At 52.6% G+C, this 57671-nt stretch carries 53 protein-coding genes (1 of these 53 only partly in view); 22 read left to right on the top strand and 31 right to left on the bottom strand.

Features of this window, described 5'->3' with window-relative positions; all coding sequences use genetic code 11:
- The first annotated feature begins 83 nt into the window (after positions 1-83).
- The 3 genes from AC5E51_RS08375 to AC5E51_RS08385 all read left to right on the top strand — a co-directional run bounded on the left by AC5E51_RS08375 (position 84) and on the right by AC5E51_RS08385 (position 2509).
- Positions 84-1286 carry a sensor histidine kinase gene (locus AC5E51_RS08375; RefSeq protein WP_491778419.1) on the top strand — a complete coding sequence of 401 codons (1203 nt, stop codon included), beginning with the start codon at positions 84-86 and terminating at the stop codon, positions 1284-1286.
- Positions 1283-1879 (top strand): response regulator transcription factor, encoded by a 597-nt coding sequence (locus AC5E51_RS08380; RefSeq protein WP_491778420.1) that lies wholly within the window; start codon positions 1283-1285, stop codon positions 1877-1879. The genes AC5E51_RS08375 and AC5E51_RS08380 overlap by 4 nt, the downstream gene beginning before the upstream one ends.
- A 90-nt stretch (positions 1880-1969) precedes the next feature.
- Positions 1970-2509, top strand: a complete 540-nt coding sequence (locus AC5E51_RS08385; RefSeq protein WP_491778421.1) for a lipocalin family protein — start codon at positions 1970-1972, stop codon at positions 2507-2509.
- Here the strand turns inward: AC5E51_RS08385 and AC5E51_RS08390 are convergent.
- Positions 2481-3164: an arylesterase gene (locus tag AC5E51_RS08390; protein WP_491778422.1), complete on the bottom strand. Its 684-nt coding sequence runs from the start codon at positions 3162-3164 to the stop codon at positions 2481-2483. The two genes, AC5E51_RS08385 and AC5E51_RS08390, sit on opposite strands and share 29 nt — an antisense overlap.
- Between AC5E51_RS08390 and AC5E51_RS08395 the strand changes: the two genes are divergently transcribed.
- Together AC5E51_RS08395 and AC5E51_RS08400 are read left to right on the top strand one after the other, a co-directional pair.
- On the top strand, positions 3151-3840 hold the full coding sequence (locus AC5E51_RS08395; protein WP_491778423.1) for an ABC transporter ATP-binding protein: 690 nt from the start codon (positions 3151-3153) through the stop codon (positions 3838-3840). The two genes, AC5E51_RS08390 and AC5E51_RS08395, sit on opposite strands and share 14 nt — an antisense overlap.
- Complete coding sequence (locus AC5E51_RS08400; RefSeq protein ID WP_491778424.1) at positions 3840-6338, top strand: ABC transporter permease; 2499 nt, start codon at positions 3840-3842, stop codon at positions 6336-6338. The genes AC5E51_RS08395 and AC5E51_RS08400 overlap by 1 nt, the downstream gene beginning before the upstream one ends.
- A gap of 30 nt (positions 6339-6368) precedes the next feature.
- Here AC5E51_RS08400 and AC5E51_RS08405 read toward each other — a convergent pair whose 3' ends face one another.
- The 4 genes from AC5E51_RS08405 to AC5E51_RS08420 are packed head-to-tail and all read right to left on the bottom strand — an operon-like array spanning position 6369 to position 9458.
- Positions 6369-8294, bottom strand: coding sequence for a M48 family metallopeptidase (locus AC5E51_RS08405; protein ID WP_490366926.1), 1926 nt, complete (start codon positions 8292-8294; stop codon positions 6369-6371).
- A gap of 15 nt (positions 8295-8309) precedes the next feature.
- A complete protein-coding gene (locus AC5E51_RS08410; RefSeq protein WP_488046834.1) occupies positions 8310-8906 on the bottom strand; it encodes a LemA family protein in 597 nt (198 codons plus the stop codon).
- Between the two features lie 31 nt (positions 8907-8937).
- A complete protein-coding gene (locus AC5E51_RS08415) occupies positions 8938-9264 on the bottom strand; it encodes a YdbL family probable chaperone protein (RefSeq protein WP_301376666.1) in 327 nt (108 codons plus the stop codon).
- A 14-nt stretch (positions 9265-9278) separates the two neighbouring features.
- Complete coding sequence (locus AC5E51_RS08420; RefSeq protein WP_068440156.1) at positions 9279-9458, bottom strand: YnbE family lipoprotein; 180 nt, start codon at positions 9456-9458, stop codon at positions 9279-9281.
- Between the two features lie 232 nt (positions 9459-9690).
- Between AC5E51_RS08420 and AC5E51_RS08425 the strand changes: the two genes are divergently transcribed.
- From AC5E51_RS08425 to AC5E51_RS08435, 3 genes are all read left to right on the top strand, one after another.
- On the top strand, positions 9691-10092 hold the full coding sequence (locus AC5E51_RS08425; protein WP_349676792.1) for a c-type cytochrome: 402 nt from the start codon (positions 9691-9693) through the stop codon (positions 10090-10092).
- Positions 10093-10336: 244 nt separating this feature from the next.
- Positions 10337-10612, top strand: coding sequence for a hypothetical protein (locus AC5E51_RS08430; protein ID WP_273088847.1), 276 nt, complete (start codon positions 10337-10339; stop codon positions 10610-10612).
- Positions 10613-10739: 127 nt separating this feature from the next.
- Complete coding sequence (locus AC5E51_RS08435) at positions 10740-11429, top strand: DUF3047 domain-containing protein (protein WP_068437634.1); 690 nt, start codon at positions 10740-10742, stop codon at positions 11427-11429.
- On the opposite strand, the gene AC5E51_RS08440 is transcribed toward AC5E51_RS08435, so the two are convergent.
- From AC5E51_RS08440 to gshB, 13 genes are all read right to left on the bottom strand, one after another.
- The gene (locus AC5E51_RS08440) at positions 11377-12084 is read right to left on the bottom strand and encodes an HAD family hydrolase (RefSeq protein WP_301387817.1); all 708 of its coding nucleotides are present in this window, start codon (positions 12082-12084) and stop codon (positions 11377-11379) included. The genes AC5E51_RS08435 and AC5E51_RS08440 overlap by 53 nt on opposite strands.
- 2 nt (positions 12085-12086) lie before the next feature.
- Positions 12087-12758: a DUF484 family protein gene (locus AC5E51_RS08445; protein ID WP_068442994.1), complete on the bottom strand. Its 672-nt coding sequence runs from the start codon at positions 12756-12758 to the stop codon at positions 12087-12089.
- Between the two features lie 20 nt (positions 12759-12778).
- A complete protein-coding gene (dapF, locus tag AC5E51_RS08450; protein ID WP_076516805.1) occupies positions 12779-13609 on the bottom strand; it encodes a diaminopimelate epimerase in 831 nt (276 codons plus the stop codon).
- A gap of 26 nt (positions 13610-13635) precedes the next feature.
- Positions 13636-14886 carry a diaminopimelate decarboxylase gene (gene lysA, locus AC5E51_RS08455; protein ID WP_068442988.1) on the bottom strand — a complete coding sequence of 417 codons (1251 nt, stop codon included), beginning with the start codon at positions 14884-14886 and terminating at the stop codon, positions 13636-13638.
- A 4-nt stretch (positions 14887-14890) separates the two neighbouring features.
- Positions 14891-15004, bottom strand: a complete 114-nt coding sequence (gene lptM, locus AC5E51_RS08460) for an LPS translocon maturation chaperone LptM (RefSeq protein ID WP_414716529.1) — start codon at positions 15002-15004, stop codon at positions 14891-14893.
- A gap of 51 nt (positions 15005-15055) precedes the next feature.
- The gene (locus AC5E51_RS08465) at positions 15056-17836 is read right to left on the bottom strand and encodes a class I adenylate cyclase domain-containing protein (protein WP_488046347.1); all 2781 of its coding nucleotides are present in this window, start codon (positions 17834-17836) and stop codon (positions 15056-15058) included.
- Between the two features lie 78 nt (positions 17837-17914).
- Positions 17915-19180 carry a dihydroorotase gene (locus tag AC5E51_RS08470; RefSeq protein ID WP_488046346.1) on the bottom strand — a complete coding sequence of 422 codons (1266 nt, stop codon included), beginning with the start codon at positions 19178-19180 and terminating at the stop codon, positions 17915-17917.
- Complete coding sequence (locus AC5E51_RS08475) at positions 19180-20169, bottom strand: aspartate carbamoyltransferase catalytic subunit (protein WP_491778425.1); 990 nt, start codon at positions 20167-20169, stop codon at positions 19180-19182. The genes AC5E51_RS08470 and AC5E51_RS08475 overlap by 1 nt, the downstream gene beginning before the upstream one ends.
- 13 nt (positions 20170-20182) lie before the next feature.
- Entirely contained in the window at positions 20183-20677 is a 495-nt protein-coding gene (pyrR, locus tag AC5E51_RS08480; protein WP_491778431.1) for a bifunctional pyr operon transcriptional regulator/uracil phosphoribosyltransferase PyrR, read from the bottom strand.
- Positions 20677-21135 carry a Holliday junction resolvase RuvX gene (gene ruvX / locus AC5E51_RS08485; RefSeq protein WP_068442969.1) on the bottom strand — a complete coding sequence of 153 codons (459 nt, stop codon included), beginning with the start codon at positions 21133-21135 and terminating at the stop codon, positions 20677-20679. Before ruvX ends, pyrR begins: the two co-directional genes overlap by 1 nt.
- Complete coding sequence (locus tag AC5E51_RS08490) at positions 21128-21685, bottom strand: YqgE/AlgH family protein (RefSeq protein ID WP_491778426.1); 558 nt, start codon at positions 21683-21685, stop codon at positions 21128-21130. Before AC5E51_RS08490 ends, ruvX begins: the two co-directional genes overlap by 8 nt.
- On the bottom strand, positions 21685-22563 hold the full coding sequence (locus AC5E51_RS08495; protein ID WP_076516791.1) for an energy transducer TonB: 879 nt from the start codon (positions 22561-22563) through the stop codon (positions 21685-21687). Before AC5E51_RS08495 ends, AC5E51_RS08490 begins: the two co-directional genes overlap by 1 nt.
- A 47-nt stretch (positions 22564-22610) precedes the next feature.
- Positions 22611-23576 (bottom strand): glutathione synthase, encoded by a 966-nt coding sequence (gene gshB / locus AC5E51_RS08500; RefSeq protein ID WP_488074634.1) that lies wholly within the window; start codon positions 23574-23576, stop codon positions 22611-22613.
- 335 nt (positions 23577-23911) lie between these two features.
- Between gshB and pilG the strand changes: the two genes are divergently transcribed.
- The 9 genes from pilG to AC5E51_RS08545 all read left to right on the top strand — a co-directional run bounded on the left by pilG (position 23912) and on the right by AC5E51_RS08545 (position 37454).
- Positions 23912-24292 carry a twitching motility response regulator PilG gene (gene pilG / locus AC5E51_RS08505; RefSeq protein WP_068442958.1) on the top strand — a complete coding sequence of 127 codons (381 nt, stop codon included), beginning with the start codon at positions 23912-23914 and terminating at the stop codon, positions 24290-24292.
- Positions 24293-24308: 16 nt separating this feature from the next.
- Positions 24309-24683 carry a twitching motility response regulator PilH gene (gene pilH / locus AC5E51_RS08510; RefSeq protein ID WP_068442955.1) on the top strand — a complete coding sequence of 125 codons (375 nt, stop codon included), beginning with the start codon at positions 24309-24311 and terminating at the stop codon, positions 24681-24683.
- 4 nt (positions 24684-24687) lie between these two features.
- Positions 24688-25212, top strand: coding sequence for a chemotaxis protein CheW (locus AC5E51_RS08515; protein ID WP_273088813.1), 525 nt, complete (start codon positions 24688-24690; stop codon positions 25210-25212).
- A gap of 76 nt (positions 25213-25288) precedes the next feature.
- Entirely contained in the window at positions 25289-27370 is a 2082-nt protein-coding gene (locus AC5E51_RS08520; protein ID WP_414716210.1) for a methyl-accepting chemotaxis protein, read from the top strand.
- A 25-nt stretch (positions 27371-27395) separates the two neighbouring features.
- On the top strand, positions 27396-28286 hold the full coding sequence (locus tag AC5E51_RS08525) for a CheR family methyltransferase (RefSeq protein ID WP_068442950.1): 891 nt from the start codon (positions 27396-27398) through the stop codon (positions 28284-28286).
- Positions 28283-34669 carry a hybrid sensor histidine kinase/response regulator gene (locus AC5E51_RS08530; RefSeq protein WP_491778427.1) on the top strand — a complete coding sequence of 2129 codons (6387 nt, stop codon included), beginning with the start codon at positions 28283-28285 and terminating at the stop codon, positions 34667-34669. The genes AC5E51_RS08525 and AC5E51_RS08530 overlap by 4 nt, the downstream gene beginning before the upstream one ends.
- Before the next feature lie 21 nt (positions 34670-34690).
- Positions 34691-35701, top strand: a complete 1011-nt coding sequence (locus AC5E51_RS08535) for a chemotaxis protein CheB (RefSeq protein WP_301376657.1) — start codon at positions 34691-34693, stop codon at positions 35699-35701.
- The gene (locus tag AC5E51_RS08540; RefSeq protein WP_076516779.1) at positions 35670-36149 is read left to right on the top strand and encodes a chemotaxis protein CheW; all 480 of its coding nucleotides are present in this window, start codon (positions 35670-35672) and stop codon (positions 36147-36149) included. Before AC5E51_RS08535 ends, AC5E51_RS08540 begins: the two co-directional genes overlap by 32 nt.
- A gap of 180 nt (positions 36150-36329) precedes the next feature.
- Complete coding sequence (locus AC5E51_RS08545) at positions 36330-37454, top strand: O-antigen ligase family protein (RefSeq protein ID WP_491778428.1); 1125 nt, start codon at positions 36330-36332, stop codon at positions 37452-37454.
- Here AC5E51_RS08545 and AC5E51_RS08550 read toward each other — a convergent pair.
- The 10 genes from AC5E51_RS08550 to AC5E51_RS08595 form a co-directional block, all read right to left on the bottom strand.
- On the bottom strand, positions 37413-38432 hold the full coding sequence (locus AC5E51_RS08550) for a polysialyltransferase family glycosyltransferase (protein ID WP_076516775.1): 1020 nt from the start codon (positions 38430-38432) through the stop codon (positions 37413-37415). The two genes, AC5E51_RS08545 and AC5E51_RS08550, sit on opposite strands and share 42 nt — an antisense overlap.
- A gap of 23 nt (positions 38433-38455) precedes the next feature.
- Positions 38456-38986 (bottom strand): protein kinase family protein, encoded by a 531-nt coding sequence (locus AC5E51_RS08555; protein WP_139325847.1) that lies wholly within the window; start codon positions 38984-38986, stop codon positions 38456-38458.
- A 157-nt stretch (positions 38987-39143) separates the two neighbouring features.
- Entirely contained in the window at positions 39144-39818 is a 675-nt protein-coding gene (locus AC5E51_RS08560) for a hypothetical protein (RefSeq protein ID WP_301376655.1), read from the bottom strand.
- 105 nt (positions 39819-39923) lie between these two features.
- Positions 39924-40820 carry a glycosyltransferase family 2 protein gene (locus AC5E51_RS08565; RefSeq protein ID WP_301376654.1) on the bottom strand — a complete coding sequence of 299 codons (897 nt, stop codon included), beginning with the start codon at positions 40818-40820 and terminating at the stop codon, positions 39924-39926.
- Positions 40821-40859: 39 nt separating this feature from the next.
- Positions 40860-41501, bottom strand: a complete 642-nt coding sequence (locus tag AC5E51_RS08570; RefSeq protein ID WP_301376653.1) for a YrbL family protein — start codon at positions 41499-41501, stop codon at positions 40860-40862.
- A 115-nt stretch (positions 41502-41616) separates the two neighbouring features.
- Positions 41617-42708 (bottom strand): polysialyltransferase family glycosyltransferase, encoded by a 1092-nt coding sequence (locus tag AC5E51_RS08575; RefSeq protein WP_301376652.1) that lies wholly within the window; start codon positions 42706-42708, stop codon positions 41617-41619.
- Positions 42709-42720: 12 nt separating this feature from the next.
- Positions 42721-43545, bottom strand: coding sequence for a methylenetetrahydrofolate reductase [NAD(P)H] (metF, locus tag AC5E51_RS08580; protein ID WP_301376651.1), 825 nt, complete (start codon positions 43543-43545; stop codon positions 42721-42723).
- A gap of 216 nt (positions 43546-43761) precedes the next feature.
- Positions 43762-45144: an adenosylhomocysteinase gene (ahcY, locus tag AC5E51_RS08585; RefSeq protein ID WP_301376650.1), complete on the bottom strand. Its 1383-nt coding sequence runs from the start codon at positions 45142-45144 to the stop codon at positions 43762-43764.
- A gap of 74 nt (positions 45145-45218) precedes the next feature.
- Positions 45219-46430 (bottom strand): methionine adenosyltransferase, encoded by a 1212-nt coding sequence (gene metK / locus AC5E51_RS08590; RefSeq protein ID WP_301376649.1) that lies wholly within the window; start codon positions 46428-46430, stop codon positions 45219-45221.
- A 24-nt stretch (positions 46431-46454) separates the two neighbouring features.
- Positions 46455-47468: a metalloregulator ArsR/SmtB family transcription factor gene (locus AC5E51_RS08595; RefSeq protein ID WP_068439797.1), complete on the bottom strand. Its 1014-nt coding sequence runs from the start codon at positions 47466-47468 to the stop codon at positions 46455-46457.
- A gap of 177 nt (positions 47469-47645) precedes the next feature.
- Between AC5E51_RS08595 and AC5E51_RS08600 the strand changes: the two genes are divergently transcribed.
- From AC5E51_RS08600 to AC5E51_RS08610, 3 genes are all read left to right on the top strand, one after another.
- Positions 47646-48422, top strand: a complete 777-nt coding sequence (locus AC5E51_RS08600) for a glutathione S-transferase family protein (protein WP_068438963.1) — start codon at positions 47646-47648, stop codon at positions 48420-48422.
- Between the two features lie 92 nt (positions 48423-48514).
- Positions 48515-50440, top strand: coding sequence for a DNA topoisomerase III (locus tag AC5E51_RS08605; RefSeq protein WP_301388438.1), 1926 nt, complete (start codon positions 48515-48517; stop codon positions 50438-50440).
- 109 nt (positions 50441-50549) lie between these two features.
- Entirely contained in the window at positions 50550-50684 is a 135-nt protein-coding gene (locus AC5E51_RS08610) for a hypothetical protein (RefSeq protein ID WP_301376647.1), read from the top strand.
- A 25-nt stretch (positions 50685-50709) separates the two neighbouring features.
- Here the strand turns inward: AC5E51_RS08610 and AC5E51_RS08615 are convergent, their stop codons facing one another.
- Positions 50710-52023, bottom strand: coding sequence for an acetyl-CoA hydrolase/transferase family protein (locus tag AC5E51_RS08615; RefSeq protein WP_301376646.1), 1314 nt, complete (start codon positions 52021-52023; stop codon positions 50710-50712).
- 321 nt (positions 52024-52344) lie between these two features.
- On the opposite strand from AC5E51_RS08615, the gene AC5E51_RS08620 reads away from it, so the two are divergent.
- Positions 52345-53268: a hypothetical protein gene (locus tag AC5E51_RS08620; protein ID WP_301388436.1), complete on the top strand. Its 924-nt coding sequence runs from the start codon at positions 52345-52347 to the stop codon at positions 53266-53268.
- An 83-nt stretch (positions 53269-53351) separates the two neighbouring features.
- Here AC5E51_RS08620 and AC5E51_RS08625 read toward each other — a convergent pair whose 3' ends face one another.
- Entirely contained in the window at positions 53352-54281 is a 930-nt protein-coding gene (locus AC5E51_RS08625) for a branched-chain amino acid transaminase (RefSeq protein WP_273091845.1), read from the bottom strand.
- 78 nt (positions 54282-54359) lie between these two features.
- Positions 54360-57269, bottom strand: coding sequence for a bifunctional [glutamate--ammonia ligase]-adenylyl-L-tyrosine phosphorylase/[glutamate--ammonia-ligase] adenylyltransferase (gene glnE, locus AC5E51_RS08630; RefSeq protein ID WP_490364153.1), 2910 nt, complete (start codon positions 57267-57269; stop codon positions 54360-54362).
- 285 nt (positions 57270-57554) lie between these two features.
- Here glnE and mrcB point away from each other — a divergent pair, with 285 nt between their 5' ends.
- Positions 57555-57671, top strand: partial view of a penicillin-binding protein 1B gene (gene mrcB / locus AC5E51_RS08635; protein ID WP_491778429.1) — the 5' end (the start) only. 2217 nt of this gene lie beyond the right edge of the window; 117 of the gene's 2334 nt are visible here — the first part of the coding sequence; its start codon is at positions 57555-57557; the stop codon falls past the right edge of the window.

The raw sequence follows: 57671 nt of genomic DNA on the forward strand, positions 1-57671 counted from the left end.
TGGTTTCTGGTCCTCCTCGTTTGCTGACCCAGAGAGGATGAAATACTCTGAGCGCCATAACGATAATAACTGGTACTTCTCACATGGACTCCGTCACTCTGCCATTGCGGATACCCTATATTCTGCGCGCAGGCATTATTATTACGCTGGGCATCATTGCCTGGGCAATCGCTGCCTATATTATTCTGTCGGTGTGTCCTCCTGAACAGCGACTGCTGGCTATTTCACTCATGGCAACCAGCGTTTTCTGCTTCTGTGCTCTGGCATTTCTGGGCACCCGGGAGTTGCTGATGAACAACCTCGCCTGGCGTGTTGATAACCGAGACTGGCGGTTCTGGCTGTTTCTGGTGGGGTCACACCTGTGCTCCATTCTTCTGATAGGCGTTGCTGATGTACCTTCCGGGAGTGCGCCCTACGCGGTGTTGATGGTCGTGAACTCGGCGTCTCTGGTTGTCCGTTTTTCACCCAAATATTCACTCAGCTTTAATATGCTGGTGGCCGTGTTGTTTGCGATACAGTTCCCGCAGGATCAATTGCTTATTTTTTGTTTGTGCATGCTCATGCAGCTGGTCTTGTGGAGTTTCGGCCTGAGTATTGTGGTCGAGATCAGTGAGGTCAGGCGCTTGCGGGTTATGGGTGATGAGTTGCGCATGGCGCAGGCCCAGATTGCCGAATCCGAACGGATGCTGGAAAGGCGCAATATCCGTCACAACCTGCACGATAATATGGGGCACGAGCTCGCGACTCTGCATATGAACCTTCAGATTCTGGAGCAGCAGGCCAGTCGATTAGAGTTGTCTGATGATATCGTTGCGCCTCTGGAGCGCTCGCGGGATGCCAGCAGGAAGATGTTCGCGGTTCTTGATGACATTGTATCGGGGTTACGTCAGGTACCTTCCGCTCATTTCTATGACGCTTTAACCGATCTTGTAGATCAGGCAACAACGCTGCAAGTCACGACACTGTGGGATGAGAAGGTGAAAATCTCCGATCCCAAGTGTTGTGAAACTCTGCTGTCAGTGGTGCGTGAGTTTCTGACCAACGTCATGAAGCACTCTGAGGGGCGGGAGGTTGAAATCCGCAGTCACTACAGTAATGGATCTGTCGAACTGAAACTGACAGATCTGGCTGAGTACATGGGTGAGTACACCGGTGAGTTCAGCTACGGAAACGGACTTACAGGCGTGGAAGAGCGAATAGCCGCGATGGATGGCTGCTTTTTGGTAGAAATGTCAGACCAGAATCAACTGACCTGGAACATCAGGTTGCCGGAGACCAGCGTATGATGAAACTCGTTCTGGTTGATGATCAGGCTCTGGTGCAGCAGGGCGTAGCAACCCTGCTGGAGATGTCGGGTGCATTCAAGGTTGTGGCCACTCTTGAGTCAGGGCAGGCACTGACGGACTGGTTAGGTGAGCATCCCGCCGGGTGTGATCTGGTATTGCTCGATTTCCATATGCCTGGTCACGACGGCATAGAAACTCTCAAGTCTCTGAAGCCAGCACTCCGCACTCCTGTGGTCTTTCTCTCGACCTTCGCGGATGCGGCGCTAAGTCGTGAGGCCCGTCGTAATGGCGCCTCAGGCTGGCTGGCCAAGAGTGTGGAAATCAATGAACTGGTCTCCGCGCTTAAGGCCGTGGCAGCTGGTGAGCAGGTATTTCCGGCGTTGAACCACCACCCTCAGGACTGGGATCTGAGCGTCCGGGAATTCGAGGTGGCACGCTGTCTGGTCGCGGGGATGACGAATCAGCAAATAGCGGATCAGTGTTGCCTGAGTCTTGGGACAGTGAAGAACTATACGTCCAATCTGTTCAGTAAACTCGAGGTGGCAAATCGTGCTCAGGCGATCGCGGCACTCCGGGATCGTGGTATTTCTTGAGGTGAGCTGACCTGAAGTGTGTCTTGTCTTTTGTATTGTTTGTGTATAGTTTTTGTATATATAAATTATACGATAGATATGGAGATAACCATGCAACGTCTTACCCGTCTGATTCTGCTCACTCTGACGGCTGTATCTCTGTCAGCCTGCCGCATTGTTGAGACCGTTCCTTTTGTTGATATCCCTCGCTACATGGGCCTCTGGTACCAGATCGCTGCCAATGAGGTTTCGTTTAATGAGGGGTTGGTTGGGGTAACGGCTGAATATACTCTGCTCGAGGATGGTTCTGTTGAAGTGCTGAACAAGGGATATCAGGACACTCTCGACGGCGAACTGAATCAAATCACAGGTAACGCAACCATCTGGGATGAAGAGACGAATTCCAAGCTCAAAGTTGTGTTTCCCGGAGCGCCAGACCTGCCATACCCGAACTATCTGATTGTTGTTCTGGATGAGGTAGGTTACGAGTATGTGGCGGTCACTGATCCGTTTGAATACACCCTCTTTATACTGAGTCGTTCGCCGGAGATGAGCGAGAACACATACGCAATGATTCTTGGCGAGCTGGAGACATTGGGTGTGGATACGAGCGAGCTTGTTATTACTCCGCAGGCGTTGCCTGAGGAGTAATCAGCTTAATCACTTCGGGCGCGACATTATCGGCCAGTGCCGGTTGCGCCTCTGTTGTGGGATGAATGCCATCGTCCTGCATCATGCCATCCACTGTCGCCACGCCTTCCAGAAGAAAGGGCACCAGACCTGTGTTGTAACTTCCTGACAGTTCTATATACAGAGTTCTGAAGCCCTCTGTGTATGCTGGACCATAATTAGGCGGGATCTGCATGCCAGCCAGAATAACCTCCGAGCCCGATTCCTGTGTGGCCTCAATCATGGCCGTCAGATTATTTCTGACCAGCGAGAGTGGTGTGCCTCTCAATGCGTCATTACCGCCGAGTGCAAGCAGAGTGACGTCGGGTTGATGGCGCTCTAATAAGGCGGGTAAGCGGCTGCGACCGCCAGAGGTGGTATCGCCGCTTATTGCAGCAACGACAACAGTGAGTTGCGGAAACTGGTTCTGCAGTTTCTGCTCTAATAGCAGAGGCCATTGTTTTTCTACCGGGACGCCAAACCCCGCACTGATACTGTCGCCAACAATCAGCAGCTTTGGTGGTTGCTGCGTCTGTTCTTCTGCCTGCACGACAGAACAGACGAACATCGCCAGAGTGATAAACACTGACATTAACGATTTAACTTTCAGGAAACGCTTCGGTATGCCGGACAACACAGATATTACCTCTCTCAGTGCCGATCACTTGGTGAAAACAGTTCGCAGTGGCGAAGAACCTCTGACCATCCTGAAGGGTGTTTCGTTGCATATCAAGCGTGGAGAAAGTGTGGCCATTATCGGTGCATCAGGCAGTGGTAAGTCGACATTACTGGGGATTCTTGCGGGCCTCGATTTGCCTTCAGAAGGGGAAGTCACTCTGCTCGAGCAACCCATGAGCGGGCTGGATGAAGACCAGCGGGCGGCCATTCGCGCCGGAGGTGTTGCTTTTGTATTCCAGAATTTTCATCTGCTTCAGGGGCTGACAGCGCTTGAGAATGTGATGCTGCCGCTTGAGATCGTCGGCAAGAAAAATGCTGATAAAGAAGCAACCGGACTGCTTCATTCCGTGGGGTTGGCTGATCGGCTTGCGCATTATCCAAGCCAGTTGTCGGGTGGTGAGCAGCAGCGTGTGGCATTGGCCCGTGCCTTCGCTGGGCAGCCCGAAATTCTGTTCGCGGATGAGCCCACTGGCAACCTGGACCGTGCGACGGGCGAACAGGTTGAGTCCCTTTTATTCCGGCTAAATGAAGAATCTTCCACCACTCTGGTGCTTGTTACACACGACGACCGTCTGGCGCAGCGCTGTGACCGGCGCCTGAAAATGACGGACGGTGTGTTGGAGGAAATTGCCTGATGACGAATACAGCAGGCAGATTTACAGAGCTTCGGCTGGCATTAAGGTTGATGAGCCGTGAGTTGCGTAGTGGCGAGCTCACGCTGATATTTCTGGCGCTGGTACTGGCTGTGACAGTCACCACGGCGATTGCCATATTCAGTCAACGACTGGATCTGGCCATGCAGGCCAGTGCCAATGACATGCTCGGTGCGGACCTCCGGGTTCGTTCGACCACACCGCTCGAAGAGGACTGGCTGGTGGAAGCCGATGAGCTGGGCCTGGAGCGAGCCCGTGCCCTGACGTTCCCCAGTGTCGTTGTTGCCGGTGAACAGATGACGTTATCGGCGGTAAAGGCGGTCGATGATGGCTATCCCCTGCGAGGCGAGCTTCTGGTCCGGGGCGTCGATGATGAAGTCGCATCGCAACGGTCGTCTGGCCCAGAGCCGGGAGAGGCCTGGGTGGAGGCACGCCTGCTGTCGTTGTTGAATATCGGCCTGGGCGATGAAGCAGATCTGGGGGGCAAAACTTACCGGATCACTGGCCTGATTGAGAAGGAGAGTGACCGGGGAGGTAACTTTTACACCTTGTCGCCACGCATCATGGTGCACTGGAGTGAGTTGGAAGGCAGCCCGATGCTGGGGCCCGGCAGTCGCGTGCGCTACCGGCTGATGCTGAGCGGTGATGGCGGTCTGTTGGAGCAGTTTCAGAGTTCGGTCGAGCTGAAAGCCAACCAGTCTTTTGAATCTCTGGGTGATGGAAACCGGCAGATGTCGGCTTCTCTCGATCGCGCGCGCCGGTATCTTGGTCTCGCGGCCATTCTCGCCGTCGTTCTCTCGTGTGTTGCGGTTGCGGTCAGTGCTCGCCGTTATGCTGAGCGTCACTTTGATATCAGTGCTTTGATGCGAACCTTTGGCCTGCCGCGGGCCTCAGTGCTTCGCATTTTTCTTGCCCAGCTTCTGATACTCGGGGGCACAGCGACTGTGCTGGGTGCCTTTTTCGCTTACATCTTGCAGTTAGGGTTATTGCAGATACTGGCTGGCCTGATACCCGAAGGCTTGCCCCCAGCAACTCCGAGTGCGTGGGCGCTTGGACTCAGTGCCGGTTTATTGGGCCTCTTTGGTTTTGGCGTACCGCATCTGTTGCCTTTGTCTTCGATCAGTCCGCTCCGGGTGCTGCGACGGGATCTTGTACCAGTGCCACTTAAGGGCTGGCTTATTTATGCGTTGGCACTGGGTTCTCTGACAATTCTGCTTTCTCTTCTGACGCAGGATGTCATGCTCAGTAGCGGCCTGATGATAGGTGGCGCTGCGACTTTACTGATTTTACTTCTGTTATTGCGAGGTGGCCTGAGGCTTGCCGGACGCCTGTTGCGGAACCGAAAGCTACCGCTCAGCCTCAGATTTGCCTGGCAGCATCTGAGCCGCAGCCACACAGCAACGGCAGGGCAGCTACTGGCGTTCGCGATGACCCTGATGGTGATGTTGATTATCGGTATGTTGCGCACGGACCTTCTGGCCGACTGGCAACGCAGTATGCCTGATAATGCGCCGAACATTTTTGCCCTGAACATCCAGCCTTTCGAGCGCGATGCATTCTCTGAGTCACTGGTGAATCACAGTATTGAGACGCAGGCTTTGTACCCTATGATTCCCATGCGCCTGGTACAGGTGAACGGTACCCCGGTCAGTGAGATGGAGATTGCCGAAGATCGCTCCATCAACCGTGACCTGATTACATCCACGGCTGAAACTCTGCCTGACAACAACGAAGTCGTCGGGGGTGACTGGGCACAGACTGCCGCAGGCCCGGGGCAGGTCTCTGTTGAACACGAGCTGGCCGAGCGCCTGGGGCTGGGCTTAGGGGATGTACTGACTTTCCGTGCGGCTGGCGTCGACCTTGATGCCGAAATTACCAGTCTCCGGCGTCTCGACTGGACGGCCATGACACCGAACTTTTTCATGATGCTTTCGCCTGACCTGACGGAAGAGTTACCTATGGGCTACATGACCAGCTTCCACCTTGCTGATGAGAATGAAGGCGCACTGGTTTCTCTGATCCGGAAATACCCGGGCATTACCTTTATTGATACCCGCGCGATTCTTTCGCAGGTGCAGACCTTGCTGCAACGACTGACGACTGCAGTCGAGTTAATCCTGGTGTTTGTATTGCTGGGCGCTGTTCTGGTGATGTTATCTGTATTGCTGACATCGACACGCGAGCGACTGACTGAAGGGGCTGTGTTGCGTACTTTAGGTGCAGCGCGGAAACAGCTGCGCCAGGCACAGTGGGTTGAGTTCGCACTCCTGGGTGTGCTGTCAGCCGTGTTGGCCTTAATCGGTGCGGAGTTAGTGACTGCGGGTTTGTATATCGGATTGCTGGATATCCAGTACAGCAGCCTTGGTTGGGCATGGCTCTGGTTGCCGCCGGCAACGGCGCTTGGGTTGGCGATTCCGGGCAGCTTGATGCTGCGCAGAGTCAGTCGGGTTCCGCCGCTGACCGTATTGCGGGAAGCCTGAGCTGGAGGTCTCTGACTTGAGAACATCAGCTCAGTCGATCAGCTCAGCCGGGTTCTCGAACATACCGAGCGGAGTTTCCAGAATAGCGCCCAGGGTGCGTATCATATCGCGCTCTTCCATCGTGATTTTGCCGTCATGATGCACACACACGGAAATGGCACGCATAACCCGCTCCCGAACTTCCGGTGCGCTTGCGATCAGAGCGCTCAATGCTTTATTGAGCGGTTTCAGGCTTTTGTGTGGTGCGTGTTCCGGGTTGCAGTCCCGCATCAGTAGTTGCTCTGACGTAAGTCCCGCTTCGAACGCAAGTACCGCAGCCTGATAGTTTTTCGTTCCGGCGTGGGCGACGTACGCCAGTACAACGGCAATATCATCGGCGAGTGCGTGGGCAGACTTACGCTTCTGACGGAAAGCCGGGAGGGTACCGAAGTGGCGTCCGAGGTATTGCAGAATCAGCCGGTACAGACACCACTCGAACAGGTCGATCTTGTTATCCAACTGAATCATGCTGACCAGGGTCTGATTCATCGTGCGGTACTGCTTGAGGGACATACGACGCAGTGCCGGCATTGCCCGCTCGACCAGCTCAAGGCGCACCTCTTTGTCTGAGCGTCTGGCTTCATTAAGGTAGCGCAGGGCTTCGCGGAAGGTGTCATTGCCATGCCTTTGCTGAATCATATTCTGCTGCTTACGCGCCGTATCTTCGGTCGAGCCACTCATCAGCAGCGCAAACACCAGAGCCTCTGCTGACATCGCGTTAATGATCGCGATTTCACTTCTGAGGAATTCTTCACCGCGTGCTTCGTAAGGTATCGCTTCATATCCGGTATCAGCGTGAGCCACTGCAGTATCTGTACTATCGACGTTTTCAGGTGTCTCGCCATGTCCGGTAGAGAAGCCGCTGATGGCATCGCTGTCGTTGTAGGTGAAGTCACGAACTTCGATATGCTGCATTCGTGGCTTCAGATAATGCCCGTCCCAGCCCGGCTGAATCTTCTGAATGCGTTCATCCAGCGGCGGGTGCGTTGCAAACATGGTGCGGCGAAAGCGCATGACCGGACCAAAAAAGAAGTGCGATACCTCCAGCGCCGACGGTGAACCAACGCGGGAACCCGCGCCGTAGCCGATGACTTTGAGAGCGCCACTGATACCATCCGGGTTACGGGTAAACTGCACAGCGGATGCATCCGCAAGAAACTCACGCTGGCGACTGACCGCCGACTTGATCATGCGGCCGAAAAATTCGCCGCCGTAGCCAATCGCCATCAGTGCAAAGCCGAAGGCGGCAGCCCGTGGGTCTGTGCGACGTGTCGTAAAACCGCGGTTGTGTGAGCCGCGGACAATCATGCGGCCGATCTCACCGATAAACACGATGCCATAGATGATGCCGGTAAGGCGCATGTTCATGCGCATATCACCGTTAAAAATATGACTGAATTCGTGGGCGATAACCCCCTGAAGCTGGTCACGTGTGAGTGCCGATATTGCGCCTCGTGTGACACCAATAACGGCATCACTGGGCTGGTAGCCTGCGGCAAAGGCGTTAATGCCGGAGTCTTCCATGACGTAAACATCCGGAACTGGCATCCCCGAGGCGATGGCCATCTCTTCAACGACATTCAGTAGTCGCCTTTCATCTGCTTCGCGACTGCCGGGGTCCAGAAGTGTGGCACCCAGAGAATCTGCCACATCACTTCCTTTGCTCAGCGATAGCTGCCTGAAAAAGCTCGAAATCAGGATCACAGCCATCGTCGTGAAGCTCACCACTGCCCAATGCTCAGCATCATAAATCTCAAAGACCCGTGAGCCCTGGCCCTCTGAATAGGTCGCAAAATGAATACCGGCAATAAACAGCAGGTTAACCGTCAGGACAACGGCGATGACGGCGAGGCTGAACAACAGAATGAGGCGCCCGGTGTTACGGCGCGCCTCTTCCTGATGGCGAAAGAAGTTCATACGTTACAGCGGGTCTCAGAAACTGATCTTGGGTGCGTCTTCGAGAACTTTGCGATTTTCAAATTCCAGCAGGGTGGCGTCTTCTCTGTGTCCGAAAGCGCCGGCCAGTACGATAGCAGGGAAACTCTGGCGGTAGGTGTTGTAGTCCATGACAGAGTCGTTATAAGCCTGACGGGCGAAGGCAATGCGGTTTTCGGTACTGCTCAGTTCTTCGGTGAGCTGCATCATATTCTCGTTTGCCTTCAGCTCTGGGTAAGCTTCCATCACGACATTCAGGCGGCCGAGTGCCCCAGCCAGTGCGCCTTCAGCCCCCATTAACTGAGCCATGCCACCACTGTTTGCAGGGTTGCCACCAATTGCCTTTAGGCCGGCGGCGGCTTCGTTGCGAGCGCTGATCACGGCTTCCAGAGTATCCCGCTCGTGACGGATATACTCTTTCGCTGTTTCAACCAGGTTAGGAATCAGGTCGTAGCGGCGTTTTAATTGCACATCGATCTGAGCGAAGCTGTTCTGAAACCGGTTTTTAAGAGCGACCAGTTTGTTGTACACACTGACCAGTAAAAGAATAAGTCCGGCGATTACTGCCAGTAGAATGATGCCTGTTGTTGTCATTGTCCGTTCTCCGTATGTTCAGGTCAGGGCGTTATCGCTGCCACTGACCTGAACCGTCCATGTAAAATTCGCCGCTGCCCTGAGCTTTTTCAATCAGTTTTTCACCTGCAATCCGCTCGATGTTGACCAGTTGCGTGTTCTGCTTGTTCGCGATTTCCTGATAGCGGGCTTTACGCTTGGCGTTGATATCGACCACCAGAGCGGCCGCTTCGGGGCTGTTTGCACTGATGAGGCCGAGGTAACCATTGGGTTGTTCACCGACAAGGCCCATGTTTTTCGCATCGTCCAGTTCCAGGGCCAGTGCAGCAACACTGAACAACAGGCCAGCGACGAAGGTTGTCATTTTGCTGAGTTTCATCGTCTTCTCCTTGTTCAGAACAGATCGTCTTCGGATTCAAACAGTTGCTCGAGGTCCTTTTCGACCTTTACCCGGACTTCGTGCTCAATTTTGACGTTAAGATTGATGGTAATCGGCTTTTCCGGGGCGGCTACCTTAAGCGTGCAGGCTGTCAGTGGTGCCAGCAACAGCAGAATCAATAGAGGGTTTTTCATGGTCAGAGTCCTTACCTGTCTCAGGCTTACTCTATCTCACGGGGCATGATGTGGGAACGGGCGGGCGTAAGGTTTGGTATAAGAATCACGAAAATAACAGCCTTCAGAGAGCCTCTGAGGCAGAATACTTGCGCTGAATCATGTCCAGTCGTTCAAACCCGGACGATTTGTAGCTATAATGCGTGCACTAAAATTACGACAAGCCTGATTGGCACTGGATGAGGACATCTTCGTGAAGCAACTGAAAGCATTGATTCTGGCGGCCGCCACTCTGGTCATGGCTCAGGCATACGCCGAGAGCGACGCTCAGATTGAGAAAATCCGCGAGCGCATCGCTCCGGTCGGTGAGGTATGTGTAGGCGCTGAATGTGGTGGCGTTGCAGTGGTTGCTGGTGAACCTCGCACGGGTGAAGAAGTTTACAACACTGCCTGTACTGCATGTCACGGTGCTGGTGTACTGGGCGCACCTAAGAAAGGCGATACCGCTGCATGGGATGATCGTCTGGCGAAGGGGATGGATGAAACACTCCAGAATGCCATCAAGGGTATTAACGCTATGCCTCCAAAAGGTAACTGCGCGACCTGTTCTGATGATGAAATCCTGAACGCGATCAAGTACATGGCTGGACGTTAACCGTCATAGTCTGTTTCAAGAGAAACCCGCTTCGGCGGGTTTTTTTATGTCTGCTGTTCTTATCAGAAAGTGTGATTGCTGAAAGCCTGTTCGTCGGGAATATTGCACCCAGGATTCTCTGGCAGTGACTGAAATCCGGCTTTGATGTTTTTTTTGTTACCAATGGTTAGCGTTGCTGGAAGCGGCGTCCGTCTTGTCTATAAGTATTCCCATCAAATGAATACCGCTGAAAGAGGGATGTCTTATGGCACATGATGACGATCTGCACGAAGATGAGTTTAACGAACAGGATTCGCACGAGGAATCTGGCGAGCAGGAAACCGGAACAAAAGAGGCCGCCGCCTCAGATGATGATATTGAGTATGGCTCTCAGGCTGCTCGCGAAGCGCTCCGTGAGGCTATGGCGTCAGATGTCGAAGCCTTCCTGGCACGTGGCGGCCGAATTCAGGAAGTCGCTTCGGACGTGATGGGTGATCCTCCACGTAAGCCTCAGACCAACTACGGTAGCCGTCCCATCTGAATCGACTCGTTTGCTATGAGTCTGTCATGCCAGTCGCATAGAACGGATAATTCTTTTTATGTGACTGGTCGTTTTCTGAGCAAGTGCTAAAATAGGCAGGCAAGTTGATTCGCAAGGATGCAGAAACATGACCAGCCATTCCAGAAAATACCGCCGCCGTTTACACGCCTTACCCGCTGCACTGGCCCTGTTCGTATTCGCCGCTCTGTGGCTATACAGCAACACCACGTCTGCTGATGTACTGCTTTCCGCAAAATCCATCGACGATTGGAACAAAGACTGCCGCCATTGCTCTATCGAGCCTCACTATGACGTTATTAAGGGCGAAATCGTACGTCTGGAAAGCCGGATGGGGCGTGCTCTGTTAAGTCGCCCGTTTGTCAGTGAAGGGGCGAGGCCTCAGCTAAGCTGGCAGTGGTCACTGGATCAGTTTGATGAAGAAACAAGTGCGGCGCTGATGCGCGTGACAGTGGACTTCTCAAGCACAGAAGCCGATCAGACCTATCGCCTGCATTATGTGTGGAACCCTGCGGAGCGCACGACACATCGTGAAATAATCGAAGAGAATGAATTCGTCTGGGTAGTCAGCGGTGCTCAGCAAGCGCCACGTCGCTGGTATTCTGTCGTGCGTGACCTGAAGCAGGATTTCGGCAGGTTGGCTGAGGATGTACCTGAGGATATTTCCGTCACCCGTATTGAAGCGGGCATAGGCGAGCCGGATGGGCGCAAGGTCCGCAGTGGTGGTTACATCAGCGAACTGACGGTCAACTACCTTCCAGAGCCTTTATCGCTTGAACCAGTTGCGACCAGTGACTGAATTCTCCATCGGGCTGACAATCCGCTAACGGCCAGTCAGTCTGCTTATCATGAAACCAGAGAGTCTTCATACCTACGGCCTGCGCTGCCGCGACGTCCTGCTCCGGGTGATCACCAATGTGCAGTGCCTGTTGAGACTCAACGCCTGCGTGCTCAAGTGCAGCCTCGAACATTTCCGGTGATGGCTTGGCTTCGTAGTCATCGGCTTTCAGGTGACGATCAAAGAGATGGGTATGCCCAGCGATATCAAGATCAGCATTGCCGTTCGTCAAGGCAATCAGAGGGTAGGACGCTTTCAGCTCTGCCATTACTTCAGTAACACTTTCAAACAGTATTAAGTCGGTGCTGCGCGCCTGATAGAAGGCTGCAAAGGCATCCTGCGCCATGCGCCGGGCGCTATCAGAGTCGTGGCCGGACTGCAGGAAGATGCGGCGCAGTAACTGAAAGCGAAACTCGGAGACTTTGCCCGTCAGCTCAGGATAGGCTGCCGCCAGATCTTTCTTGTAGGCGTGAAATTTTTCCGGCGGATAAAATTCAGCGGTCACTGGAGAGTGCTCACTGATCCAGTTGAACATTGCGCGTTCTGCTGCGATCAGTGCATTGGTCGGGTCCCAGAGTGTGTGATCCAGGTCGAAAGTGATGAGCCCAAAGGTCATGCTCAGCTGACCGGAATCTGCGGTAGTCGCAGCGCCAGCACGTCGGCAATGAAGTCGAGGAACAGGGTGTCCACAGAGCTACGATAGTAACCCGGATCTTCACTGGCGACCGTCAGTATGCCGAGGTTGTCTTTGCCGCGGATATGCGCTGCAGCGACAGAGCGGCAGGCGGATTCATCGACGCCCAGAAGTTGAGCAATATCGGCCTCGGGCAGTTGACCGCAAATGGCTCTGTGGCCTTTAAACAGGCGGTGCACTGAGCGTTGTACTTCACTGCTGTGAATCGCAATCAACGGTGGCTCAAGCTGACGTTCGGTAAAGTGCAGCATGGCCCAGGCATCGACCGAAAAATCTTTACGCAGAGAGTCATCCAGAGCAGCCTGAACGTCTACCCAGGTCGTGGCCTCTACCAGCGCCAGTACCAGCCGTTTGCTCTTTTCGAACAGCTGGTCGTTACGGCGGGCGTTTTCAAGCAGGTCAGACAGGCGCTGTCTCAGTTCAACGTTGCGTTCACGGTGCACGGCAAGCTGACGTTCAACAAGGCTGGTGGCCGGACCGCTATTGTGTGGAATCCGCATACCTGCGAGCAGGTCGTCCTTCCCGATAAAGAAGTCGGGATGATCTTCCATATATGCGATTACGTCGGCTTCGGTCAGTCGCGGGGTCTGGCTCATGTCTGTCTGTTCCTTAGAGGTCAGAGGTTTACTTTACCTTCGAACACCCGTTCAGCCGGGCCTGTCATTTTCACTGCGCCTTCGCCGTCCCAGTCGATGAACAGGTCACCGCCCGGCAGGCTGACTTTGACGCCCTGATTCAACCAGCCGCGAAGCTGGCCTGAAACTACCGCGGCGCAGGCACCGGTACCACACGCCAGGGTTTCACCTGAGCCGCGTTCGAACACCCGCAGGCGAATATGATGTGGATTCACAATTTGCATAAAACCGACATTGACGCGGTTCGGGAATTCTTTACATGACTCCACCGCCGGGCCCCAGGTTTCGACCGGAGCAGTATCGACGTCGTCGACGCGGATCACCGCATGTGGGTTCCCCATAGAGACTGCCCCCAGGTTGATAATACCGACGTCAGGCACATCAATGGTGTACTCGGTAGCAAAACCATCGGCAATAAACGGGATTTTCTCCGGGGTCAGCTCAGGTTTGCCCATGTCGACCATGACCTGTCGGTCGTCGGTCAGGTGCAGTTCCATGATACCGCTGGCTGTCTCAACACGAATGTCGCGTTTTCCTGTCAGGTTCTGGTCGTAGACGAAACGGGCAAAACAACGTGCACCGTTGCCACAGTTTTCAACTTCACTGCCGTCGGCATTGAAAATCCGGTATTGGAAATCGACATCCGGACGGGTTGGCTTTTCAACGACCAGCAGCTGGTCGAAGCCGATACCAAAGTTACGGTCCGACAGTTCGGCAACACGCTCCGGGCGAATGTTCGCACTCTGCGTAATCAGATCAACGACAACGAAGTCGTTACCGATACCATGCATCTTGCTGAATTTAAGCCACATATACTGTCTCTTTATCCGGGCTGATATTAATCGGGTAAGCAGCTTTCGCCAGCAAACAATGACGCGACGGTTTCGCGTTCACGGACGACAAATGCTTTATCGCCGTCGACCATAATCTCGGCGGCACGGCCACGGCTATTGTAGTTTGATGCCATGACAAACCCGTAAGCACCTGCCGACATTACCGCGAGCAGGTCTCCGGCAGCAATTTTCAATGGACGATCTTTGCCCAGAAAATCTCCGGTTTCGCAGACAGGGCCGACGAGGTCGTAGGTGCGCTCTGGCTCAGCGGAAGTCTCGGATACCGGAACAATGGCCTGCCATGCGCTGTAGAGGGCAGGACGGATCAGGTCGTTCATTGCGCCGTCGATGATGGCGAAGTTCTTGTGCTCGTTGAGCTTCAGGAACTCGACCTGAGTCAGGAAGACCCCGGCGTTCGCGGCAATAGAACGGCCCGGCTCAAAAATCAGTTTGAAGGTGCGATCGCCCAGACGCTCTTTTACCGCGGCAATGTACTCTGCCGGAGTAGCAGGCTGTTCATCCTGATAACGCACGCCGAGACCACCACCAAGGTCGAGGTGTTCGATGGTGATGCCACGCCCGCTGAGTTCGTCGACCAGTGCAAGAACGCGGTCGAGTGCATCAAGGAAGGGATCAATTTCAGTGAGCTGGCTGCCGATATGGCAATCGACGCCCTTTACGTCCAGGCCCGGGAGGCCTGCGGCTTTTTCGTAAATGCGTACGGCGTCGTTAATATCGATACCGAACTTGTTGTCTTTCAGGCCGGTAGAAATGTATGGGTGAGTCTGTGCATCAACATCAGGATTCACACGCAGGGATACCGGTGCTGTTTTTCCCAGTTCTGATGCTACGGCGCTCAGGCGCTCAAGCTCGGCTTCAGACTCAACGTTAAAACAGTGAACGCCCACTTCGAGCGCACGCTGCATTTCATGGGCTTGTTTGCCAACACCGGAGAAAACCACTTTCGAAGGATCACCGCCAGCCGCGATAACGCGCTCCAGTTCACCGATGCTGACGATATCAAAACCAGCGCCCAGTCGTGCCAGTGTGTTCAGAACCCCCAGATTAGAGTTTGTTTTGACCGCGAAGCATACCAGATGAGGCCACTCACCCAGAGCATCAGTATAGGCAAGGTAGGCTTGTTCGAAGGCACTGCGCGAGTAGACGTACAGAGGCGTGCCGTGTTCTTTAGCCAGTGCGGCCAGAGAGACGTTTTCGGCATGCAGGCTGCCGTTCTGGTATGAAAATGCTGACATGGGCTTACTGCTCTTGTTCTTGTTCGGAGTCTGGAAGATAGAGCGGACCTTTCTGACCACAGGCACTGATGCCAATTGCGAACAGCAATATCAGAGACACACAGGCGATGGTTTTCAGGTTCATAGCTACCTCCCACAGAATGCCACGCATTATACGGGCAATGGTGTGCTATGTCTGCGCCTGAGCGCGTCCTTTGCGGGCCGGGGAAGAGGGGGCGGATGACGGATGGTTTAACAGGTGCTCCAGCCGTTGCCTGAATTGCAGATGGCGGGTCAGGTGGCGGTTGTCATCGATAGTTATATCGCTTAACCAGACAGGTTGTGCATGGTCGTGGGCACGTGCAGCAATGACCGCTTGCCGTGCCTCCAGCAATAACTGAGTGCCTGACGTGGCTTGTGACAGCGTGACGCCATTGATGGATATTTCCAGAGCCGATTTGGTGCGCGATTGAGCGCTGACTTCAATGGTTGCAGGCTCACGGGCTTCTACGGGGATACGGCGACGTTCCGCACTGAAAGACAGGGTTTCGCCATCGAGCAGCAGTTCGCTCAGATACAGGGGCCAGCGCTCTTGTTGCAACTCATCAGCCCAGCGTTGATTCAGTCGACGGATGAATCTCAGTAAAGGCACCAGGGTTGAACGAATATCCGAGCCACTTTGCTCCTGATAATGCAGAGAGCCGTACTGGTCCATCACATAGAGGAAAACTTTACCTTTCTGGCGCCAGTACCAGACGTGCCATTGGTCGCCTTCGCCCTGTTCCAGAATCAGACGCAGCGGGCTGCTGGGCAGCGCATGACTGTCGAGGTGCCATCGGCGGAAGCGGGGGCGCGGACGAGCGAGGAGCTTTATCAGCGCTTTGAGATTCTCAGCGTGGTGACTGACGACCTCTCTGCGGCGGTATTCAATGAGATGGAAGCTGTCCCCTGTCTGGAGCAGATAAGGCGCAGGTTTAGTCTGTGACAGGTGATCAATCAGATCACTCAGCAATTTCTCCAGGCGCTTCTGAATCGCAACCGAACGCACCTGACAATGACAATGAATGTGCCATTCTGGCCAGGCCTGGGTATCCGCTTTACTGCGGAAATTGAGTACCTGCAGCATTGCCTCGTGCACGGTATCAGCGCCAGAGTAGTAACTGACCTGCCATTCTCCCCAGCTGGTGATGGTGAGAAGTTCAACCGACTGCACCAGATTCTCGCGACTCGAGCTGAAGCCCAGAGCATCGTCACGGTTGCTTATTTTCTGCATGCCTCGCCGTGACAGTGATTGCTGAGGATTAACGCCCGGATTGACGAACAAATGCCAGCGCAGAGGCGTCTGGTCACTGGTGAAGTCGATGCTCTTTTTGCCCGGCAAGGGGATCTCCATAATGTCCTGCAGCAGAGATCTGAGCTCATATTGCGTCACTGGGTTATGCGCCGGATACAGTGCGACATGGGAGTGACTGGTGAGCATGCCGTTACGCCGGGCAAATACCAGGGCCTCTATGATTGAAGGCGTTTGCATCAGTACGGCACTGTCGTCTCCCGGACGCCAGCTGCCCGGTATCAGTTGCCAGATGCCTTCTTTGAGATTGAGGGTGAGCTTTTCCTCTTCCATGTCGCTGCGGATTTTGGGGTTGATGTCGATGATCTTCCCCGGCTCGGCCCTGAACGCAGCAAATAGCTGATTGCCGAGCACTCTGAGGTCGCGTTCTTTAATGTGCAGGGATTGAGCGTGTTCCTGCGAGAAGGTCGCGAGCGCCCGGTAGCTGTTCAGCATCTGGGTCACCAGTGCATTGCGCTCATTCATGACCTTACGTGCTGGCCAGCTTTGGCGACTGTCCAGCTCATCCAGATAGGTGTAGGTCCATCCCCACTCTTTGATCTGCTCTTCAAGCGCTTTTACCCGGCGCTGTTGGCGCTGGTTACCGATCAGTCGCGTCAATTGAACGCCTGATTTGAAGTAGAAAGCCCTGCGCATAAGATCACGCAGATCGCCCTCATCTTCGCTCAGGTGAGACTCAAGCCGGTGCAGCATAAGAAGGTAGGGGTCGGTATTTAAGAGGTCGGCGTTCCCTTCCTGAACCTGTTTGCGGAAATCCCAGGCCAGAGGCCGGATGTCCGGGTATGCAGAGGCATATTCCCGGTTGAGCAGGAGTTTTAGTAGTGACTTATACGGGTTGGTGAGGCCTTTGTTGAGCTGCCATAGTCCGGCGCCAACGAACTCACCCGCAGGGATGGTTGGCAGGCTGCCGACGTCCAGCCAGTCGGCGACATCGATGAGATGGTTTTCTGTAAGTTTCGCCCAGTAGCTGTCGGCCTGATATTCCAGTGCTTCGGGCGTTAACCACCAGCGCGGGGTTTTTCCTGCGAGCCACAGGGCGCTGCGGTAGAATTCATCCAACAATAGCAGGTGTTGGCTGCTGCCGCAGTCCTCGCCATCGGCCGACTGGCTCTGACCGTCGCGGAAGTCTTTAAGGTTCATCAGAAAGAAGTGGACTTCCGTGCCTTGTGAGTCGGCCCACTTTTCAATGCGTGTGCACTTTTCCTGAAGAGCGCTGACCTGATGATCTGTCATCAATTCGTCGTGGCATAACCACACATCAAGGTCGCTGTTGCGGCTCTGGGCAACACTGCCAAGGCTACCCATGAGGAAGACGCCTTCAATGCAGCGTTGCCCCGGGTCTCTGGGGATCTGAGCACCACGGGCAAACTGGTGCAATGCTGAATGGTGCTCAAGTGTCGGAGTGTACCCTGTGATTCCGCACGGAGTGTGAGGCGCGACATAGCCGGGTAAGCGGGAACCGTTGCAGTGCAACAGAAGCGGCAGAACATCCAGCACGGCCTGCTGTCGGGGAGAGAGTTGTTCTCGCGCGGACGCCAGCTTCTGAGCGTTGAGGTCGAGAAAGTTCTGACGCCAGCGATTCAGAGTGCTCTGGTCCGGAATAGAGTTGGCCGGGTTCATCACTTACTGCACAAAGTGGGTGTGTGTTTCAGTATAGATGCCCCGGCGTTTTTCGCCGTTTTACCGTTTCTGTCAGAATCAGCTGATCCGGCAGCCCTCCAGAAACACCTGTGCGACTTTACCCGAGACAGTTCGGTTCAGCAGTGGGTGGTTGTGGCCCCCGGAGGCAATTTCTGACGCAGTGAGTGTGTACTCGTCTCGCGGGTCGTACAGGACGGCATTAAAATCCGCTCCTTCCGTCAGGGATTGTGACAGCCCGAGAACATTGGCCGGTGTTAGCGACAGAGCGCGCACGAGCTGTTCAATCGTTAACTCATCGCGAGCGACCAGCGTCATCGCTTGTGGCAGGAAGGCGTCATACTGGCTCATGCCCGGCTCAGCATCTGAAAATGGCGCTTTCTTAGCAGCAATTTCATGAGGGCTATGGTTTGAGCTAATGGCCAGTTCACCACGCGCTACGGCCTGTACCAATGCCTCACGGTCACGTTCACTGCGTAACGGTGGCTGTACATTGTACAAACTGTCGTAGCCTGTGACCGCTTCGTGGGTGTAGAGCAGGTTAGCTAGTGGTGTGTCTGCGGTAACGCGCAAACCGTTTTCCAGTGCCTGCTGCAGCATGCTAACACTGCGGCGGCAGGTAATCTGGCTGATATGAGCGCGTACACCGGTCTGCTCTACCAGGAGGAGAATCTGCGCGAGGGCGATGGTTTCTGCCGTTTCAGGTATCCCCGGCAAGCCCATACGGGTCGCCACAGGACCTTCATGCATGCAGCCGCCATCGGACAGGCTGAGATCATTAGCATTGAGGAAAAGGGGAATATCGTACGTTGCTGCGTATTCCATCAGGCGGCGCAGCACGTAACTGTTTTTGACCGGGCGGCGGGCGTTACTCATGGCGACCGCGCCAGCTTCTGACAATGTGTACATACTGGCCAGTTGCTCGCCGGCCAGATCCTGTGTCATAGCGCCCAGTGGCAGTACGCGGCTGAAACCGGCTTTGCTGGCTTTTTCCAGAATCAGTTTGACCACCGCGGAGGTGTCCGCGACGGGTTTAGTATCCGGCAAGCTGCAGATATGAGTGAAGCCACCGCGGGCGGCCGCTTCTGTTTCGCTGGCAATGCTGCCTTTCTGACTGTAACCAGGTTCTGGTAAGTGACCGCCAAGATCAATCAGACCGGGCATTAACCACTGACCCGTGGCATCGATCGTGTGTTCAATTTCACCGGCATCGGGTCTACGACCAAGTGTCGCAATGCGGCCATCAGCGACAAAGACATCGGTGATCTCATCTGTCTGGGTCTGAGGATTGATTACCCGCGCATTCGCAATATGCAGATATCTCATCAGGCAGGCTCCTCACTGTTCACGGGTGTTTGCTGGCCACTCATGGCCATCGCCATCACGGCCATACGAACGGCAATGCCGTAGCTGACCTGATTCAGGATGACGGACTGGTTGCCGTCGGCGACGGCGGATTCAATTTCAACACCGCGGTTGATCGGGCCCGGGTGCATGACGATGGCATCCGGCTTGGCAAATGCCAGTTTTTCTTTCGTCAGACCGTAGAGTTTGAAAAACTCACCTTCTGATGGCAGGAGTGCGTTCTGCATACGTTCTTTCTGCAAGCGCAGCATGATCACAACGTCGCAGTCGGCAAGGCCGGCTCTCATGTCGTAATAAGGAACAGAGCCCATGCTTTCGATATCCGACGGCAGAAGTGTTCCCGGACCAATGACCCTGACCTCTGCAGCCCCTAATGTGCGCAGCGCATGAATCTGCGAGCGTGCAACCCGGGAGTGCAGAATATCACCGACGATGGCGACGATTTTGCCCTCGATATCGCCTTTGTGGCGGCGGATGGTGAGCATATCAAGCATGGCCTGAGTCGGGTGCGCGTGGCGGCCGTCACCGGCATTGATAATGGCGACGTTTGGCGTTACCTGTTCGGCAATAAAATGCGCAGCCCCTGAGTCGGAGTGACGAACGACGAACATGTCGCTGTACATAGCCTCGAGGTTCCAGAGGGTGTCCATCAAGGTTTCACCCTTGGAAGTCGCCGAGCGTGCGATATCCAGATTAAGGATATCGGCGGACAGACGTTTTGCTGCCAGTTCAAACGTTGAACGGGTCCGGGTACTGTTTTCGAAAAACAGATTCACCACGGTTTTACCGCGGAGCAATGGAACGGTTTTTACGGCACGTTCCTGCGTACTGATAAAGGAATCGGCGGTATCCAGTATTTCTGTGAGTAGCTCGCGGCTCAGGCCTTCGGTCGTCAGAAAGTGCTTCAGGCGTCCGTCTTCGGTGAGCTGGACTGTGTTGGGATCAGTCATGTGGTGTTCCTGTTCAGGCCAGAGTCAGAACTAAGGGGCGCGGGCCGGTCAGCTTGACCAGCTGGCCATCGTTTAATGCCAGAGTTGCTCCGCAGAGATCTGGCTGAATCGGTAATTCGCGTCGGCCAATATCCAGCAGGCATACCAGGGTAATACTGGCTGGGCGGCCATAATCAAAAAGCTCATTCATGGCTGCGCGTATGGTGCGGCCGCTCATAATGACATCGTCGATAAGGATGATGTGTCGGTCTTCAATCGAATCCGGCAGCTCTGACCCCTGAACTTTCGGGTGCAGGCCGTGGCGGGTGAAGTCATCACGGTAGAAGCTGATGTCGAGCGAGGCGACATCGTCGCTACATTTCAGCGTGTCGTTGAGGCGCTCGGCTACCCAGACACCACCTGTTCGGATGCCAACCAGTAACGGATTATCGAGTTGGCGTTCGGTCATTAGCTCAGTGAGCTGCTCAGCAAGGTCCTGAGTGATTTGTTCTATATCCGGCAGATTCATCATTGCTCTCCTGCTTTCGGGTGTTCTGACATCCAGCTTTCCAGAATCAGGCAGGCAGCAAGGCCGTCTACCGAGTAATCACCGAAGTTCTGGTGTCCGGATTCTTCGATGACCATACCTTTTGCTTCGTAACTGGTCAGGCGCTCGTCCTGAGTGTACGAAGGGCGATGGAAACGCCCTTCCAGACGGCGGGAAAATTTTGCCGCTCTTCGACTCATTTCTGAAGGGGTGCCGTCCATATTCAGTGGCAGGCCAGTGACAAAGGCGTCAGGTTGCCATTCATTAATGATGCGTTCCAGCGCGTCCCAGTCGGGCACTCCGTCTTTTGCTTTGATGGGTTCGAGCGCATTGGCACTGTCGGTCAGGCGCTGGCCGATGGCAATGCCGATGCGGCGAGTGCCGAAATCGAACCCCATGACGGAAGTGATGCGATCAGGAATCTGAGGAGAATCAGGCATGGCCCGACTCGTCACTGAGAAATTCGGCGCTGACGCCCAGCTTGCTGAGTGCGACGTCGTATAAATCGCGCTGATCGAGACGGAACAGGAGGTCGGGGGTGGCTTCCAGGGTGAGCCAGGCATTCTCACGCAGTTCTTCGTCTAACTGACCGGCACTCCACCCAGCATAACCAAGGCCAAGACTATAATTCTGCGGGCCCGTGCCTTGAGCAATCGCGCGCAGAATATCCTGCGACGAGGTGAGGTGCGTTCGCTCTGTGATATTCATGGTAGCGCCCCAGTCCCCGGTTTCTTCGTGCAGGATAAATCCTTGCTCCGGACTGACTGGCCCGCCCTGAAGAATGGTGGGCGCGATATGGCTACGGCGATCAATGTCCAGCTGTTCACAGATATCACTGAACTCAATGCTGGAGGGTTTGTTGAGCACAAGGCCCATGGCGCCGTCGGCGTTGTGTTCGCACAGATAGGTCACCGTGCCACCAAACCAGGAGCCTTCAAGCCCCGGCATGGCTATTAACAGGTGGTTGCGAAGGCTGTTCAGTTCAAGCATCAGTTTGACCCCGACAGGTAGCGATCGCCGGTGAACTGCCAGGTACGGATGATTTCAAGGCGATCCATCTCGCGTCGCATTTCATTGGTGAACGGGGCGAACGGAGCAGCAAGTCGCACAATGCGGGTAGCGGCTTCATCGAGCACTCTGCGTCCTGAAGACTCCAGCACTGCAAGCTCGTGAATACTGCCATCAGGATTGATGGATACCAAAATCCGCAAGCGGCAATTGTCGTAGCAGTTTTCAGCTTCCTGAGGGTAGTTGATAGCGCCCATTCGCTCGATTTTCTGACGCCACAGGTTTACGTAGTAAGCGTCTGCGGCTTTCATTGTCGAAGCTGCGGTCAAACGGTGAATCCGTGGCATACGTGCATAGAGCTGTCGCTCGGTATCCAGTTTTGCCTGCAGGCTGGCGATTTCCAGGCTGCGTTCGAACAAGCTTTGCTGGGGCCCGTCTGGAATATCCGGAGCAGGCGTCTGTTGCTCTTCAACTTGCTGTTGTTGTTTCTTGGGGCTACGTGTCGTGGAGACAACCTGGGTGTGCAAACTGTCCTGGACACGCGGTGCCGTTGGCATCTGCTCTTCACGAACATTCTCGCGGATATCGTTGGCGTGGAAATCGGCCTCGACATCCGTGGTCTGCATTTCAGCTTCGTCCAGAGTGCCGCTGCCCTGCTGATTTTCCTGCGCCAGGAAGTCGGCATCCTCTGGGGCTTCTTCACTGCGGTAGCCCGCGAGTGTCACGTCCAGTGTGGAGCTGAAGGCCGGACTTTCTTCGGCACTGAAGCTGATGCCCAGTACAAGCATGGCGTGCACCATGAGCGCGACAAATATCGCGAACATCATGCGGTCGTTGCTTGATACGGTCTGGGCACTCATGGTCTGTCAGGGTCTCCGTCTTTGTGCGCGCAAGTCTGCTCTCACCTTCAGGAATTGTCCACACTGGAACGGCGGATTTCCAGTAGTGTATCGATCAGTTGTCCGGCGACGTCGATGCCGCTGTCGCGTGAAATCTCGCGAACACAGGTGGGGCTGGTGACGTTAATTTCTGTTAAGCAGTTACCAATGACGTCGAGGCCAACAAAATACAAGCCGCGTTTTTTAAGCTCTGGACCAACGATGCTGGCAATGCGACGATCATCCTCCGAGAGCTCTTGTGTTACACCACGGCCACCGGCAGCCAGATTACCACGGGTTTCTCCCTGGGCCGGAATACGCGCAAGACTGTAAGGAACCGGCTCGCCGTTAATCATCAGGATGCGCTTGTCTCCTGAGGTGATTTCAGGGATGAATTTCTGAGCCATGATCTGTTGGGTGCCATGCGCAGTCAGCGTCTCAATAATTACGCTGACGTTGGGGTCATCTTTTTTCAGGCGGAAAATGGAAGAGCCGCCCATGCCATCGAGAGGCTTGAATATGACGTCTTCATGTTCTTTGTGGAATGCTTTAAGCAGGTCTGCGCGGCGCGCAACAATAGTTGGCGACATTAACTCAGGGAAGGCTGTCGCAAATACTTTCTCGTTGCAGTCCCGCAGGCTCTGAGGGCGGTTGGCGACCAATACGCCTTCTTCCTCTGCGCGCTCCAGAATATAGGTGCTGTAGATGAACTCGCTATCAAAGGGCGGGTCTTTGCGCATGATAATGATGTCGAGCTCGGCCAGTGGGCGATCTTCGAACTCACCAAGGTCGGCCCAGTGCTCCGGATTCATAGCAACCTTCAACGGTGCCATGCGACCGTAGGAGCGGCCTTTCTGTATGGAGAGGTCAGGCTGCTCCATATACCAGAGTTCGCAGCCGCGCTCCTGTGCTGCATTTAACAACGCAAGTGAAGTGTCTTTCTTGAAGTGGATCTCCTGAATGGGATCCATGATTACGCCAAGTCTGATAGTCATTGCGTCTCCGCTGCGTGGTCAGCCGCCATTCTGGCGGGAATAATTAATCGTCGGATTGTAACGTATCCTATTTGGCTTTTTCAGCGTTTTGTCTGACCTTTGTCAGCGACAGTCTGTTGCATCAGGCAGGGTTCCCGGTATGCTCTCTAGCCTGGCCGGGCGGAGTGTGATACAAAAGCGAAGCGTCCCGGTGGCCCCGGGGAAACGACTGATTTTCTGTATTCTTTCTAAAGGACAGTCGGGGGCTCTTGCCGGTCTGAGGGTTGAGTCACAGAACTCTCTGGCCAATCAGAGTAAAACAACAACAGATAATTGGATGGTGAAAGGCCTGTCGTATGGACGATAATTTTCAAGATGTAAAGGTCATGGTGATTGACGACAGTAAGACGATTCGTCGTACTGCCGAAACCCTGCTGAAAAAAGTTGGTTGTGAAGTGATCACTGCCACAGACGGTTTCGATGCCCTGGCTAAAATCGCCGATACCGACCCGGATATTATTTTCGTCGATATCATGATGCCGCGCCTGGACGGCTATCAGACCTGTGCCCTGATTAAAAATAATTCCAAGTTCAAGTCTACCCCGGTCATCATGTTGTCGAGCAAAGACGGCCTGTTTGATAAAGCCAAAGGTCGCATCGTCGGGTCTGATGAATACCTGACCAAACCATTCAGTAAAGAAGAGCTGCTCGGTTCTATCCGTCAGCACGCGAAATAAGTAAGGGGTAAGTAGCATGGCGCGCATTCTTGTGGTGGATGACTCACCAACGGAAACCGAGGCTTTCCGGGCGGTGCTCGAGAAAAACGGCCACGAAGTGTTGAATGCAGAAAACGGAGCTGATGGTGTCGCTGTTGCTCGTCAGGAGCTTCCGGATCTTGTTTTGATGGATATTGTCATGCCTGGCCTGAACGGCTTTCAGGCAACTCGTCAGTTAACCAGAAGCCCTGAAACCAAGAATATTCCCGTTGTGATTGTGACTACCAAAGACCAGGAAACTGATCGGGTCTGGGGGAAGCGTCAGGGGGCTTCAGGTTATCTGGTTAAGCCCGTCTCTGAAAGCCGCCTGCTATCAGAGATCAACGCTTTGATCGGCTCAGAAGAAGGCTGAAGCCATGACACCATTTGCTCTGCTCATCGAGATGGAAAATCGCAGTCGACGCTTTGCGTCGCCACTGCCACAGCAGGTTGAAACCGTTTCGACCTGGCGCGGAATCGGATTTCTGCTGGGTAACGAGCAATACGTCGCCAACATGGCCGACGTAGTGGAAATTCTGCAGATGCCAAAAGTAACCCGGGTGCCCGGTGTGAAAAACTGGGTGCTTGGTATTGCCAACGTCCGTGGGCGCATGGTGTCTGTAATGGATCTTAATGGCCTGCTCGGTCAGCCATCACGTGGTAACTGGCGTAGTCAGCGCGTGCTGGTGATTGAGCAGGATGAATACCTTACCGGCCTGCTCGTAGATGCAGTGCTTGGTATGCAGAGTTTTCCGGTAGACCGGGAGGTACCTGTCCCTCAGGTGCCTGAAGCGCTCGCACCCTTTGTTGCGAAAGCTTTTGAACGCGATGGCAGGAATTGGCCAGTCATGGAATTTGGTGAGCTGTTGAGGTCACCTGAGTTTATGAATATCGCCGTATAAACACGGAACGGAAAATAATAACAATTTACTGGCCCGACGGGTCGGATCAGCATGCAGCGAGTTTGGAGAGGACGGCATGAGTGGAAACACAGTAAATCAGGGGAAAAAGAGTAACTTCAGTGCCATTGTACTGATGTTCGTTTTCCTGATCGGTTTCATTGGTATCACCATTGGGGTCAATATTTTGGCCACAAAGGATGAGCAGTATCTTGAGCACTCGGGCGAGCTGCGGGTTCTGTCTCAGGAGTTGGCGAAGAACGCGGTAGAGGCTGCTGGTGGTAAACCAGATGCATTTACCCAGCTGCGCCAGGCGCGCGATAACTTTGATAAGCGTTGGGGATATCTTGTCGCCGGTGATGATTCGAAGAGTCTGCCCCCTTCAGAAGATGCCTCGCAGTCGGGTGTTCAGGAAACCTGGAACAGTGTTCGTGAAGATGCTGACCAGATTATCCGCTCTGAGCAGATCGTACTTTCGGTTCACGAAGTAGCCGAGCTTCTATCTGAAACCATTCCTCAGTTGCAGGTTGAGTACGATGAGATCGTAGACATCCTGCTTGAAAGCGGCGCACCTGCCGATCAGGTTGCGGTTGCTCAGCGTCAGTCCTGGCTTGCAGAACGTATTGTACGCTCGGTAAACAAAGTACTGGCGGGTGGTGATGATGCCGTTATGGCCGCCGATGCTTTTGGTCGTGACGCCTCGCTGTTTGGTCGGGTACTGAACGGTATGATTCAGGGCAACATCGCCATGAACATTTCTCAGGTAACGAACGAAGAAGCAGTTTATGCACTGGCTGAAGTTGCTGAGCTGTTTGAATTCGTATCTGGTTCGGTGGACGAAATTCTGGAAACCTCTCCTGAACTCTTCCAGGTTCGTGAAGCCTCCGACAATATTTTCCAGAACTCTCGTGTTCTGCTTGAGCAGACATCGGTTCTGACCAATGAAATTCAGAACAATGCCGAAGAGCGGAACATGATTCAGCTTGGTGGTTATGTTCTTGCGTTTATTGCTCTCTTGTTTGCCTATATTTACTTCCGTACCGAGTCAAAGAGTGCTCGTGAGCGTGAGGAAGAAGCCCAGCTGCGGGAGCAGGATACCCGTCAGACTAACGAACAGAACCAGGTTGCGATTCTGCGTCTTCTTGACGAAATTGCTGACCTCGCAGACGGTGACCTGACAGCATCAGCGACGGTAACCGAAGACTTTACCGGTGCAATCGCCGACGCGATTAACTTCGCGATCGACCAGATGCGCGTACTGGTATCCTCGATTAATGATACTGCGGTACAGGTATCGTCGGCGGCTCAGGAAACTCAGGCGACGGCAATGCACCTCGCTGAAGCATCTGAACACCAGGCTCAGGAAATTGCCGGTGCGTCGGCAGCGATCAACGAAATGGCGGTGTCGATTGACCAGGTATCCGCCAACGCCTCTGAATCATCTGCGGTTGCGGAGCGGTCGGTTGCGATCGCGAACAAAGGCTCTGAGGTTGTACAGTCAACCATCAGTGGCATGGATAATATCCGTGAGCAGATTCAGGAAACATCTAAGCGTATTAAACGTCTGGGTGAATCCTCGCAGGAGATTGGTGACATCATCTCCCTGATTACCGACATTGCTGACCAGACCAATATTCTGTCTCTGAACGCGGCGATTCAGGCATCGATGGCGGGTGACGCCGGTCGGGGCTTCGCGGTTGTTGCTGACGAAGTACAGCGTCTGGCAGAACGTTCTGCCGCGGCGACCAAGCAGATTGAAGCGCTGGTTAAAACGATTCAGAACGACACCAACGAAGCAGTTATCTCGATGGAGCAGACGACCACCGAGGTGGTACGTGGTGCTCGTCTGGCACAGGATGCGGGTGTGGCGCTGGAAGAAATTGAAAGCGTATCGAATAACCTGGCAGAACTGATTCAGAACATCTCCAACGCGGCACGTCAGCAGGCGTCGTCTGCGGGTCATATTTCCAATACGATGAACGTCATTCAGGAAATTACGTCGCAGACTTCTGCGGGTACCACCGCGACTGCGAAGTCGATTGGTAATCTGGCGGAAATGGCGAATATGCTGCGTGAATCTGTGGCCGGCTTTAAGCTGCCAGAGACAGTGACTGACGCAGAATTTCATGAAGAAACCGAAGAAGAGCAGAGCACTCTCTGAGGGCTCTGACGCAACGGTCTGATACATGAGCCAGTCAATCCGCAATGGTCTGAGTACGGTCCCTGAACTTGACGATGTGCAGTTTAATCGTTGGCAGGGATTGTTGGAGGAGCGCACGGGGATGTTTCTGCCCCAGCAGCGTCGCTCCTTCTTACAGACCAGCCTGGGTCTGCGCATGCTGGAACTCGGCATCCGCGATTACGGCGAGTACTACGAAAAGATTCAGGACGGCCCTTCCGGCGTGATGGAGTGGTCGACTCTGGTCGACCGACTCACCGTCCAGGAAACACGTTTTTTCCGCGACCCGGATGCGTTGCAGCTGGTTGTCGAGCATATGCGTCGTCAGCGTCCGCGTTTGCAGGCTCGTGAAGAGACCATGGAGTTCTGGAGTGTTGGTTGCTCCTCGGGTGAAGAGGCCTACACCCTGGCCATGCTTGCCGAGGAAAACCTCGCTTCAACCGGCCTTAAGTACTCCATTACCGGTACGGATATCTCCACGATTGTTCTTCGTAAAGCACGTAGCGGCCGTTACCCGTTGCGAGCGCTTGAACGTATTCCGGTTGAGTACCACAACTGGGCCATTGCGCCGCTGTCTTCACAGCAGGTAGAAGTGGCCGCTCAGTTACGCCGTCGTTGCTGCTTCAGTCAGGTAAACATTCTTAATCTGAAGAACTGTCCTCTGCAGTCGCAGCATGTGATTTTCTGTCAGAACGTTCTTATTTATTTCCGTCGTTGGCGTCGGCGGGAAATTCTTGATGCTCTCGCGCAACGTCTTGCGCCGGGGGGCTTACTGGTTATCGGGCTCGGTGAAATGGTGGACTGGGAGCACCCGCTATTAGAATCGGTGCACAGTGGTCAGGTGACCGCGTTTGTCCGCAAACAATCCACATCGACAGGGGAGAGTGCAAGGCGATGAGTCAGGACTACATCGCCCTGGAATGGGTAAAAGGGGAAATTCAGGATACGCTGCAACAGGCTCAGCAGGCACTTGAAGCGTACGTTGAACATCCCGAAGACAGAAGTCGTCTGCGCTTCTGTTTAAGTTACCTGCACCAGGTGCATGGAACATTGCAGATGGTGGAGTTCTACGGAGCTGCGCTGCTGGCTGAAGAGATGGAAGCGGTTGCTCTGGCATTGACTGAGGGTTCCCTGAGTAATGAGCGGGATGGCCTTGAGGTACTGATGCAGGCCATTATTCAGTTGCCGCATTATCTTGAGCACGTGAAGGTCGGGCGTCGTGACCTGCCTGTGGTGCTGTTGCCAATCCTGAATGAACTGCGGTCTACCCGCGGTGAAAACTTCCTGTCTGAAACGTCACTGTTCACGCCTTACGTCGAGCACAACGCCCCGTTGACGGGAGCGCAGAAAAACCTGTTTACCCAACCCAATTTTTCGCCATGGCTGCGCAAAACGCGTCAGATGCTGCAGGCGGCGACTCTCCAGTTGCTGCAGGATCGCGACCCGGACCTGGCGAAACACTACATTAATAAGCTCTTCGCTAAGCTCAATAAGTCCATGGGTGGTACCCCTCAGGGGATTGTCTGGTTGCCTGCTCTGGCATTCAGTGAGTGGTTGCTGAAACAGGACAGCCTGCCAAAAAGCGCCAAGGTTCTGTTACGTCAGCTCGATCAACTTCTGAAAACCGGTCTTGATAAAGGGGTTGCGGCGATTAATCGTCCGCCCGCTGAAGAGCTGCTGAAAAATCTGTTGTTCTATGTTGCCCGCACTGATGCGCGTGGTGAAGCCATTCGTCTGGTGCAGAAGCGTTTCCGGTTGGCTGAAGCTCTGCCTAATGCGGAAGACGCGGAAGATCATGCGATGGGAGCAGGTTCGGATGCGGTATCGGGAGCATTGACTGCTCTGATAGAAGAGATTTCCACGGTCAAAGATGAGCTTGATCAGGTTGTACGTGGTTCTGCCGAACGCGAACCTGCTCTGACATCTATCCGCAGTACTGTCCGTCAGGTTGCCGATACTATGGGGATGCTGGGGTTAGGCATGCCACGCCGGGTAATGCAGGAGCAGGAAAGCGCGATAGTGGCGTTGCTTGAAGCCGAAGCCAGTGACGAGCAGGACAGTAAATTACTGGATGTCGCGGGTGCACTTCTGTACGTCGAAGCGACGTTAAACGGAATGATCCGTGATGGTGACACCACTAAGTCTGTCAGCGACAGCGCGATGTCCGACGCTCAGCGCGCTGTGCTTCGTGAAGCGCGTAATGTCCTGGAGCAGGTAAAAGACGGCGTCGTTTCTTACATAGCGCATCAGTGGTCAACCGAGAAATTGCAGGAAGTCCCGGCACTTCTGCACTCGATTGAAGGCTCATTAAATATGATTCCAATGCCGCGCGTCGCGGTATTGTTATCGAATCTCTCAACATTCGTCCAGCAGGCGCTGCTGGCCGACCGCCCAGCGCCGGAATGGGGCGTTATGGATATGGTCGCGGAAGTTCTCAGTGGTGTTGAATACTATCTTGAACGTTACTCTGACGAGTCAACGTCTACTGATATCGCGATTATTGAGCGCGCGGAAAATACGCTGAGCACGTTGATGCAGCGCTGCGGTATTGAATCTGCGGCGTCTGAAAATCTCTCTGATGTTGAGTTACCCGAAGGATTTGCGGATGAAGCCGTCGATGTTACCAGCTTCTCTGAAGCGCTCGGTCTCGACGATGAACTGATAGAAAGTAATCAGGATCTGATCTCCAATGTTGCCGAATCAGACGTGTCCGAATCCGATGAACTGCCAATTATTGAGCTCGAAGAGGATCTGGACGAAGAACAGCCGGCAGAGACTCTAAGCGAACCTGCAGATAACGCATTAAAAGACGCTGACGATGACTTCATTGATGATGAAATCATTGAAGTCTTCCTCGAGGAAGCAGAAGAAGTTACCGAGACTCTGGGCGAGTTCTGGCCTGCTTACCGTAAGAATCAGGATGACAGTGAAGCGCTGACCACCGTAAGACGTTCTTTCCATACTCTGAAAGGCAGTGGCCGCATGGTGAAAGCGGATGATGTCAGCGAACTGGCATGGTCCGTAGAAAATATGTTCAACCGCGTGCTCGATGAGACGATTTCTGTCAATGATGACATGATTGCGTTCGTCGATCGTGTGATTGAACAACTTCCCGGCCTCATTGAAGATTTCCGTGCTAAGCGTGCTGCTTCAATCGATGTTCAGCCATACATGGACTATGCCTTCGCCACGGCTGAGGGCAACCAGCCGGCGACTCTGCCGGGCTCATCTGCTGAGGACGATTCAGCAGATCCTGTGGAAGAAGCTGAATCAGACGTCGAAGCGGATACGCGTATCGTTGAGGATGGTACCGCTGAGAGTAATGACGTTGAGAGTAGTGCAGACGATGCTATCGGCGTGGTGGAAGAGCTGGCCAGCCCGGAAGCGACGCAGGATACCGATGCTCAACAAGAGGCAGAAGATCGTGCCGCACTGCTGGAAATCTTTATTGCCGAAGCTGAAGCACACCTCGCGGTTGTCGATGAGTTTGTTACCGAGTCGAATGAAACGGCGTGTGGTAACCAGATCAGCGATGCTTTGCAGCGAGCCCTGCATACTCTTAAGGGCAGTGCGCACATGGCAGAGCTGGCACCGCTTGCCGATGTCGCTTCTGTTATTGAAAAATTAACCAAAGAGCTTCGTGCTTTCCGTTTACCGAATACTCCAGAACTGGCGTCGTTGCTGAACGATGCTTCTGTGGCTCTGCGTTCTTATCTGACTGTCGATCAGCTTATGTTGCTCGAAGATATGCCAGAAGCACCCGCTTTAATCGAGCGCGCGGCTGCTATTGAAACTGAGCAGCTTCAGCCTATGTATCAGGGCGAATCGGCAGCGGGCATATCGACCGAAGCAATCAGTCACTTCCTGGCTTCTGGCATGGATTCGCTGATTGAGGCCGATGAGCTTCTGCAGACGTGGCAGGAAGAAGATAGCTCTGAGGTGCTCGACACTATTTCGGCAGATCTGTCATCAGCAGCACAGGCCGCAGAAGACGCAGGCATCCCAGCAGTGAAAGAAATGGCGCTGGCACTGCATCATTTTTATCAGGGCGCACGCAACGCGGCGGCACATCCTGAGCCAGAGTTAGTCGCTTTTATCAGCGATGCGCATGAAGAGCTGCTCAATATGATGGACTGCCTGGCGGCAGGTCAGGATCTTCCTGACGTGTCGGACACCGTTCGTCGCGTTCGTGATTGGCAGTTCCCTGAATCGCAGTTGCCTGATGAGCAAGCAGAAGAACAGCTAGATGAGCAGACAGAAGAACAGCCAGATGAATCCGCCGGGTCTCATGCTGGTGAGTCTTCCGTTGTGGAGGGGATGCTTTCTCTTAACGATGAAGAAACACCCCCGGTTCCTGAGGTTGATGAGTCCTCCCTGAGTGAGCTAGAGCAGGCCGATATCGAAGAGCAGGAAGATGACCTGATTCTGGATATCTTCCTTGAGGAAGCTGAGGAAATCACCGAAGCCATTGAGTCCATCGTACAGAAGTGGGAAAAGACCCCAGAAGACCTTCTGCCGGTTTCTGAACTTCAGCGTGAGCTGCACACCCTCAAGGGTGGTGCACGTATGGCCGAGTTGCCAGAAGTTGCTGATTTATGCCACGAGCTGGAAACACTCTATGAGCGCCTGAATGATGGGGTGATTGATCTTTCCGAAGATACATTACCGCTGGCACAAAGTGCTCACGATTTACTGTTTACACAGCTGCAATCTGTGAGGGAAGGCAAGGGCCCAGAAAATCCCGAGCGCATGATTGAGGCTCTCAAAGTGGCATCGCAGCGCAGTGGTGCTGAGTCGAGGCCTGTTCAGGATACTGCGGAAGCGGACTCGCGTGCCTATATGGTGCAGTCTGAAACCGCGGATGAGAGCGACCGTGAAATTGTCGGCATCTTCCTTGAAGAAGCTGGTGAGTTGATGGAAGCGTTGGATGAAGGCGTTGAAGCATGGCGTGCGGAGCCTTCGTCAACTCAGGGCGCAGACGAACTTCTGCGTGTGTTACACACTTTGAAAGGTGGCGCTCGCCTCGCTGGGTTATCAGTCATCGGTGACACAGCCCATAACTTCGAATCAGATATCCAGAAGGCGTTGTCGCGCAAAGCCCGCTTTGACGACACCTTCTTCATGCACCTCAATGAACGGCAGGAAAACCTGCAGTCAAAGATTGATGATGTAGCCAGCCTGCTCGACAGTGATGGCGTGCTCGTGCTCGGAGAAAAAGAGCTGGTGGTCGATGCTCCAGTGTCTGCTCAAGACGTTGTTGCAGATACCGGCGGACAGGCGGATGCCCCTGTTTCCCTGAGCGATGATCTGTCCGACGAATCACAGGCCGACACTGAAGGCGACGAGGGATCATTAGCCGTTGTACCTCTGTCCGGTAAAGAGGTTGAGATGGCGCCGGAACGCCCGGCTCCGGCGATGGCACAACAGCGAAAAGCACCTACTGAGCTGGTGAAAGTTTCAGCTGATCTGCTCGACAGCCTCGTCAACCTGGCCGGTGAGACAGCGATTGGTCGGGGGCGTCTGGAAGAGCAGGTCAGCGACTTCGCGGGGACTCTCTCAGAAATGGATCAGACGCTGGACCGGATGCGCGACCAGCTGAGACGTCTGGATATTGAAACTGAAGCTCAGGTGCTGTTCCGCCAGGAGCGTCATGGACCAGATTACGAAGACTTTGATCCTCTGGAAATGGACCGCTATTCGGCGATGCAGCAGCTTTCGCGAGCATTGATGGAATCTGCGTCCGACCTTATCGATCTGAAAGAAACCCTCTCGGGCAAAACCCGTGACGCTGAGACACTTCTGCTGCAACAAAGCCGGGTGAATACGGAGCTGCAGGAAGGCCTGATGAAGACCCGTATGGTTCCTTTCCAGCGTATGGTGCCACGCCTGCGTCGTATTGTTCGCCAGGTCAGCCTTGAACTGAATAAGCAGGTCGAGCTGCGGGTTAACAACGCCGATGGTGAAATGGACCGTACCATTCTCGAACGTATGATTTCTCCTCTTGAGCATATGGTCCGCAATGCCGTCGACCACGGTATCGAGAGTGGAGAGCAACGCCGTGCAGCCGGTAAACCCGAGAAAGGCAGCATTGAGCTGGATATCCGTCGTGACGGTGGTGATGTTGTTCTTACCCTGCGCGACGACGGTCAGGGCATTAACCTTGATGCGGTTCTGAAGAAAGCCCGTGAACGCGGCATGGTGCCAGACGGTGTTGAGCCGACTGAGCACGATATTATGCAGTTTATTCTGCAACCTGGTTTCTCTACGGCAGAGGTCATTACACAGATCTCTGGTCGTGGTGTCGGTATGGATGTCGTCAGCAGCGAAATTAAGCAGATGGGCGGCAGTGTTGAAATTCGTTCTGAAGCTGGGACAGGCAGTGAATTTGAAGTTCGTCTGCCGTTCACTGTGTCGGTCAACCGGGCACTGATGGTTCGCATCGGTGAAGACTTGTATGCCGTTCCTCTGAATAACATTCAGGGGATCGTTCGTGCTTCCGTTGCCGAGCTACAGAACCTCTATGATCTGCCTGAAGGCGAGCGCTTCTTTAATTACGCCGGTCGCGACTACCAGCTGGGGTATCTGGGAGCGATGCTCGATGAGCACTCTCATCCGAAGATCTCGGGTCAGCACATGCCGCTGCCTTTGCTTCTGGTTCGCGGTCAGGTTCCTTTTGCTTTGCAGGCTGATGCACTGCTGGGCTCGCGAGAGATCGTGGTGAAGAGCCTTGGTCCTCAGTTTGCTGGAGTACGTGGTATTTCAGGTGGCACGATTCTGGGGGATGGTAGTGTTGTTATCATTCTCGATCTGCCAGCCATGATCCGTACCTATACCAGCCTTGAGTATCAGCAGGCTAAAGCGCTTGATAATAAAGCGGCTGAAGCGCGTCACGAGCAAGAGCGTCGTCTGCCTAAGGTGCTGGTTGTCGATGACTCGGTGACGGTACGTAAGGTAACGACACGTCTGCTCGAACGCCACGGCATGGAAGTATTGACCGCGAAAGACGGTATGCATGCTATGGAAGTCCTGCAGGATGTGAAACCCGATGTCATGTTGCTCGATATCGAGATGCCTCGTATGGATGGTTTTGAGGTAGCGTCACTGGTTCGTCATGATGAGCGCCTGAAAGATCTTCCGATCATCATGATTACTTCGCGTACCGGTGATAAACACCGTGAGCGAGCGAGAAGCATTGGTGTGAATGAATATATGGGTAAACCCTTCCAGGAAGAAGCGCTGCTGGAAAACATCAATGCCTTCCTGGGGCACGAGGTTTACTGAGTGGGCAGCCCAAGAGTCGCTGTGATTAACAGCGACCTTTTGCAGCAACGCATATTGGCGGAGTCACTGGAGCGGCTTGGGTTTGAGGTCGTACTGAATATCCCGGCCGCAAGAATGACCCTGGCGTTGATCAGGGAGACTCAGGCAGATGCCTGGTTAGTCACTGTTCGCGATGACGATGAAGTCTGCGGGGAAAGCTTTGATTCCTTACTGGACGGAGACGCGCCTGTTCTCGTCGGTATGGATGACGCACCGGATAACAATTGCACCAGCTTCTTACGTTGGGAAAAGAAGCTGCTTACTAAGCTACGGGACCTGACGGACACTCCGGCGCCTGCGGCTGAAGTCAGCCAGGTGCCATGGGCGCAGAAACAACACAGAGAGATTCTGCTTCCAGCAGTATTTGCGGATGACACACGCAAGCTCCCCTTGCATATATTTGTTCTGGGCGCCTCTTTGGGTGGGCCAGAGGCCGTAAAAGAGTTTCTCGACGTGCTGCCCGAAGGTTTGCCGGTCGCGTTTGTTTACGCCCAGCATATTGATGAAAGGTTCGAGCAGGCACTGTGTCAGGCGGTTGGGCGTCATTCGCTGTACCAGCTTAAGAATGTCGAAAATGCTGCGATTCTGGCCGCGGGTGAAGTGCTGATTGCACCGGTATCAACGACCTTCGACCTTGTCGGTCTGGACCGTATCAGTCTTGGGACCAGCCCCTGGGATGGCCCTTATGGACCGTCCATTGATGGTGTCATTGACGTAGTGTTTAATCACGCTCGACAACGCTTCGGCTGTATTCTGTTCAGCGGTATGGGGAGTGACGGCGCAGAGAGTATTTCAGCACTGCCGGAAGGCACCGATGTATGGGTTCAGGCCCCTGAAGGCTGTGGTAATGCCTCTATGCCCGAAAGTGCGATACACACTGGAAAAGTAACCTTCGTAGGCGATTCGTATCAGCTGGCGCTGAAGCTGGTTGAACACTTGAAAGATAAATGGATAGAGAATTATGAGCGAAAACCAGATCACCAGTGCGGATAACAAGCCTGAACAGGTGGACTGCCTGCTGGTTCCGTTAAAGGATCGCAATCTTATCCTGCCGAACGTAACGGTGGCGGAGGTTATCCCGTTTTCGCACCTGCTGACAACGAATGCCAGCACAGACTGGATTCTCGGTCGTCTGGACTGGCGTGGGACCTTGGTTCCGGCTCTGTGTTACGAACTGATGAGTGGCCAGGCTGCACCGGCACCGAATCCGGATGCACGTTTTATTATCGTCAACGGGGTAAATGCGAACCCTCAGATGCCTTTCTACGCCATTCTGGTGCAGGGTATCCCCCGCTTAATGCACGTTGGCGAAAACGATCTACAGGAAGTCGAAGCCATGGGTATGGGGCAGTTTGATAAGGTTGCCGTGACCTTCGAGGGAGTTACCGCCATGATTCCGGATCTGGACAGTGTCGAGCTTCAGGTTCAGGCGACTCTGTGATATTTAGATTGATCACGTATTAGCTACCTTAGAGATATCGTTCTGTTTCCTAATTTTCCATCTGCCTCAAAGGCTCTGCTGGCTGGTGTCACGCAGGCTCGGTTCTGGCTGTTCGTTCTTCTCGGGGTCTGTGTTGCCGCTCAGCCATGGCACCGTGGAACGGGGGTTCTGGCTTTTCAGTTGGCAATTCTGCTCAGTTGTGTTGTCGCGTTCAGAGATGCGGACTTTCTTAAACACCTCTATCGATATCGTTGGCTGGCTGGGAGCCTGGGCTCGGTCGCTCTTGTCTCTGTGTTTTCCTGGGTGTTTAGGGAATATGAGGACGCGCCTTTTCGCTCTGTGAAGCCTTACCTTACTTTAATTGCGATTATTCCGCTGATACTTGCTATGCGGACGTTGAATTTCAGGCGTAGTGAAATTTCGCTCATTGCAATTTTTGCCGGATTATCCTTAGGAGCATATGCCCTTAGTGAGGTATGCGCAGGAACTCGTGGTCGCTGGGATGCTACGGAGAATGCGGTTGAATTCGGGAATTATGCAGCGCTTATTGGTGGTCTATTGCTCATCCTCGGCACGCAACTCCATACAGTAAGGTGGAAATGGCTAATTATAGGATTGTCCTTAGCAGGATCGGTGGCAGCCCTCTATGTCTCCTACAAGAGCGGTACACGAAGCAGTGTGGGCGTAGTTCTTTTAGCCACTCTCTGTGTCTTTGGTTATATACTTTTTTCATTAAAAAACTGGGGCGTTCTTGTACTTCTCGGCGTGTGTTTTGTCTGTGCAGCTTTTACGATCTCCGAAACCGGGCGCTTCAGAGCTCTTGAAACTGAACTATCCAAGGCATTCGCAGGAGGCTATTCTTCGGGCTCTCTGGGGCAACGTCTTGAACTATGGCGGTTGAGCGGGTGTATCGCGAGTGAGTTCCCGGTTCTGGGAGTGGGTACTGGTTCATTTAAATATGCGCAGCTGGATCATTGGCCAAAGACCTGCGGTGTTGGGATTCGAGCATCAAAAGGTTATTTCAGTCAGGCTCACAGCGTTTACTTTCAAGCTTTGGCTACTATGGGATACCTGGGACTAGTAAGTCTCATGGCACTTTTTGCGATGCTAATAAGTGCCGCACTACTCAATATCGGTTCGGGCGGGCTTTTCTTAGCTTTCGTGGTCAGCTCTTTTATGGTTGCTGGAATAACTGTAGATCTGTTTTTTAAAGACTTTATGGTCGCACGGTTTGTACTTTTGACTAGTCTGTGCTTGGTCTGGTTACAGCACAACGATACCGGCGGACTCAAAGGTGTAACGTAAGGCATTCCCCTTATCTGTACGATTCTGATAGAGCGTATCCATGCCTACTGAAATGACTACGCTGTCTGACAGCAGCATTTTTGCGTTAATTAATGCGGTCGAGGTACAGCCCAGAACGTATGAATAGTGAGTTTTGCTGTATAACTCTTCTGCACAGAAAATATCTTCCTCAATAACTTTGTAGCCGTTGTTGAATTCCTGATTGCTTGATCTCGGGTGGCCAAGGTAATGAACCTGGTCAACGTTCAGTCGTTCGACCTCAAGCTTGAGGCGGTTGCTGATTGTAGTCACTTCGTGGGCTGTTGCCAGATTGAGGTCAAGAAGACGTTGTCCGATAACCAGGGCTTTCTTTTTCTTTTTAGGCTCAGCTCTGCGTTCAATGGCAATATCGATATGCCTGAGCTTATCTTCCGGGTAATTCGTTTTAATGCCAGAAAAAGAATACAAGACATCAAACAGAGGATCGTCAATTCCAATGCGGCAGCCTGAAAAGTAATGATACTTGAGATCCGGGAACGGTAAATATTTCAGATATCGTAATCTGGTTCTCAGCGATACTTTTGAGGTTTCGTCGGTTGATTCAACAATGGTGTTGAGAATGCCGTCCGGAACCATTCTGAGTCTGAGTGGCACTTGACTGAAATTGCGCTGAAGAGCATGTATCACCAGATTCTGATGAATCTGATCGATCCGGGGGGTATGGAGCAGTATTCGTGAGAAAGGTTTTGCTGAACGTAGTTTGTTGACTACGGAACTCAGGCACCGTTTAAGCTTTATGATCTTTTGCAACGTACCCGACCAGTCTCGGTCGAGGTAGGTATGGTCTACACCGCGTGCTGTGAGCTTCTGAGATAGAGATTCAGAGTAAGAGAAAACGATCACCTGTTCCGGTGACGTTATTTTTATAATTTCCAGGCTCGCGAGATACTGGAGTTCCGTCTCTATGACAAATAAAGCGATGTCGCCGTGTGTCTTCATTGATTTTGCTGTTGCCCGGTTGCTTACTTATTAATGCTTTGACAATAAAGATCAAGCTCAGTCCCTTTCAGGCTTGAAGATTCTAAGCTGTTGAGCAGGTTCCTGATAGCCTTGCGGTGTTTCTTTTCAAACACCTTACGGCGCTTGTAGCGCTTTGCCCCTGTATCAATAAACTTCAGTTCCATGGTTTCTGGATGACAAAAAATATTATCAAGGTGGAGGTCTGAATAAAGAACGGAATGCTGTTTTAACGTTTGCAGTGTGATTCTAATCTGATCGGTCAGAAGCGAGACCTGCTGGTCGTTCAGATCCTTCTGTATATCAGAGAGAGAGAGTAAACCTGATTCCGTCAGATTTTCCATCAGGTAATAGCCGATATACAAGGCGTTGCGTGGGATTGGAAAAGAAATGCCCATCTCATACACTTCCGGAGCACCAATCCCAATAGACCGTAGAAGCTGGGCACCCGTGTACTCAGTATGGGTTCTACTTCGCTTCCAGAAAACCTTAACATGTTCATGCCAGGTCCGCGCTTTCACCAGTTTCAGAACCATTGATGTCCCTGAGAGCATGCCTACTGTCGATACATGATGGTCGAGCAGGATTTCACCCAGAGTAAGTTCGCGGCCCTGTCCTGCATTGCCAGAGGTTCGTAAAAAGTGCTGTATAAGTGTCTTACTGTTGTCTCTGCGTATTCTGGTCAGCACGTTACTATTTCCAGTATTCTCTGATCCAGGGCGCTTCCTTCCATACCCCCCATGGACCGTTCATAACATCAACAGGATCGGGTTTTCCATGGAAGATGACGATTTTTGCGCCTTGCGGTAGTTGTGCATATCCTTTGGTTGTCGGAAACATGTCGAGTTTAAGAAGTATGCGGCCGATAGCTCCCCATGTGCGCTTAGCCCGTGCATTACATTGCTTCTTGAAGGAGACCACCCATTCGCGGGGCCATTCATTCATGTGCTGTGGAATGGCCTCTGCAATCCAGTCCTGGTCGCCGTGAAGTCGCTCAATAATACTTTCTTTGTTCTCCCAGAAGCGTTCCCAGACTTCTGTCTGGCTACCTATTTCCAGGCGGAATACAGAGCTGTTGAAACCTTTTTTCAGGTCTTTGATGATACGGAATGTGCCGGGTGCATAAGTGAAAAGCTCATCAATGTTTGCGGTGATCACAACATCCAGATCGAGGAAAATAGTGGTGCCTGAGATATCGAAGAGTTCGGATTTAAACAGCATCAGCTTATACCACCATCCCTTGATACCAAGATCAGGTAACATGCGGAAGTTTATTCCTTCATCGAGACCCTCGGGGTTGTCTGTGATGCAGTAGAAATTTATCGGCACTGTGGTATTACGGCGAACCATATTATGCAGACGATTCACGAATTCAGCGGGGTACTTAGAGCCCCATTTTAAGCAGACGACGTTATACATGGATCGCTATTTTAAAACTCTGACCGGTATAGAACCGGGGTGATATTTATGTAATCAGCTGGCGTTCAGCGCTTGCGTGATTACCTTAGTAGGGTGTGGATCTTCACAAATGATACCGAGGTCAAGCAGCGTGCTTTTTCTCTCTTTTGGGACTGTTAAACGGTCAATTTCCTGTTCCAGTTGTCCTGAATCATGGAGCTTAACCCAGCGTCTGTAATGGTTCCCCATTTTCGATACGCCTTTTTTCAGTAATGCCGAGCGATTTTCAATGTTTGCTACAAAAGACTCCCGGGACCTGATCGGATAGTGATAGACCGTAATTCTTTCTGACTGTTTCTGATTTAACCAGCCCCAGGCGTGCCAGGCTCTATGGTTTCCACCTTTGATTCTCAGCATGCCGGGGCTACGGACAATGACTTTACCGTGGATTTTTCCGAGCATAATAGATCGCTCGACCTCTTCCACTTCACCACCTTTCCGGTAGTTTATCGGCGAAGAGACACATAGGTTCTGTGTGAAAAAATCTGCTCCACGATCAAATGCTTCACGTTCGAAAAGTATATTTTTGCGCTGGCAGTGAATGATCGACCCTGTTTGTGTCAGCTCATCTTTCAGGTTACACCCTGGTGATGGTATCCAGAACTCATCTGCATCGTTCGCGATTGTCCAGTCAGCACCAAAATCCTTTCGCGCCATCTTCGCCATCTCGGTTTTCCAGTTACTTTGCTGGTAGTCCAGAGTAGGGCGCTCAATCACTGTAATTGGCAGGGTATTGGCGAGTGCACGAACGATTTCCAGGGTGCCATCTGTCGATCCGTTATCCATAACAACGAAACTATCCACACCTAAGGCGGCGTGGACCCGGATGTTTTCAGCAATAATGTCTGCTTCATTTTTAATGAGCAGATTCATCGACAAATGCATAGAAATGACCGTTCGCGTAAAGCGCACAATCATATCTCAGAGATTAATTTATGTACACGTCATCAACTACGCTGCATCTGGGACAGCAATGCATGCATTGTTACCGGCTTTCTCAATAGCCCCGTTCGACAGTGCCGCGAACTTTTTTTCGAGTGACTTCCAGGACTTGTTAATAAAGTATCGTGATAGCGCTGGAATCCGGATGTTAAGAGGGTTCACTCCCGGATTGCTGACTCCATCAACGATAACTAAACGCGGATGACCATTCTGGACCTGGCACATGATGTTGTTAGGGCTGAGATCCCGAACGCAGATCTGTTGTTCCAGGAGGTATTCACGCAGCTCATCCATGAGGGCTCTGATCGTATTTTCGGGAAACTCTTTATTTCGCACAGCGTTTGACAGGGTCGATGATACTTCTCCGTCATCGTTCAACATCAGTTCGCAAGCCGCACCTTCCCCGCGGCTCGTCTTGACAGTCCCCATGTAGTGCGCCAACTTCGACGTGTCTACGCCTTGCTTCATCAGATAAGCAAAGTACGCTCTCTCACGACGTGTTTGCTTCTGTGGTTTGCGTGACACTTTGATGCACTGGTTATTGATGAGTGGGTGGCGATAGCAATCCCGGTCTCGCCCCTGGCCTATCAACTCTGCTTCTGACAGATCGATAATATCCATAGAGGTACCCTTAATCTTTGCGGTTGTCATGCTATTGTCATTGTTTTATGTATTAGGTTCCAGTTTTTATAGGCCAATTGACTATTCCCTCAGCGGCACAATAGAGAGCTAATAGGCCAATTCACGAGCTTGGTCGCAATATGTATCAGGCTTCGAGCGTTGTTCCCTGAGATACTTCATTGGCAGCAACGCTGGTAACGCCAATCCGAGAAAAAAAATGCTCAAACTCGCTGGCGAGAGGTGCCTCTGGGTTTTTAATCGATATGATTTGCGCGTCGGGCCTGAGCCAGCGGCCGTTGATCAGTGTCGAAGAAAGATCTCCGATGATCGTTGCTTCAGGGGGAAGTAGGGGCAAAATCGCTTCAAACGGTATTCGATGGGGAATGACGTAGGCGCCAGTCCGGTTTTCAGCCTGCAGTATATCTGGGTTGGTGTTGCGAGGATGGTACTTGACGCCAACTATTCTGCCATCGCTGATTATCTCTGCCATCACAGAATCCATTGCATCCTTATAGCCATCTAACTTAGTGATAATTGACTCATGAGGGAGCGTAAGTACTGCACCGAGATCTTTCAATGTTTGTGGATCAGCGCCGAAGTGCTTGACCAGAAGTGAGCAGAAGTCCCGTACTGTAGGGTTATCGGTGTGGGCAGGTTGAAGAGGATGGAGTTTCTTTTGTGCCAGTAACGGGTGAACCAGATCAGGGAAAGCTGCATAGACGTCTGAAATCCATTGGGATGCACCAATGGTCGGAGGATTCTTCCACCAGAAGCCGTACGTCAGTTTTTTCAGCCAGTTATCAACAATACGATCTGAAAAGCTGGCTGAAGCCTCGCGTCCTACATACGTGAACGTGCCTTCATCCATATAGATGCCTTGCACGTCACTGCGCTTGGACTTCGCGCAATGCATTGCGTACTGAAACTCGATACGTCGATCATTCCCGGTGAAGAGTTGTCCTGGTTCGTTCCGCGTTACCCATTGCTCAAATTCCGCAAATACGCGTTTACGGTTTTCCAGTTTCGCCTTGGTGCCTTTGATATGACCCTGACTGATGCGCAATTCACTGAACGGCGAGTTATGCCAGCTCTTAATGAGATCGAAGTAAGGGTTGTTTTCTACGATAGGTTGATCAATCAACCACAGGCATGCAGGGGTGCTGGGCGTCTTACTGGCGATCGCCACCGAATTCAGAATATGTAAGGGTGTCGATGCCAGAAAGAGTTGCTGAGACATAGGTGTGTCCGATTAAACCAGATTACGCCACACACGCAGGCTGGCTTCAGACTGATTGAGGGTATAGAAGTGAATACCTGGTGCGCCGCCTTCTAACAGGCGATGGCACATTTCCGTTACCACCTCTTCACCAAATTGCTGAATAGACTCGTTGTTATCGCCGTAGGCTTCCAGTTGCTTGCGGATCCAGCGTGGAATCTCGGCGCCACAAGCGTCCGAGAAACGTGCCAGCTTGCTGTAGTTGGTGATTGGCATGATGCCCGGAATGATCGGGATATCGACGCCCATGTCACGTACACGATCAACGAAGTTGAAGTAGCTGTCGGCGTTGAAGAAGTACTGAGTGATTGCGCTGTCTGCACCAGCCTTCACTTTGTTGACGAAGTGTTCGAGGTCTTTTTCGAAGCTGGTCGCCTGAGGGTGCATCTCTGGGTAAGCCGCGACCTCAAGAGTGAAGTGATCGCCGGTTTCTTCGCGGATGAACTCGACCAGTTCGTTGGCATAGCGCAGCTCGCTGCTGGCGAGGCCGGCGCCGCTTGGCAGGTCGCCGCGCAGGGTAACAATGCGGTCGATGCCGAGGTCCTTGTATTCATTCAGCAGTGAGCGCAGATCGTCCTTACTGTCACCCACGCACGACAGGTGAGGGGCTGCAGCGATACCGCGTTCCTGAATGGCTTTGACGATGGCGTAGGTGCGGTCGCGGGTAGAGCCACCGGCACCGTAGGTCACCGAGAAAAACTCTGGATTAAAGGCAGCGAGTTCGTCGCGCACTTTCAGGAGTTTTTCTGTCCCTTCCTCGGTTTTGGTCGGGAAAAATTCAAAACTTAAGGTCGTCATCTTAACTTCTCTTGATCCGGTAGAGGCGCTGTTCGCCGCTACCTATTATCTTGTTATTGGCTATTTACTTCGCACTTATCATAGCCTCAGGAGCGTTAGCGAAGAAGCCAGATCGAGGCGGATTTGCTTCGGAACGCGCAGTGTATAAATCATACATGAGCATTTCCGGAGCAAATCCAACAAAGAGCTGGCGATGCAGCTAGCTCCGCTCAAACATTAATATTTATAGGCTTCTGGCTTATACGGGCCATCCACATCAACATTAATGTAGCTCGCTTGATCACCCGTCAGTTTAGTGATCACGCCACCGAAGCCTTCCACCATGTCTTTGGCCACTTCTTCATCCAGCTTTTTCGGCAGAACTTTCACATAGATGCTTTCTTTCTTCTCAGCTTCCATCATATCGGCGAATTTGCGCTCATACAGATAGATCTGCGCCAGTACCTGGTTGGCGAACGAGCCGTCCATGATACGTGATGGGTGACCGGTGGCGTTACCCAGGTTCACCAGACGGCCTTCAGACAGCAAGATCAGATGATCGTCTGCGGCTTCGTCACGGTACACCTTGTGTACCTGTGGCTTCACTTCTTCCCACTTCCAGTTCTCACGCATGTAAGCGGTGTCGATCTCGTTGTCGAAGTGGCCGATGTTACAGACAACGGCGCCGCTCTTCAGCTTCTGAAGCATGTTTTTGTCGCAAACGTTCACGTTACCCGTGGTCGTTACGATCAGGTCGGTTTTGCCCAGCAGGTCCGCGTCGACGCATTCCAGCGTACCGTTGTTTTCGCCGTTGATGTACGGAGAAACGACTTCGAAGCCGTCCATGCACGCTTGCATAGCACAGATAGGGTCGATCTCAGTCACTTTAACGATCATGCCTTCCTGACGCAGAGACGCGGCAGAACCTTTACCCACGTCACCGTAACCGATCACCAGTGCTTTCTTACCAGACAGCAGATGGTCGGTACCGCGCTTGATGGCATCGTTCAGAGAGTGACGACAGCCGTACTTGTTGTCGTTCTTCGCTTTGGTGACCGAGTCGTTCACGTTGATTGCAGGTACTTTTAGTTCGCCTTTTTCCAACATTTCCAGCAGACGGTGAACACCGGTCGTGGTCTCTTCAGAGATGCCGTGGATGTCATTCAGCAGTGCTGGGAAGTCGTTGTGAACCATCTCAGTCAGGTCACCACCGTCGTCCAGGATCATGTTGGCATCCCATACTTTGTCGCCGTCTTTCTCGGCAAGAATGGTCTGCTTGATGCACCACAGGAATTCTTCTTCGGTTTCACCTTTCCAGGCGAAGACTGGAATACCCGCCGCCGCGATGGCAGCAGCCGCGTGATCCTGAGTCGAGAAAATGTTGCACGAAGACCAGCGGACGTCAGCACCCAGATCCACCAGAGTCTCAATCAGAACCGCGGTCTGAATGGTCATGTGAATACAGCCCATGATCTTAGCACCGGCTAATGGCTGTGATTCTTTGTACTTACGGCGCAGCGCCATCAGGGCTGGCATTTCGCCTTCGGCGATTTTAATTTCTTTGCGGCCCCAATCGGCGAGGCTCATGTCTGCAACTTTGTAATCAGTAAACTGGGTCATGTTTTTGCCCTTTTGCTGTTACGGTCGCCGGGGAATACCAGCGACCAGAAAATAAATGAAATTAAGCGCTGTAATCAGACGCCGGCGGCGGTTTTCAGTGCATCGACCTTGTCAGTGCGCTCCCAGGTGAACGCAGTGAAGGTTTTGCTCTTCTTCTCGCCGTTTTCGGTGTACTCGTAGGTCATCTCGTAAGGCTCGCGACCAAAGTGGCCGTAAGCGGCAGTGGCCTGATACATAGGATTCAGCAGTTCCAGCTGGTTCTGGATCGCGTATGGACGCAGATCGAACACTTCGCGGATCACGCGTGCCAGTTCGATGTCGCTGATCTTGCCAGTACCGAAGGTATTCGCTGAAATAGACGTTGGCTCTGCCACGCCAATGGCGTACGACACCTGAATTTCACAACGGTCAGCCAGACCTGCAGCCACGATGTTTTTGGCAACATAACGGCCCATATAAGCCGCAGAACGGTCAACTTTCGAAGGATCTTTGCCAGAAAAGGCACCGCCACCGTGGCGTGCCATGCCGCCGTAGGTATCTACGATGATCTTACGGCCAGTCAGACCAGCATCACCCACCGGGCCACCAATCACGAAGTTACCGGTAGGGTTGATGTGGTACAGCGTACCTTCGTGTAGCCATTCCGCAGGCAGTACAGGCTTAATGATGTGCTCAAGAACTTGCTCGCGCAGATCTTCAAGGCTGATGCTTGGATCGTGCTGGGTCGACAGAACCACCGCATCAACTTTCGGCGAGTCGCCTTCCCAGTTGATAGTGACCTGAGATTTCGCATCCGGGCGCAGCCAAGGCAGAGTGCCATTACGACGCAGTTCAGACTGACGTTGTACCAGCAGGTGCGCGTAGTACACAGGCGCTGGCATCAGGTTAGGGGTTTCATTGGTTGCGTAACCGAACATCAGGCCCTGGTCGCCCGCGCCCTGATCTTCTGGTTTGGCGCGGTCAACACCCATGTTGATGTCGACAGACTGCTTACCAATGCCGTTCAGCACGGCACAGGTCGCGCCGTCGAAGCCTACATCAGAGCTGTTGTAGCCAATGCCTGTGATCACGTCGCGAACGATGTCTTCAAGGTCGACGTAGCATGAAGTTGTCAGCTCGCCAGCAACCACTGCCATACCGGTTTTAACCAGTGTCTCTACTGCAACACGCGCGTAGGGATCGCGGGCAATGATGGCGTCCAGAACCGCATCAGAAATCTGGTCGGCAACTTTGTCCGGGTGGCCTTCAGAGACGGACTCTGATGTAAAAATTGAATATTCGCTCATCTGCGACTCCTCAAAAAAATGCCCTCAGGCATGAAACAGTCGGAACTGGATCTGAAATCCGTTCCTTAAACCGGAATATTGGCTCTGGCCTTCTTTCAGTCCGGCTTCTTCGGCCCATTGACTGAGATCAGCAGGTTCAAAACCAAGCCATAAATCTCCGCAAGACTCCCGCGCCCAAACCTGTTCGTGGCGACAGAGGTCGGTAACCAAAAACGTACCGCCCGAACTCAGAAGCTGGGCGACATCGTTAAAAATATTCTTAGGTGACGGCACATGGTGCAGCACCATATTAGCCACGGCGAAGCCATAGCCACTGTTGTTTGTATCGCCTTCAACATCCTTGCGCGATTCAAGCAACGCGCGGGTGTCGCCCTGCACTAATGTCACGTTGTTCAGTTGCTCGTTCTGGCAGAAAGTTTCCGCTTTCGCTAACAGATCCGGCGAAATATCGAGCCCTGTCACACCAGCAAATCGTTCGCTCAGGGTCTGCAGGAATGCGCCCTCGCCGGGGCCAATTTCCAAAGCGTAGCCACTATTCTCATTGCTTCCCGGCAGGTAGCCCAGGGAGTCAAGAATGGTCGCCAGTGCATCGCCATACTGCTCATACGATGCAATCAGATCCTGCTGTTCGCGGAAATCATCTGCATGACGGGCAAAGAACCCGGCACAGGCTTCCGCTCGCTCTGCCAGTACACCATCAACGGCGGCATTGTTATCGCTTTCATCAAGCGACGAATCAATCGCGCGGAACAGCTCCCGCAGCCAGGTACTGAAGGTATCGTCGCCGGTATTCAGCGGACGGCGATAAAAAATACTGTTGCCCTCGCGCTGATTACTGACCAGGCCCGCCTGAGACAGCACCTTAAGGTGGTGGCTCATACTCGACTGCTTGATATCGAATATCTGACAAAGCTCCAGCACGCCAAATGCGCCTTGCCCGAGCAGTTTCATGACTCCCATACGCAGAGGGTCTCCGGCGGCCTTGGACGCCTGAGCCAGTCTGGCCAAAGTTAAATCGTTGGTAGTCAGATCGTTCATGGTTGCCAGTATAGTGATTTTAAACTCTATATCAATTTTTTTTGATATAGATCTGTATCCCTTTGTAATGGGCCATGGAGGTCGCAGTTCGTCCACATCCGACCTGTTTGGATCTGAGCAACCTTGTATTATTGACACCTGTATAGAAATTAATGCCACGTACATCAGGATGACTCGATGACGATCAATACACCGCTTACTCTTTTTACGATCAACATGTCGCACTACAGCGAAAAAATTCGCTGGCTGCTGGATTATGAGGGCATTGAGTACAACGAGGTTGCACTGACACCGGCAGTGCACACTCTGCCAATGCTGATTAAAGGTAAGCGCGCAGAAACTACGGTTCCTTTGGTTCAGCGTGCTACTACCTGCGTGCAGGACAGCCCGAGAATTGTGAATTGGCTGAATAACGAATATGGCCCACTGAAAACCTTACCTGCGCAACATGAGCAAGAGATTGTTGCGATTCAGCAGCGCTTTGATGCGATAGGTAAGCCGGTGGCTCGCTATCTGTATCTTCCCGGCTTTGCTCACGACGCCTTGATCAAAGATATCTGGACTCAGTTCGCCAAACCATGGGAAGAGGTATTCGTTCGAACTTTCTATCAGGTAATCAAACCTGTTTTCAAAGTTAAGCTGAAAATTAATAGAAAAGACGTCGCCCGTGCCGAGCAGAAAATCGATGCAGAAATCCGCTGGTTGGAGGAGCGCATTCAGCAAGGGCCATATCTGGTAGGGGATCAACTGACGGTTGCTGATATAACAGCGGCCTCTCTGCTGGCTCCGCTAGCTTGCCCTGAAGAACATCCTATCTACGGTACAGCCGAGTTCCGGGAGAAAATGGCTGGTCCTGCCCAGCAGTGGGCTGACAGTTCAGCACTTATGTGGGTCAGAGAAATATACGCGAAGCACCGAGGCGTTATCTGGGCTAAGCCTCCAGTGGCTGCCTGACGTTAAAATCTTTCGCGTTAACACTCTGTTTGCTAACGCACTGGCATGATGGTTAACTACTGGCTGTTTATACAGTTTAAGCGTTCGCCATCATGCGCCTCTTCATTGCCGAAAAACCCAGTCTTGCCCGCGCCATTGCCGAGGTTCTTCCCCGCCCACATAAAAAAGAAGAAGGCTGTATTCGTGCCGCCAATGGTGACGTCGTCAGTTGGTGTATTGGTCATTTATTAGAGCAGGCGGACCCAGAAGCCTACAATCCACTCTACAAAAAGTGGCAACTTGACCACCTGCCCATTTCGCCCGATGAGTGGCAGCTCCAGCCAAAGCCTAAAACCCGGAAGCAACTGAGCGTTTTACGTAAGCTGATTAAAGAAGCCGATCAGTTAGTGCATGCAGGAGACCCTGACCGTGAAGGCCAGCTGTTAGTGGATGAGGTGATTGATTACCTGAAAACGCCACAGACCAAGCGCCGCAATGTTCAGCGCTTACTGGTCAGTGACCTGAATCCATCGGCAATCAAGCGTGCTCTGGGCGAGCTGCGTAGCAACAGCGAGTTTATTCCCTTATCTGTTTCTGCATTGGCTCGTAGCCGGGCAGACTGGTTATACGGAATTAATCTCACACGCGCCTGGACGATCAAAGGACAGCAGGCGGGTAATCGCGGCGTACTGTCTGTTGGACGGGTACAGACACCGGTTCTCGGGTTGGTCGTCCGGCGCGATAAAGAGATCCGCGACTTCGTCAGTAAGCCCTTTTACGAGGTTCAGGCGGCCATACACCTGAGTGCTGAGCAGCCTCCCAGCTTTTTCGCTAAGTGGCAGCCTAGCGAGGCATGTCGGCCGCATCAGGATGACGAGGGGCGGGTACTGAATCCGAATCTTGCTAAGAACGTGATCGACCGGATTCGTCAGCAGCCAGCGCAGGTAAAAGCGTTTGATAAAAAACCGGGCAAGCAAAATGCATCTTTGCCCTACAACCTGTCCTCTCTACAGATCGACGCCGCAAAAGCCTTCGGTATGGCAGCGAAAACGGTACTGGATGTTTGTCAGAGCCTGTATGAAAAATACCAATTGATAACCTATCCAAGATCAGACTGCCGTTATATACCCGTTGCACATCACAGTGAAATGCCGCAAGTCTCTGCGGCTATCCAGACTGTCATTGCAGATGCTGGCGACATGCTGAAGCATACTGATGAATCCAGAAAGTCAGCCGCATTTAATGACAAAAAAGTCGGCGCACACCATGCGATTATTCCGACATCTAAAAAATACTCGGGTAACTTAAATGATGCAGAGAAAAAGATTTATCGGTTAATAGCCCGCCAGTATTTACTGCAGTTTTGTGGTGCCTTTCAGTATTCTGACACCCTCATTGAGCTTGAAATTGCTGGTGGTCGGTTCATTGCCCGTGAACGGATCACCTTGGCAGCCGGCTGGAAAGCGTTAATGCCTGCGCGTGAAAAAACATCGCCGCCATTACCTGATCTGGTGGCAGGTCAGGCCTTATGGAGCGGTGAGCCTAAGCTGGAAGAGAAGCATACTGAACCACCGAAGCATTACACAGATGCAACCTTGCTCGCGGCCATGACCGGGATTGCCCGCTACGTTAAAGACCCGGAGCTACGTAAGGTCCTTAAAGATACGGACGGGCTTGGCACTGAGGCCACACGGGCGAGCATCATAGAGCTGCTGTTTAAGCGTAAATTTCTGCAGCGACAGGGTAAGCAGATTCAGGCAACAGAGACAGGACGGCAATTGATATCAGTTCTTCCGGACGCCTGCTCGCAGCCGGATATGACTGCCTATTGGGAACGCCAGCTGAACGATATCTGCGAAGGCGAAGGAAGCTACCAAGGCTTTATGCAGCCTCTGAGCGATCGGTTAATTGAGCTGGTGGAAGCAGCAAGGTCAGCGACTATGCCCGTGATGAGATCGGGTACACAAACTGGCCAGAAAAGCCCCCGAAAAGCGACGTATCGGCGAAGGAAGAAAGGCGTTGCGAAATCTGGCCGATAGGCATATTAGTAATTTCCTATCAGGCTGAGAAATACTATCAATTTAATCCTTATCTTTGTGTTGTGTAATTTGATCACATCTCCACAGATTACGACCCAAGGAATAAGTAATGAAAAATTTTATAAATGTAATTAAAAATTCTTACGCCAATGTGAAAACTCTGGATCAAAAAGCCTCAGTAACCTGCAACTACGCCGACAACTATTACGGCGATCAGGTCTGCTTACTGATACATAAGAAGTAAGTTTCATCTGTCGGTTGCTTTGATCTCAGATCAACCGGCGGCTGCGTGCACTCTCTTCCAGTTCAGCCCGGAAGGCGGGGTGTGATATATCAATCAGAGCTCTCGCACGTTGCGGAAGTGACAAGCCTTTCAGGTCTACACAGCCAAACTCAGTAACGACAAAATGGGCATCCATTCTTGTGTCGGTCACGCATCCGCCTGATAGCTCTGGAACGATGCGGCTCAGAGTCCCTTTTCGTGCGGTCGAATGCAGCGCAATAAAGGAACGGCCGCCATGGGATGCGAATGCACCACGGACGAAATCAAGTTGACCTCCGGTGCCAGAAAACGGTGTGCCCTTTATGGATTCGGCGTTGATCTGGCCTGTGATATCAACCTCTATGGCTGAGTTAACCGAGACCATGTTCGGGTTCTTGCGAATGACTGCAGGGTTATTGACCCATGAGGCCGGGTAACCAACAACCGATGGGTTGTCGTCCATAAAGTCGTACATGGCACGGTCACCAATAGCGAGGGTGTAGACATGCTTATGCTGCATCAGCCGCTTTTCCCGACCATTGATAACGCCTTTCTGGATAAGAGCAGCGATTGCTGGAGAAAACAGTTCACTGTGTAGCCCCAGATTTTTGTGTGACCCCAGCAGGCGGGCGACGGCTGCGGGTACACCCCCGACGCCCATCTGTAACGTATCGCCATCCTGAATGTATTCTGCGACCTGCCGAGCGATCAGTTGATCGGTTTCAGACGGCTCAGGTTCGGTCACTTCAGAAAGGGCACTATCAGATTCGACAAGAGCATCAACCTCTGAGATATGTACAGAGCACTCACCAAAGGTGCGAGGCATCTTGGGGTTTACTTCAACGATGACTTTCTTGGCTTTACGGATAACCGAAGCACCATAATCTGCATTGGTACCCAGGCTGAAGTACCCGTGTTTATCCATAGGAGATACCGTTACCATAAAGCAATCAGGCTCGGTCTGCCGGGTTAAAAGGCGGCCTACCTGATGAAAGGCACATGGAACAAACTCAACCCAATGCGGATTCTGAAGTCCAGCGATGGCTTGACGGTCGTGACTGCTTAAAAACAGACACCTGGGGGTGAATTTACCTTCGAGCTCATTTTTCAACAGAGAGTCTGCCAGAGCTTCGGTGCCATGCATGTAATAGATATTGAGTGGAGGTAATTGATCGTTTGTAAAAGCCTCACCAAGAGCCTTCAATAAGGCCGGTGGCATTGCGACGCTCATTCCTAGGATCAGGTTTGTGCTGTCTTTCAGCAGACTAACGGCAGCATCAGGTAATAATCGTTTTTCATCATATTCTTTACGCCATTGCATGATTCCCTCCAGGCCTGATAAGCGAGTTGAAGTAAACATCCTCCTTCTTTATTACACCATCGTGATGTCAGAAGGCTGATCGTGAGCATTCTTCAGGTGAAACCAGACTACATTCTTGTCAAATAACAGAAGAACTACAGCCTATGGCGTCGCGAATGCTCGCCAATTCTACCCAGGGATCGAGAACCACCTCAGCCAGCACCGGGGGTGATCCCGGAAGAATTAGCGCTCATGCCAAGGAGTTCACACATAATTTACAGATCGCTCAGAAAGAGTCTGATATGTTATCGAATCATCAAGTGCAGTCACGGGAGAGTATGCATGCCGGGCATCAGGGTTCCAGACATTAAGATCACGATACAGAGATTGCGGGGTTTTAGCGCCATTTTAACGCTGGCTGTAGCGACTTTCACGTTGGTCGCTTGCGGAGGCGGCAGTGATGGCAGCTCGGGTGGTTTTATTGATGTAGGAACCTCAGAAGAAACGGCCACCATCGACATCACATTTGCACCTGGGCTTCGTGGTCCTGAAGCAGAACCCTCTGTCTCAGAACTCTCTGTTACAGATAACGATGCCATTGTGATTAACTCACGCGTTACTGGAACCGCTCTTCCCGGCGTTGCGGATACTGCGTCTGAATTTGAACTGACTTACACGCCGCTGGTGGATCGTGAGGTGCTCATTGTACTCAGTAGTACTGAAGCCCCGAACCTTGATCTCGAGGTCAGTGACAATTCTCTGAATAGCGAACAGAGCGAAAATTCAAACTCCTACGAAGTGCTGTTGATGGATGTCGATGCAGGGCGTACCTATACATTAACGGTCTCAACGCTTGCAGAAGGAGGGCAGTTTACACTTCTACTGACCGAGCCAAACCGGGCTTCTTTAGGCCTGACTGATACTGAGTATTTTGTCACTCATGAACGGCGTGGTTCTACCCTTTGTGATAGCTCTCCGGAAGGGGCTTACGTACAGCAAACCTACTGGATAATTAACTGGGCAGAGGGGTATATCTCCGACCCTGATGAAACTCTTAACTTTACCAGTGTCGACGGAAATGCCTTCAGTAGTGAGCAGACGCTGGATCTTGGCTCTGTGACAGAAAATTTCTCGTTGACGCTGGATACTAATTCTACGACGGGCGTTGTCTCGGGTAACGCCACTCAGACCCGGACATTTTCTTCTGGCGAATTTAGTCAGTGTGTTACCGAAATAGATTTTCGTGAAGGGCAGGTAAAACTGTAAATGCAGAAAGTCTCAGAGCATAAAAAAACCCCGGTTAATCCGGGGTTTTTTATTTCACTCATTTGAAAATAAAATCAGGGAAATTATTTACAAGGAGTAATCCATTCAGCATTGAATGGGTTCTTGCCCGTCACAGTATCAAAGTACATGGTCTGTAGTTTTTCGGTGACTGGGCCGCGACAACCCTTACCGATAATGCGACCATCCAGAGACTGAATCGGCAGTACTTCTGCTGCAGTGCCAGTGAAGAAGGCTTCGTCGGCAACGTAGACTTCGTCACGGGTAATGCGTTTTTCGCGTACTTCATAACCCAGAGACTGAGCCATTTCGATAATGGTCTTACGGGTAATACCATCCAGGCATGAGGTCAGTTCCGGCGTGTAAATAATGCCATCACGAACCAGGAAGAAGTTCTCACCAGAGCCTTCAGCCACATAACCTTCGTTATCCAGAAGCAGGGCTTCTTCACAACCGCTGTCGATGGCCTCACGCAGAGCCAGCATTGAGTTGATGTAGTTGCCGTTCGCTTTCGCTTTACACATGGTGATGTTCACGTGGTGGCGGGTGTAGCTTGAGGTGCGGATTTTAATGCCCTGAGTTTTGGCTTCTTCACCCATGTAAGCCGGCCATTCCCAGGCGGCAACCATGACATGAACTTTCAGGTTGTCAGCACGCAGGCCCATGCCTTCAGAGCCGTAAAACGCCATTGGTCGGATGTAAGCACTGTCGAGGTTGTTTTCACGCACTGCAGCACGCTGAGCTTCGTTCAGCTCTTCGCGGGTGTAAGGCAGTTTCATATTCAGAATGTGTGCGGAGCGGAACAGGCGGTCGGTGTGTTCCTGCAGACGGAAAATCGCCGCGCCCTGATCAGTTTCATAAGCCCGCACACCTTCAAAGACGCCCATACCGTAATGTAGGGTGTGAGTCAGTACGTGAACTTTGGCATCGCGCCAGTCGACTAACTCTCCGTCAAGCCAGATCAGACCATCACGGTCAGACATGGAAGGTAGCATAAGGACCTCACTCGTAAATGTAATGTTGTATTCGGTAATTCAGTAAACGTTCAGCAGTCTGCGCTTGCCTTGCAGTGGTTATGACTGCTCGGGTTCAAGCCAGAGTTTCCAAAGTCGGGTCACATCATTACGCCGTGCATCAAATCCGAGTGCCGACACTGAGTCGCTCTCGAGGAGCAGGGATTGTTTCTGCAATGCACGCCGGTGAGTTTCGGCTCGGTAGGACAGGTAGGTTTCCTGCAGGGTCTGACAGTCTTTTGGAGCCATCAGACCGGCCTTCGTTAAGGCATCCAGCAACCGCATGTTATCGGTGACCTGAGTAAGCTCAGGGTGCTGGTGTGACCAGGCCAGTACGCCATATTGAACCAGAAACTCGATGTCAACAATACCCCCTTCATCCTGTTTCAGGTGAAACTGCTGGCCGTTCGTATCTTTAGAGCCGAGATTATCCCTCATTTTTTGCCGCATGGCTCGCACTTCTTCGCGCAGTTCAGGAATATCTCGCTGTGATGTCAGGATTTCCTGACGGATGTCATTAAAGCTTGAGGACAGCTCACTGGACCCACTGATTACGCGTGCGCGGACCAGTGCCTGATGCTCCCAGGTCCAGGCATGATTCTGCTGATATTCTTTAAACGCTTTCAGCGACGCGACGATCATTCCTGAGTTACCTGATGGCCGCAGACGCAGGTCGACTTCGTAGAGATCGCCGGAGCGGGTCTGAGTGCTGCAGAAGTGAACCATGCGCTGACCCATACGGGTATAAAATACGCCGTTATCCAGGCTGCGTTCGCCTGTGGTGGAGCCTCCCGGGTGACCGTGATGGATAAAGACCAGATCAAGGTCCGAGCTGTAACTCAACTCAAGACCACCCACCTTGCCGTAACCTACGATGAGAAACTCGGGCGTATATACCGGCTCTTTATTCGCGTCTGTCGGATAGCCATATTTCGCGACCATCTGCTCGAAGGCCAGATTCTGAACCATGGTCATGGTGGTTTCTGCAAGGCGGGTGAGGTAGTCGCTGATCTTCATCAGAGGCAGTTTGTTCATCACTTCGCAGGCCGCCGCCCTGAGTTTGTGAGCGCGCACAAACTGGCGCGTCTGCTCCATCTGCTGTTCGAGATCATCGGCTTCGATCCGCAATAAACGGAGATGCAGCTCTTCCTGCAGCTCATGCTGGTCGGGCAGTCGGTACAGAGTTTCCGGCACAAGAAGCTCATCGAGCAGAAGCGGCGTTCGGGTAATGTATTCCGCGACCCAGCTCGATGCGGAACAGAGTTTAATCAATTGCTCCAGTGCCTGCGGGTTTTCACTGAGCAGAACAAGATAAGCTGTACGCCGAAGAACGGCTTCAAGCAGCGGAATTACTCGTTCAAGTGTTTCTTCGGTATTGTCTTGCGCCCAGACCTGCTCCAGTAACGAAGGCATCAGTGCTTCAAGACGTTCGCGGCCTATCTGCTGCATGTTGGTTACCGGGCGTGATTCACGGAAGGTATCAATGCGCTGGCGCACTGCGGATTCACCGGCGCACGGATACTGCTTAAGGAAATCTCTGGCGGCCTCTTCGTTCAGTTCGCCATGCCAGAGGTCGAGCCAGACATGGTCGGCTTCCTTGTTATCCTGCTCGTCGTCATGAGCCACAATCTGAGCAAAGTGGTGGCTGACAATGCTGCGGTGCTGATTCAATAAGGTAATGAAGGCTTCCCAGTCGTCGCATTGCATTGAGACTGCTATGCGAGCCTGATCGGTTGGGTCGGTGGGCAGTTCCTGCGTCTGCTCATCCCGTAAGCTCTGAATTGCGTGTTCGGTATCACGTAGGAAGAAGTAAGCGCTTTTCAGCTCTTCGGTAGCACCGGACGGCAGATAGCCCTCTGCGGCGAGAATATCCAGCACATCGACGAGTTCACGTATCTGAAGATGTTTTTCCTGGCCGCCACGAATCAGCTGAAATGCCTGTACGATAAATTCGACTTCGCGGATGCCGCCCGGGCCCAGCTTCACATTGTTATTAAGGCCACGTCTGCGTACTTCAGCATTGATCATGGCTTTCATTGAGCGCAGCGATTCGAAAGCACTGAAATCAACATAAACCCGGTAGGTAAAGGGTCTTAAAATATCGAGAAGCTCCTGTGCTTCCGGACTGTCTTCGCCCGTCATTACCCGGGCTTTCACCATGGCGTAGCGTTCCCAGTCGCGTCCCTGGCTTTGGTAATACTCGTCGATAGAGGCAAAGTTCATGACCAGAGGGCCACTCTGACCGTAGGGGCGCAGGCGCATATCAGTACGGAAAACAAAGCCATCGACGGTTTGTTTATCAAGCGCCTGAATCAGCTTCTGGCCAAGCTTAATAAAGAATTCCTGATTGCTGATGACCTTCGGGCCGGTCGTATTGCCACTCTCGGGGTAAGCAAAAATAAGATCGATATCTGAGCTGAGGTTGAGCTCCCAGCCGCCCAGCTTGCCCATGCCTATGACAAGAAGATGTTGTTGCTCCCCGGATTCTTTACCGACAGGCTGGCCATGACGGGATTCGAGTAACGGCGACAGGAACTGGATACTACGGATGACGCAGACGTCCGCGAGTTGAGAAAGAGCTCGTGTCGTCTCCAGTGTACTGGCTTTTTTCAATGCATCCCGCCAGATGATATGTACCATGGCGCGACGCCGTAGTTTGCGCAGTGCAGCGTGCCAGTCATCTTCGGATTCAGCACCCCGGGCCAAAGTATCAAGCCACTCGTTTAACTTTTTACTGTTGATCTGAGCGTTGATGGAACCGTCAATAATGGCATGACATAGATGTTCATGGTCTCGTGGGAAAGCGTCTGCGACATAGTCGCTCAGAGTCAGAACGGTTTGCAGTGCCGTCTGATGTTCGGGAGTTAAACCGGTGAAAAACTCCTGCCATTGCAATCCCATTCGTTCTGCCAGAGAAACGAGTTGAGGCTCTGTTGCCTGCCAGTGGGATAGGAGTGCATCGGGGAGCATATTCATTAACCTGTGTTGGTGTCTTACTGGTTGTCTAGGTAGTTGCCTGTGAATTAACTGTAGCGGGTAATGTGTGCCTGTGAACAGTGATCTTATGATCAGGTTGATTATAGGACGAGGTTGATTACAGGAATAGACAGTCGCATTCGGGAACCCGATACTGTCGGCAGGGTCGATATAGCCTCTTTAACTGTCTTTTGTCAGACCTGTTCGCAGTTTTACATTTGTTATCAGATATCATCGCCACATTTCGCGATCGTACGTTTTACCGGAGCTTTCGAACGGATGTCAGGGAAACCTACCAAAAAAACAACAGTGAAAAAGTCAGCAGCAAAGAAAGAAGTGTCTAAAAAACCTGTCGCCGGAAAGCAGCGGCGCTGGAAAGCGACACTCTTAGGCTTG

The organism is Thalassolituus sp., from assembly GCF_984348125.1.

What these genes read in the sequence shown, in the direction of transcription:
- AC5E51_RS08395 (WP_491778423.1), top strand. Translation starts at nt 3,151, where the DNA reads ATGCCGGACAACACAGATATTACCTCTCTCAGTGCCGATCACTTGGTG.
- AC5E51_RS08470 (WP_488046346.1), bottom strand. Translation starts at nt 19,180, where the DNA reads ATGAGATATCTGCATATTGCGAATGCGCGGGTAATCAATCCTCAGACC.
- AC5E51_RS08620 (WP_301388436.1), top strand. Translation starts at nt 52,345, where the DNA reads ATGCCGGGCATCAGGGTTCCAGACATTAAGATCACGATACAGAGATTG.
- AC5E51_RS08515 (WP_273088813.1), top strand. Translation starts at nt 24,688, where the DNA reads ATGACACCATTTGCTCTGCTCATCGAGATGGAAAATCGCAGTCGACGC.
- AC5E51_RS08495 (WP_076516791.1), bottom strand. Translation starts at nt 22,563, where the DNA reads ATGAGTGCCCAGACCGTATCAAGCAACGACCGCATGATGTTCGCGATA.
- AC5E51_RS08430 (WP_273088847.1), top strand. Translation starts at nt 10,337, where the DNA reads ATGGCACATGATGACGATCTGCACGAAGATGAGTTTAACGAACAGGAT.
- AC5E51_RS08575 (WP_301376652.1), bottom strand. Translation starts at nt 42,708, where the DNA reads ATGTCTCAGCAACTCTTTCTGGCATCGACACCCTTACATATTCTGAAT.
- AC5E51_RS08380 (WP_491778420.1), top strand. Translation starts at nt 1,283, where the DNA reads ATGATGAAACTCGTTCTGGTTGATGATCAGGCTCTGGTGCAGCAGGGC.
- AC5E51_RS08530 (WP_491778427.1), top strand. Translation starts at nt 28,283, where the DNA reads ATGAGTCAGGACTACATCGCCCTGGAATGGGTAAAAGGGGAAATTCAG.
- AC5E51_RS08400 (WP_491778424.1), top strand. Translation starts at nt 3,840, where the DNA reads ATGACGAATACAGCAGGCAGATTTACAGAGCTTCGGCTGGCATTAAGG.
- AC5E51_RS08375 (WP_491778419.1), top strand. Translation starts at nt 84, where the DNA reads ATGGACTCCGTCACTCTGCCATTGCGGATACCCTATATTCTGCGCGCA.
- AC5E51_RS08625 (WP_273091845.1), bottom strand. Translation starts at nt 54,281, where the DNA reads ATGCTACCTTCCATGTCTGACCGTGATGGTCTGATCTGGCTTGACGGA.
- AC5E51_RS08420 (WP_068440156.1), bottom strand. Translation starts at nt 9,458, where the DNA reads ATGAAAAACCCTCTATTGATTCTGCTGTTGCTGGCACCACTGACAGCC.
- AC5E51_RS08525 (WP_068442950.1), top strand. Translation starts at nt 27,396, where the DNA reads ATGAGCCAGTCAATCCGCAATGGTCTGAGTACGGTCCCTGAACTTGAC.
- pilG (WP_068442958.1), top strand. Translation starts at nt 23,912, where the DNA reads ATGGACGATAATTTTCAAGATGTAAAGGTCATGGTGATTGACGACAGT.
- metF (WP_301376651.1), bottom strand. Translation starts at nt 43,545, where the DNA reads ATGACGACCTTAAGTTTTGAATTTTTCCCGACCAAAACCGAGGAAGGG.
- pilH (WP_068442955.1), top strand. Translation starts at nt 24,309, where the DNA reads ATGGCGCGCATTCTTGTGGTGGATGACTCACCAACGGAAACCGAGGCT.
- AC5E51_RS08410 (WP_488046834.1), bottom strand. Translation starts at nt 8,906, where the DNA reads ATGACAACAACAGGCATCATTCTACTGGCAGTAATCGCCGGACTTATT.
- pyrR (WP_491778431.1), bottom strand. Translation starts at nt 20,677, where the DNA reads ATGAATCTGCCGGATATAGAACAAATCACTCAGGACCTTGCTGAGCAG.
- metK (WP_301376649.1), bottom strand. Translation starts at nt 46,430, where the DNA reads ATGAGCGAATATTCAATTTTTACATCAGAGTCCGTCTCTGAAGGCCAC.
- AC5E51_RS08540 (WP_076516779.1), top strand. Translation starts at nt 35,670, where the DNA reads ATGAGCGAAAACCAGATCACCAGTGCGGATAACAAGCCTGAACAGGTG.
- ruvX (WP_068442969.1), bottom strand. Translation starts at nt 21,135, where the DNA reads ATGCCTGATTCTCCTCAGATTCCTGATCGCATCACTTCCGTCATGGGG.
- AC5E51_RS08595 (WP_068439797.1), bottom strand. Translation starts at nt 47,468, where the DNA reads ATGAACGATCTGACTACCAACGATTTAACTTTGGCCAGACTGGCTCAG.
- AC5E51_RS08550 (WP_076516775.1), bottom strand. Translation starts at nt 38,432, where the DNA reads ATGAAGACACACGGCGACATCGCTTTATTTGTCATAGAGACGGAACTC.
- AC5E51_RS08615 (WP_301376646.1), bottom strand. Translation starts at nt 52,023, where the DNA reads ATGCAATGGCGTAAAGAATATGATGAAAAACGATTATTACCTGATGCT.
- AC5E51_RS08385 (WP_491778421.1), top strand. Translation starts at nt 1,970, where the DNA reads ATGCAACGTCTTACCCGTCTGATTCTGCTCACTCTGACGGCTGTATCT.
- AC5E51_RS08490 (WP_491778426.1), bottom strand. Translation starts at nt 21,685, where the DNA reads ATGCTTGAACTGAACAGCCTTCGCAACCACCTGTTAATAGCCATGCCG.
- AC5E51_RS08465 (WP_488046347.1), bottom strand. Translation starts at nt 17,836, where the DNA reads ATGAACCCGGCCAACTCTATTCCGGACCAGAGCACTCTGAATCGCTGG.
- AC5E51_RS08405 (WP_490366926.1), bottom strand. Translation starts at nt 8,294, where the DNA reads ATGAACTTCTTTCGCCATCAGGAAGAGGCGCGCCGTAACACCGGGCGC.
- ahcY (WP_301376650.1), bottom strand. Translation starts at nt 45,144, where the DNA reads ATGACCCAGTTTACTGATTACAAAGTTGCAGACATGAGCCTCGCCGAT.
- gshB (WP_488074634.1), bottom strand. Translation starts at nt 23,576, where the DNA reads ATGACTATCAGACTTGGCGTAATCATGGATCCCATTCAGGAGATCCAC.
- AC5E51_RS08520 (WP_414716210.1), top strand. Translation starts at nt 25,289, where the DNA reads ATGAGTGGAAACACAGTAAATCAGGGGAAAAAGAGTAACTTCAGTGCC.
- AC5E51_RS08610 (WP_301376647.1), top strand. Translation starts at nt 50,550, where the DNA reads ATGAAAAATTTTATAAATGTAATTAAAAATTCTTACGCCAATGTGAAA.
- dapF (WP_076516805.1), bottom strand. Translation starts at nt 13,609, where the DNA reads ATGTGGCTTAAATTCAGCAAGATGCATGGTATCGGTAACGACTTCGTT.
- glnE (WP_490364153.1), bottom strand. Translation starts at nt 57,269, where the DNA reads ATGCTCCCCGATGCACTCCTATCCCACTGGCAGGCAACAGAGCCTCAA.
- AC5E51_RS08570 (WP_301376653.1), bottom strand. Translation starts at nt 41,501, where the DNA reads ATGACAACCGCAAAGATTAAGGGTACCTCTATGGATATTATCGATCTG.
- AC5E51_RS08600 (WP_068438963.1), top strand. Translation starts at nt 47,646, where the DNA reads ATGACGATCAATACACCGCTTACTCTTTTTACGATCAACATGTCGCAC.
- AC5E51_RS08440 (WP_301387817.1), bottom strand. Translation starts at nt 12,084, where the DNA reads ATGACCTTTGGGCTCATCACTTTCGACCTGGATCACACACTCTGGGAC.
- AC5E51_RS08605 (WP_301388438.1), top strand. Translation starts at nt 48,515, where the DNA reads ATGCGCCTCTTCATTGCCGAAAAACCCAGTCTTGCCCGCGCCATTGCC.
- AC5E51_RS08435 (WP_068437634.1), top strand. Translation starts at nt 10,740, where the DNA reads ATGACCAGCCATTCCAGAAAATACCGCCGCCGTTTACACGCCTTACCC.
- lysA (WP_068442988.1), bottom strand. Translation starts at nt 14,886, where the DNA reads ATGTCAGCATTTTCATACCAGAACGGCAGCCTGCATGCCGAAAACGTC.
- AC5E51_RS08415 (WP_301376666.1), bottom strand. Translation starts at nt 9,264, where the DNA reads ATGAAACTCAGCAAAATGACAACCTTCGTCGCTGGCCTGTTGTTCAGT.
- AC5E51_RS08445 (WP_068442994.1), bottom strand. Translation starts at nt 12,758, where the DNA reads ATGAGCCAGACCCCGCGACTGACCGAAGCCGACGTAATCGCATATATG.
- AC5E51_RS08555 (WP_139325847.1), bottom strand. Translation starts at nt 38,986, where the DNA reads ATGGTTCTGAAACTGGTGAAAGCGCGGACCTGGCATGAACATGTTAAG.
- AC5E51_RS08475 (WP_491778425.1), bottom strand. Translation starts at nt 20,169, where the DNA reads ATGACTGATCCCAACACAGTCCAGCTCACCGAAGACGGACGCCTGAAG.